The 41848-nt window shown below is 67.6% G+C and carries 45 protein-coding genes; 19 read left to right on the top strand and 26 right to left on the bottom strand.

Features of this window, described 5'->3' with window-relative positions; genetic code table 11:
• Positions 1-35: 35 nt before the first annotated feature.
• Together OK17_RS08945 and OK17_RS08940 are read right to left on the bottom strand one after the other, a co-directional pair.
• Positions 36-815, bottom strand: coding sequence for an enoyl-CoA hydratase-related protein (locus tag OK17_RS08945; RefSeq protein ID WP_232717601.1), 780 nt, complete (start codon positions 813-815; stop codon positions 36-38).
• A gap of 22 nt (positions 816-837) precedes the next feature.
• Positions 838-1356: a hypothetical protein gene (locus OK17_RS08940; RefSeq protein WP_461417235.1), complete on the bottom strand. Its 519-nt coding sequence runs from the start codon at positions 1354-1356 to the stop codon at positions 838-840.
• 56 nt (positions 1357-1412) lie between these two features.
• On the opposite strand from OK17_RS08940, the gene OK17_RS08935 reads away from it, so the two are divergent.
• Entirely contained in the window at positions 1413-2498 is a 1086-nt protein-coding gene (locus OK17_RS08935) for an NADH:flavin oxidoreductase/NADH oxidase (RefSeq protein WP_461417234.1), read from the top strand.
• 6 nt (positions 2499-2504) lie between these two features.
• Here the strand turns inward: OK17_RS08935 and OK17_RS08930 are convergent, their stop codons facing one another.
• Positions 2505-3104, bottom strand: a complete 600-nt coding sequence (locus OK17_RS08930; RefSeq protein ID WP_232717598.1) for a TetR/AcrR family transcriptional regulator — start codon at positions 3102-3104, stop codon at positions 2505-2507.
• A 90-nt stretch (positions 3105-3194) separates the two neighbouring features.
• On the opposite strand from OK17_RS08930, the gene OK17_RS08925 reads away from it, so the two are divergent.
• The gene (locus OK17_RS08925; protein ID WP_461417233.1) at positions 3195-4505 is read left to right on the top strand and encodes a cytochrome P450; all 1311 of its coding nucleotides are present in this window, start codon (positions 3195-3197) and stop codon (positions 4503-4505) included.
• Between the two features lie 269 nt (positions 4506-4774).
• A complete protein-coding gene (locus tag OK17_RS08920; protein WP_119033819.1) occupies positions 4775-5110 on the top strand; it encodes a transglycosylase family protein in 336 nt (111 codons plus the stop codon).
• Between the two features lie 124 nt (positions 5111-5234).
• Here the strand turns inward: OK17_RS08920 and OK17_RS08915 are convergent, their stop codons facing one another.
• Both OK17_RS08915 and OK17_RS08910 read right to left on the bottom strand, forming a co-directional pair.
• Positions 5235-5657: a hypothetical protein gene (locus OK17_RS08915; protein ID WP_035751115.1), complete on the bottom strand. Its 423-nt coding sequence runs from the start codon at positions 5655-5657 to the stop codon at positions 5235-5237.
• 67 nt (positions 5658-5724) lie between these two features.
• Positions 5725-5904 (bottom strand): hypothetical protein, encoded by a 180-nt coding sequence (locus tag OK17_RS08910; protein ID WP_119033820.1) that lies wholly within the window; start codon positions 5902-5904, stop codon positions 5725-5727.
• Positions 5905-5968: 64 nt separating this feature from the next.
• Between OK17_RS08910 and OK17_RS08905 the strand changes: the two genes are divergently transcribed.
• Positions 5969-6712, top strand: coding sequence for a guanylate cyclase (locus tag OK17_RS08905; protein ID WP_119032880.1), 744 nt, complete (start codon positions 5969-5971; stop codon positions 6710-6712).
• Positions 6713-6722: 10 nt separating this feature from the next.
• Entirely contained in the window at positions 6723-7925 is a 1203-nt protein-coding gene (locus OK17_RS08900; protein WP_461417232.1) for an RtcB family protein, read from the top strand.
• A 25-nt stretch (positions 7926-7950) separates the two neighbouring features.
• On the opposite strand, the gene urtE is transcribed toward OK17_RS08900, so the two are convergent.
• The 6 genes from urtE to OK17_RS08870 form a co-directional block, all read right to left on the bottom strand.
• Positions 7951-8643, bottom strand: coding sequence for an urea ABC transporter ATP-binding subunit UrtE (gene urtE / locus OK17_RS08895; protein WP_461417231.1), 693 nt, complete (start codon positions 8641-8643; stop codon positions 7951-7953).
• A 5-nt stretch (positions 8644-8648) separates the two neighbouring features.
• Positions 8649-9515, bottom strand: a complete 867-nt coding sequence (gene urtD / locus OK17_RS08890; RefSeq protein WP_461417230.1) for an urea ABC transporter ATP-binding protein UrtD — start codon at positions 9513-9515, stop codon at positions 8649-8651.
• Positions 9512-10624, bottom strand: a complete 1113-nt coding sequence (gene urtC, locus OK17_RS08885) for an urea ABC transporter permease subunit UrtC (protein ID WP_119032883.1) — start codon at positions 10622-10624, stop codon at positions 9512-9514. The genes urtD and urtC overlap by 4 nt, the downstream gene beginning before the upstream one ends.
• Positions 10621-11508: an urea ABC transporter permease subunit UrtB gene (urtB, locus tag OK17_RS08880; protein ID WP_119032884.1), complete on the bottom strand. Its 888-nt coding sequence runs from the start codon at positions 11506-11508 to the stop codon at positions 10621-10623. Before urtB ends, urtC begins: the two co-directional genes overlap by 4 nt.
• 86 nt (positions 11509-11594) lie before the next feature.
• On the bottom strand, positions 11595-12878 hold the full coding sequence (gene urtA / locus OK17_RS08875) for an urea ABC transporter substrate-binding protein (RefSeq protein ID WP_461417229.1): 1284 nt from the start codon (positions 12876-12878) through the stop codon (positions 11595-11597).
• A gap of 314 nt (positions 12879-13192) precedes the next feature.
• Entirely contained in the window at positions 13193-14239 is a 1047-nt protein-coding gene (locus OK17_RS08870) for an oxygenase MpaB family protein (protein ID WP_461417228.1), read from the bottom strand.
• 180 nt (positions 14240-14419) lie between these two features.
• Here OK17_RS08870 and OK17_RS08865 point away from each other — a divergent pair, with 180 nt between their 5' ends.
• Positions 14420-15022, top strand: a complete 603-nt coding sequence (locus tag OK17_RS08865; protein WP_232717593.1) for a TetR/AcrR family transcriptional regulator — start codon at positions 14420-14422, stop codon at positions 15020-15022.
• A 104-nt stretch (positions 15023-15126) separates the two neighbouring features.
• On the opposite strand, the gene OK17_RS08860 is transcribed toward OK17_RS08865, so the two are convergent.
• A complete protein-coding gene (locus OK17_RS08860) occupies positions 15127-16407 on the bottom strand; it encodes an MFS transporter (protein WP_461417227.1) in 1281 nt (426 codons plus the stop codon).
• Between the two features lie 74 nt (positions 16408-16481).
• The gene (locus OK17_RS08855; protein ID WP_461417226.1) at positions 16482-16814 is read right to left on the bottom strand and encodes a hypothetical protein; all 333 of its coding nucleotides are present in this window, start codon (positions 16812-16814) and stop codon (positions 16482-16484) included.
• Between the two features lie 98 nt (positions 16815-16912).
• Between OK17_RS08855 and OK17_RS08850 the strand changes: the two genes are divergently transcribed.
• A complete protein-coding gene (locus OK17_RS08850; RefSeq protein WP_461417225.1) occupies positions 16913-18997 on the top strand; it encodes a DUF2339 domain-containing protein in 2085 nt (694 codons plus the stop codon).
• On the opposite strand, the gene OK17_RS08845 is transcribed toward OK17_RS08850, so the two are convergent.
• On the bottom strand, positions 18984-19862 hold the full coding sequence (locus tag OK17_RS08845) for a formate/nitrite transporter family protein (protein ID WP_461417224.1): 879 nt from the start codon (positions 19860-19862) through the stop codon (positions 18984-18986). The two genes, OK17_RS08850 and OK17_RS08845, sit on opposite strands and share 14 nt — an antisense overlap.
• 318 nt (positions 19863-20180) lie before the next feature.
• Between OK17_RS08845 and cynS the strand changes: the two genes are divergently transcribed.
• Positions 20181-20633, top strand: coding sequence for a cyanase (gene cynS / locus OK17_RS08840; protein ID WP_154884803.1), 453 nt, complete (start codon positions 20181-20183; stop codon positions 20631-20633).
• A 64-nt stretch (positions 20634-20697) separates the two neighbouring features.
• Here cynS and OK17_RS08835 read toward each other — a convergent pair whose 3' ends face one another.
• Positions 20698-21561, bottom strand: a complete 864-nt coding sequence (locus OK17_RS08835; protein WP_461417223.1) for an AraC family transcriptional regulator — start codon at positions 21559-21561, stop codon at positions 20698-20700.
• 119 nt (positions 21562-21680) lie between these two features.
• A complete protein-coding gene (locus OK17_RS08830) occupies positions 21681-22136 on the bottom strand; it encodes an acetyltransferase (protein ID WP_461417222.1) in 456 nt (151 codons plus the stop codon).
• A gap of 86 nt (positions 22137-22222) precedes the next feature.
• Between OK17_RS08830 and OK17_RS08825 the strand changes: the two genes are divergently transcribed.
• The 4 genes from OK17_RS08825 to OK17_RS08810 all read left to right on the top strand — a co-directional run bounded on the left by OK17_RS08825 (position 22223) and on the right by OK17_RS08810 (position 25518).
• Entirely contained in the window at positions 22223-22870 is a 648-nt protein-coding gene (locus OK17_RS08825; RefSeq protein ID WP_461417221.1) for a TetR/AcrR family transcriptional regulator, read from the top strand.
• Positions 22871-22899: 29 nt separating this feature from the next.
• Complete coding sequence (locus OK17_RS08820; protein ID WP_461417220.1) at positions 22900-23562, top strand: hemerythrin domain-containing protein; 663 nt, start codon at positions 22900-22902, stop codon at positions 23560-23562.
• A gap of 38 nt (positions 23563-23600) precedes the next feature.
• Complete coding sequence (locus OK17_RS08815) at positions 23601-24104, top strand: SRPBCC family protein (protein ID WP_461417219.1); 504 nt, start codon at positions 23601-23603, stop codon at positions 24102-24104.
• A 100-nt stretch (positions 24105-24204) separates the two neighbouring features.
• Positions 24205-25518, top strand: a complete 1314-nt coding sequence (locus tag OK17_RS08810) for a S1C family serine protease (RefSeq protein ID WP_461417218.1) — start codon at positions 24205-24207, stop codon at positions 25516-25518.
• A 12-nt stretch (positions 25519-25530) separates the two neighbouring features.
• On the opposite strand, the gene OK17_RS08805 is transcribed toward OK17_RS08810, so the two are convergent.
• Both OK17_RS08805 and OK17_RS08800 read right to left on the bottom strand, forming a co-directional pair.
• The gene (locus OK17_RS08805; protein WP_461417217.1) at positions 25531-26502 is read right to left on the bottom strand and encodes an isopenicillin N synthase family dioxygenase; all 972 of its coding nucleotides are present in this window, start codon (positions 26500-26502) and stop codon (positions 25531-25533) included.
• Positions 26499-26984, bottom strand: a complete 486-nt coding sequence (locus tag OK17_RS08800) for a nucleoside deaminase (RefSeq protein ID WP_461417216.1) — start codon at positions 26982-26984, stop codon at positions 26499-26501. Before OK17_RS08800 ends, OK17_RS08805 begins: the two co-directional genes overlap by 4 nt.
• An 86-nt stretch (positions 26985-27070) precedes the next feature.
• Here OK17_RS08800 and OK17_RS08795 point away from each other — a divergent pair, with 86 nt between their 5' ends.
• Entirely contained in the window at positions 27071-28627 is a 1557-nt protein-coding gene (locus tag OK17_RS08795) for a PucR family transcriptional regulator (protein WP_461417215.1), read from the top strand.
• A 15-nt stretch (positions 28628-28642) separates the two neighbouring features.
• On the opposite strand, the gene OK17_RS08790 is transcribed toward OK17_RS08795, so the two are convergent.
• Complete coding sequence (locus tag OK17_RS08790; protein WP_461417214.1) at positions 28643-30061, bottom strand: purine-cytosine permease family protein; 1419 nt, start codon at positions 30059-30061, stop codon at positions 28643-28645.
• Between the two features lie 102 nt (positions 30062-30163).
• Positions 30164-31579, bottom strand: coding sequence for an amino acid permease (locus OK17_RS08785; RefSeq protein WP_461417213.1), 1416 nt, complete (start codon positions 31577-31579; stop codon positions 30164-30166).
• 186 nt (positions 31580-31765) lie between these two features.
• Here OK17_RS08785 and OK17_RS08780 point away from each other — a divergent pair, with 186 nt between their 5' ends.
• Positions 31766-32188: a hypothetical protein gene (locus OK17_RS08780; RefSeq protein ID WP_232717576.1), complete on the top strand. Its 423-nt coding sequence runs from the start codon at positions 31766-31768 to the stop codon at positions 32186-32188.
• Positions 32189-32192: 4 nt separating this feature from the next.
• Here the strand turns inward: OK17_RS08780 and OK17_RS08775 are convergent, their stop codons facing one another.
• Complete coding sequence (locus OK17_RS08775) at positions 32193-32630, bottom strand: VOC family protein (RefSeq protein WP_232717575.1); 438 nt, start codon at positions 32628-32630, stop codon at positions 32193-32195.
• 102 nt (positions 32631-32732) lie between these two features.
• On the opposite strand from OK17_RS08775, the gene OK17_RS08770 reads away from it, so the two are divergent.
• The gene (locus tag OK17_RS08770) at positions 32733-33164 is read left to right on the top strand and encodes a carboxymuconolactone decarboxylase family protein (RefSeq protein WP_461417212.1); all 432 of its coding nucleotides are present in this window, start codon (positions 32733-32735) and stop codon (positions 33162-33164) included.
• Between the two features lie 84 nt (positions 33165-33248).
• On the opposite strand, the gene ychF is transcribed toward OK17_RS08770, so the two are convergent.
• The 3 genes from ychF to OK17_RS08755 form a co-directional block, all read right to left on the bottom strand.
• Positions 33249-34328, bottom strand: coding sequence for a redox-regulated ATPase YchF (gene ychF / locus OK17_RS08765; protein ID WP_006865554.1), 1080 nt, complete (start codon positions 34326-34328; stop codon positions 33249-33251).
• Between the two features lie 85 nt (positions 34329-34413).
• Complete coding sequence (locus tag OK17_RS08760) at positions 34414-35715, bottom strand: AI-2E family transporter (RefSeq protein WP_461417211.1); 1302 nt, start codon at positions 35713-35715, stop codon at positions 34414-34416.
• Between the two features lie 90 nt (positions 35716-35805).
• Positions 35806-36135, bottom strand: a complete 330-nt coding sequence (locus tag OK17_RS08755) for a hypothetical protein (RefSeq protein WP_461417210.1) — start codon at positions 36133-36135, stop codon at positions 35806-35808.
• Between the two features lie 105 nt (positions 36136-36240).
• On the opposite strand from OK17_RS08755, the gene OK17_RS08750 reads away from it, so the two are divergent.
• The 4 genes from OK17_RS08750 to OK17_RS08735 all read left to right on the top strand — a co-directional run bounded on the left by OK17_RS08750 (position 36241) and on the right by OK17_RS08735 (position 40678).
• A complete protein-coding gene (locus OK17_RS08750) occupies positions 36241-37770 on the top strand; it encodes a DNA-3-methyladenine glycosylase 2 family protein (RefSeq protein ID WP_461417209.1) in 1530 nt (509 codons plus the stop codon).
• A gap of 68 nt (positions 37771-37838) precedes the next feature.
• Complete coding sequence (locus tag OK17_RS08745; protein WP_461417208.1) at positions 37839-38444, top strand: methylated-DNA--[protein]-cysteine S-methyltransferase; 606 nt, start codon at positions 37839-37841, stop codon at positions 38442-38444.
• Between the two features lie 55 nt (positions 38445-38499).
• On the top strand, positions 38500-39729 hold the full coding sequence (locus OK17_RS08740; RefSeq protein WP_232717569.1) for a DNA recombination protein RmuC: 1230 nt from the start codon (positions 38500-38502) through the stop codon (positions 39727-39729).
• Between the two features lie 4 nt (positions 39730-39733).
• Complete coding sequence (locus OK17_RS08735) at positions 39734-40678, top strand: DUF6542 domain-containing protein (protein ID WP_461417207.1); 945 nt, start codon at positions 39734-39736, stop codon at positions 40676-40678.
• 93 nt (positions 40679-40771) lie between these two features.
• On the opposite strand, the gene OK17_RS08730 is transcribed toward OK17_RS08735, so the two are convergent.
• Positions 40772-41341 carry a nucleosidase gene (locus OK17_RS08730; protein ID WP_461417236.1) on the bottom strand — a complete coding sequence of 190 codons (570 nt, stop codon included), beginning with the start codon at positions 41339-41341 and terminating at the stop codon, positions 40772-40774.
• 38 nt (positions 41342-41379) lie between these two features.
• A partial coding sequence (locus OK17_RS08725) for a fructosamine kinase family protein (RefSeq protein ID WP_461417206.1) occupies positions 41380-41848 on the bottom strand: 469 nt, incomplete at its 5' end.

The following is a 41848-nucleotide window of genomic DNA, read 5'->3' as shown; positions in this document are numbered from 1 at the left end:
GTGGTGGACCTGGCCAAATGTGGTGGGTTTCGCGGCTATTCGGTCCAGACCGGTTCGCGCTTCTCCAGGAATGCCGACATCCCCTCCTGCGCATCGCAGGTCATCGCGTTGGTCGCCATCGTCTCCGACATCTCCACGTACGCCGACGCCTCGTCGAGCTCGATCTGCTTGTAGAAGGCCTGCTTGCCGATGGACACCGTCCGGGCACTCGACCCGGCGATGTGCAGCGCCAGATCCCGGACCGTCGTGGCGAGTTCGGCATCGTCGACGACGCCGCTGAGCAACCCCCAGTCGGCGGCCGTCTCGGCATCGATCGCCTCCCCGGTCAGCAGCATGTGCATGGCGCGTTTGCGGCCGACAGCCCGTGTCAGCGCGACCATCGGAGTCGAGCAGAACAGGCCGATCCGGACGCCCGGGGTCGAGAACTTCGCGCTGCGCCCCGCGACCGCGAGATCGCACGTCGCGACCAGTTGGCACCCGGCGGCGAAGGCCATGCCGGCGACCTCTGCGATGACCGGCTGACGCACCTCGTGGACGGTTCGCATCAGCTCGGCGCAGGTGTCGAAGACGGCGCGTTCGTCTTCGAGCGTGCGGTCGACGAGTTCGCCGAGGTCGTGGCCGGCGGAGAAGGCCGGACCTTCCGCCCGGATCACGATCACGCGCACACCGGAGTCCTCGTCGAACCCGCGGAGTCCAGCCGTGACCGCCTTCATCGTGATGGTGGACAACGGGTTTCGACGCCGCGCGGCGCGCAGGGTGATCACCCCGAGCGGCGCGTCGACCTCCACCGACACCGCGTCTGTCGTCTCGCTCATCGTCGGGTTCCTTCCTCGGGTGTCAGTCGCCGGGGATCGCGTACCGCGACCCGACGCTGATGTACAGGGTGTAACCGACCACGGCCACCAGATAGATCGCAACCGGGATGGCCAGGGTCCACGATGCGCTGTCACTGCTCCCGATGATGGCCGAGGCCGCGAGCAGCCAGGCCATCATCAACAACGTCGCGCCGCCCATCAAGGACAGGTCATCGCCCATCCGGCGATTGAACTCGTCGCGGTTCGACGGTTCCATCCAGTACGCCTTGCGGCGGCGGCTCGGGAAGTTCACCGCACTTGCGGGGAGGCGGGACAGAAGTCGTTCGGCGCCACCGAAGATGACCACGAGCACCAACCCGACGACTCCCAGCCAACCCAGGAACACCCACTTGGAGTCCCAGCGCGTGACCTCACCGTCCAGGCCGATGTGCCCGGCCATCTCGTCGGAACCGAGGACCGCGACCCCGATCCACACCGCGGCGAACACGGTCACCGACAGCGGAAAGAACAAGCGGCGCGCATCTCGCGGGGTCTGCGTCATGGGTCTCAACCTACCGCCCGGGGAATAGCGTGCCGCCGTATCGGTTGACCCTATTCGTGACCAGTACAGCGCTCTTCGAACCGATCACGCTCCGCGACGTCGAGATCCCCAACCGGATCTGGCTCGCGCCGATGTGCCAGTACAGCTCCTTCGCCGGCGACGGCATCCCGACCGATTGGCATCTCGCCCATCTCGGCGCCCGCGCCGCCGGCGGCTTCGGGCTGATCCTCACCGAGGCCGCGGCCGTGGTCCCCGAGGGCCGGATCAGCCCGGAAGACGCCGGTCTGTGGAACGACGACCAGACTCAGGCGTGGAAGCGGATCGTCGACTTCGTGCACTCCCAGGGCGCGACCATCGGCACCCAGATCGCCCACGCCGGCCGTAAGGCCTCGACGTACTCGCCGTTCGCCGACGGCTCCGGCAGCATCCCCGTCGAAGACGGGGGCTGGACGACCGTCGGCCCGTCCGACGTGCCGTTCGAGGGTTACGCAGATCCGGTCGCCCTCTCCACCGAGCAGATCGCCGTGGTCGTCGACGCCTTCGCCCAGGCGGCGCGTCGCGCCGACGAAGCAGGGTTCGACGTGGTCGAGATCCACGCAGCGCACGGGTATCTGCTGCACCAGTTCCTGTCGCCGTTCTCCAACACCCGCAGCGACGCCTACGGCGGCGACTTCGAAGGCCGCACCCGCATCGTGCTCGAGGTCGTCGAGGCCGTGCGCGCGGTGTGGCCGGAGTCGAAGCCGCTGTTCATCAGGCTCTCCGGTACGGAGTGGCGCGACGGCGGCTGGGATGTCGCCGAATCCGCCCGTCTCGCCGAGATCCTCGCCGCCCGCGGCGTCGACCTGATCGACGTCTCGTCCGGTGGCAACGTGCTCGCCGACATCCCTGTCGGCCCCGGCTACCAGGTGGACTTGGCCCGCTCCATCCACCGGGACTCCGGTGTCCCGACCGCGGCGGTCGGGCTCATCGTCGAGCCCGATCAGGCCGAGAAGATCGCCGGCGACGACGACATCACCGCCGTCCTCTTCGGACGCGTCGCCCTGCGCGAGCCGTCGTGGCCGCAACGGGCTGCCCACGAGCTGGGCCTCTCCCGCGACGAGGCGCCCTACCCGCCGCAGTATCTGCGGGGCGCCTGGCGCTGATCTGCGCTAACGGCCGCCGGCCAGGATCAGGGCGAGGCACGCCGCTGTCGCGGGTTCGACGATCTCCGACAGCGGCGCGCCCGTCTCCATGGCCTCGGCGGTCAGTTCACGCACCCCGCCCCACAGGAACATCGCCCGCTGCCGACTGATCGGCGGCACTCCCGCGGCGATCAGGGCCGGGTTGGAGGTCAGCCGCACGAACAGATCGACCCACTCCTCGAGCGCCTCGTTCTTCACGACGTCGGCGGGCCGCCCGAGCGCCGGTAGTTCCCGGATCCAGCTCAGCACCAACCCCGGGTAGCGATCACTGGCCGCCACGTACGCCGAAACAGCCTGCCGCACCTGGTCTTCCGGATCGGCCTGCGGATCGACGCTGCGCGCGATCTCGTCGATGGTCAACCGGGTGGTCCGGCGGACCAGCGCGAAGAAACAGTCCTGCTTGTCGGTGAACTCCTGATAGAAGGAGCGACGCGAGGTCTGCGCGACGCGGACGACGTCGGCCACGGTGGTCTCGCGGTATCCCGACGCGGCGACACAGTCGAGCATCGCCGCCAGCAGACGCTCCCGCGTCGACGAGGCGCCTTCCGGCCACAGCTCCGAGTTCACGCTGCGAGCATATGCCTCTTGCCCTCCCCGGTACCCCCGCGTACCGTCACTGGTACGCCGACGTACCAGACCTGGGGAGGCCTCGAGCCGATGAGTACATCCGTCCTGCGCAGTGACTCGCATCTACCGCCCGCCACGCGACTCCCCTCGGCGGTGCAGGGACTTGCCGCGATCGCCTCGCGACGACATTTCTTCGGCCATCTCCACGACCGGCACGGGTCCGCCTTCACCGTGCACCTCCCGGTCTTCGGGCAGGCGGTGGTGATCTCCGACGCCACGCTCGCACGCGAGCTGTTCACCGCCGGGGACAAGGTCGTCAACGTCCAGCCCAATCTGGGCCGCATCCTCGGTGCCGGCTCGATCTTCTCCCTCGAGGGCCGGGAGCACCGGGCGCGCCGCAAGCTGCTGACCCCGCCGCTGCACGGCAAACGGATGAAGACCTACGAGCAGATCGTGGAGGAAGAGGTCCGGGCCGAGACCTCGACGTGGCCCGTCGAGACCGAGTTCGCCTCGATGGAGCCGATGATGCGGATCACCCTCAACGTGATCCTGCGCGCGGTGTTCGGCGCAGTCGGCGAGGATCTGGAGAACCTGCGGCGCATCATCCCGCCGATGGTCACCGTCGGTTCCCGCGCGGCAACCGTTCCCAACCTCCCTCGCGTACTGAGCGCGCTCGACCCCAACCGTCGGTACGAGCGCATGCGCGTGGAGGGCAAGGCCCTCCTCGGCGATCTGATCACCAGATCTCGCAACGACCCCCGACTCGAGGAGCGCGACGACATCCTCGCCCTCATGCTGCGCAGCCGCTACGACGACGGCACCCCGATGAACGACGACGAGATCGGCGACGAGCTGATGACCATGCTCGCCGCCGGGCACGAGACGACCGGAACGACGCTCGCCTGGGCGTTCGAGCGCCTGCGTCGTCACCCCGAAGTCGTGCATCGCCTTGTCGCCGAAGTCGACGAAGGCGGGACCGAGTACCGGCACGCCACCATCCTCGAGACCCAGCGCAGCCGCCCGGTCATCGACTTCGCCGCCCGCCACGTCGTCGCCCACCAGCTCGAACTCGGCCCCTGGCGCATACCGCGCGGATACAACGTGATGGTCTCCATCGCGCTGCTCCACGACGACAGCCGCGAGTTCACCGACCCCGAGCGGTTCGATCCGACCCGCTTCCTGGGCACCGCGCCGTCGCCGGCGTGGCTACCGTTCGGCGGCGGCACACGACGCTGCATCGGCGCCGCCTTCGCGACGATGGAGATGGACGTGGCGCTGCGGACGATCCTGAGCGACTTCGAGCTGATCCCCACCGACGCACGCGCGGAGCGCTGGTTCTCCCGGGGCGTCGCGTACGCACCCGCACGCGGCGGACGCATCGCCGTCCGACGGCGCCACTAGCCTCCCGAGCCCCCTCGAGCAAGTGTTCCACACCACTCCGAAGGTGTGACCTTCGTCATCGAACACGTCCGAACACGCGCTTTTGCAACTACTCGCGGAATGCCGCGATGCGCTGGGCTTTTGCCCCAAAGCTAACGGCGTTATCCATGCGTTACCGAGATTCTGCAGGTCACGACCCTGACGTGACCTGACCGTTATCAAGCCGTATGGTCGGCCAAGTCCGAAATCAACCACCTTGCCAACCCCGGGTGGTGATCAGGAGGAAGACCATGCGTATGACCAAGAACCACATGACCAAGCTCGTCACCCGTGCCGCATTCGTCGGTGCCCTCACCGCTGCCCCGTTCGGCATGATGGCGGCCACCGCCTCGGCCGACTCGGGCAACTGGGACGCTGTCGCCCAGTGCGAGAGCGGTGGTGACTGGAGCATCAACACCGGCAACGGCTACTACGGCGGCCTCCAGTTCTCGCAGAGCACCTGGGAGGCCAACGGCGGCTCCGGTAACCCGGCGAACGCCTCGCGCGAAGAGCAGATCCGCGTTGCGGAGAACGTCCTCGCGACTCAGGGCCCCGGTGCGTGGCCGGTCTGCGGCGCGAACCTCTGATAGCAGCATCGGCGCCCGAGGCGCTGTGACTGCATCACCGGAGCACCGATGAGTGCTTCGCACGGCATGAGGCCGGTGAGTCCATTCGGACTCACCGGCCTCATCCGTCTGACGAAGAAGCTGTTCAGTCGGACTTCTCGTCCTCGCCGGGCTCCCCGTCGAGCGCTTCGTCCAGGGCGCTGACGGCGATGCCGTACGGCAGGAACCGCACTTTTCGACGCGGGTCGGTGTTGTTCTTGTTCGCGCGGAGCGCGTCGAGTTCGGTGGCGTAGACCTGCTCGACGCGGGCCCCACCGTCCTCGTCGACGACGAACACGGCCCAGACTCCCGATCCGGTCTCCCCGGCCGTCTCCGGCCGCGGCTGCGTCCGCGTGCGACCCCGGGCCGCCTCGTCGAAGAACATGGAGAACGCACCCGGCGCCGCCTGGCCCTCGAAGAGCTTGCCGAACACGTCGCGCAGCCCCTCGCCTGCCTCGCGTGCGAAACGGTCGAAGTCCTCGGGGCCGAAGTTGAACGGTCCGCCGCCGAATCCGCTGTTGTCGGTCATGGTGTTCCCTATCTGTGGTTCGGCTTGCCCGGCCGGCCACCAGGGCCGACCTTGCCCACCAGTGTCCTCAGGATCGTTCGTCTCCGCCACCAGCGGTATCGGCCTCCGCCAGACGCTGGTGTAGTCGCTCGCGGACGTCGTCGGCCGAATAGGCCTTGCGCTGACGCTGGTCCCGCGCGATCAGCACACCGCCGGTCGTCACGCCGACGGCACCGGCGAGTCCCAACCACTTCCACAGATTCCTCATGGGGGCAGGATAGGTCGCCCCGCGGCCGATGGCCGTCTTCGAGCGCACGCTCTAGTCTTCGGGGATGCCCACCAGGAGAAGACCGCGGCGCGCCGATCTCGCCGGGGAGTCCGGCGGTGTCTCGTTGACCACCGCGCTCGAGGCCACGCGCACCGGCGACGTCTGGCTGTTCCGCGGACATTCCGGGCCCGACCGCGCCATCCGCACACTCACGAATGCGCCGGTGAACCATGTGGCGATGGCGGTGTGCATCGACGATCTCCCGCCTCTGCTGTGGCATGCCGAACTCGGCGACAAACTGACCGACGTCTGGACCGGGTCGAATCACCGCGGGGTACAGCTCCACGATGCGCGTGAGGCCGTCGAGCAGTGGATGGTCCGGTATGAGCAGGCGTGCTGGATTCGTCAGCTCGGTCCGGAGGTCAGCCGGACGCAGGAGGACGAACTACTCAAGGTGATCGCGCGCCTCGACGGCACCCCGTTCCCGACCACCGCACGCCTGGCCGGTCGATGGTTCCGTGGTCGCGTACCCAACTCGGCCGACCTGGTTCGCGGTCTCCCTTATCTCGACCGCAAGGTCCGGGAACGCCGTGAGCAACGGCAGCACAAGGTCTCGTCGCCGGAACCGGTGAGCCTCGAAGCGGCCTACTGCGCCGAGGTCGTCGCGATCACCTACCGCGACATGGGAATTCTCGACACCACCAAGGACTCCAACTGGTTCGACCCGGGCCGGTTCTGGAGCGGCGACCGCCTCCCCCTCCACGCACCGCACGCCCTGGGACCGGAGATCGCGGTCCACCTTCGCTGAGGGAGCAGACATGCCTGAGATGATCGCACCGAAGGTACTCAACTTCGCCTCGATCCTCGACGACACGACCCGGAGACAGGCGGCCGAGATCTCGACGCTGCCGTTCATCCATCCGCACGTGGCGCTGATGCCCGACGCCCACGCGGGCAAGGGGTCTGCGGTCGGGACGGTCATCCCGACCGTCGACGCCGTGATCCCGGCCGCGGTCGGCGTCGACATCGGCTGCGGGATGATCGGCGTCGCTACCTCGATCGGCAGGGACGACCTGGACGGTTTCGACCTAGCCGACCTGCGGCGACGCGTGGAGTCGACGATCCCGCTGTCCCCGGGCAACTACAACGAGACCGTCCGGTTCCCGCACACCCAGGCCAGGATCGCCGAGCTGGAGGAGTCCGCCTCGGACAACGACGTCGACCTGTCCCACTCACCGAAGTGGCGTGAGCAGCTGGGTTCGTTGGGCGGCGGCAACCATTTCATCGAGTTGTGCGAACAGGTCGGGAGCGGAGACACCGGTACCATCTGGCTGTTCCTGCACTCCGGTAGCCGCGGCGTCGGAAACAAGATCGCGCAGAAGCACATTCGGGTCGCTCAGGACCGGTGCCGTCGTGAGCACATCGGCCTCCCCCATCCCGACCTCGCCTACCTCGACTCCGGCACCGCGGAGTTCGACGACTACATCCGCGAGTTGCGGTGGGCGCAGCGGTTCGCCTTCGAGAACCGGGCCGAGATGATGGACCGATTCATCAGCGTGTTCGACGTATGGCTCGGCGACAACGGTTTCCGGCCCCCGGAGTCGATCGAGGTACGCCGGATCAACTGCCACCACAACTACACCGAGAACGTGGAGATCGCCGACAAGGCGGTGTGGCTCACCCGTAAGGGTGCGATCGACGCCAGTGCCGGGACGTACGGCCTGATCCCGGGGTCGATGGGCACGAGGTCGTATGTGGTGCGCGGACGTGGGAACGAGCCGGGGTTGTTCTCCGCCCCGCACGGTGCAGGCCGGCGGTTCTCGCGGACCAAGGCGAAGAAGCTGTTCACGCTCGATGACCTCGCCGAGGCGATGAAAGGCATCGAATACCGTCACGGCAGAGAATGGATCGACGAGATCCCCGCCGCCTACAAGCCGATCGACCAGATCATGGACGACGCCCGCGATCTGGTCGAGGTCGAGGCGGTCCTGACCCAGCTGCTCAACGTGAAGGGCACCTGACCGCGACCTTCGGCGGGGCCCGCGATCAGATGGTCATCGCCTCACGAACGGTCGCCTCAGCGGCCGTACCGCCCTCGCCCGACGACGTGACCCGGCCGCTCTCCAGCACGTAATACTGTTGTGCCGCTTGGAGAGCGAAGCCGATGTGCTGTTCGACGAGCAGCACGCCGAGTCCGCCCCGCTGGGTGAGGGTGGTGATGGTCTGTTCGATCTCGGCGACCACCGACGGCTGGATGCCCTCGGTCGGTTCGTCGAGGATCAGCATCCGCGGTTCGGTGAGGAGGGCTCGGGCGATCGCGAGCTGCTGGCGCTGACCGCCCGACAGCAGGCCCGCACGCCGGCCGAGCAGTTCCTTCAGGGCCGGGAACATGTCCAGCATCTCGGCGATCAGTTCCTTGCCGCGCTTGCGTCCGTCGGCCACCACCTGGAGGTTCTCCGCGGTGGTGAGGTGGCCGAAGCTCTGCTGGCCCTGCGGGACATAGGCGATGCCGTGCTTGACCCGCGCGCTCGGGCGGGCCTTGGTGATGTCGACACCGTCGAAGGTGATGGACCCCTTGGTGGTCTTCACCAGACCGACGGCGGCCCGGAGCAGCGTTGTCTTGCCTGCGCCGTTGTGCCCCATCACCGCGACCACACCGTCGGACGGGACCTCGATGTCGACGCCGTGGATGACCTCGGTGCGGCCGTATCCGGCGTGCACCCCGGAGAGTTTCAGCATCGGGCTCAGCCCTTCTTCTCGGTCGTGACAACAGGAGCGTCGTCGGAGTCGGCGGCGATCTCCTCGAGTTCCTCACCGCCGGCGGCGGTTCCGAGGTACACCTCCTGGACCTTCGGATTCGCCTGCACCTCGGCGACGCTGCCCTCGGCCAACACCTGACCGCGGGCGAGGACCGTCACCGACGTCGCGAACGCCCGCATGAAGTCCATGTCGTGTTCGACGACGACCACGGTCCGCTCACCGCCGATCCGGCGCAACAGGTTTCCGGTCTCCTCACGTTCCTCGTGGCTCATACCGGCAACCGGTTCGTCGAGCAGCAACACCGAGGCGTTCTGCACCAGCAGCATGCCGATCTCCAGCCACTGCTTCTGACCGTGCGCGAGGACGCCGGCCGGGGTGTCGCGCAGATCCTGCAGGCCGATGGTCTCGAGGGCCTCGGCGATCCCCTCGGGGATCTCGGTGGGCCGACGTCGGAGCATGGTCCACACCGACCGGCCCGCGCCGGCGGCGATGTCGAGGTTCTGCAGCACGCTCAGTTCCTCGAAGACGCTGGCGGTCTGAAAGGTTCGGCCGACGCCGAGGCGCGCGATCTGGTGCACCTTCTTGCCGACGAGTTCCACACCCGACTTCTGGATCGACCCGGTGGCCTTCACCAGACCGGTGATCGCGTCGATGATGGTCGTCTTACCGGCGCCGTTGGGTCCGATGAGGAACCGCAGATCACCCTGCAGCAACGTGAGATCCACGTCGGTGACGGCCTTGAAACCGTCGAACTCGACGGACAGACCGCGCACCTGGAGGTAGTCGCTGTCCATCCCCGCGTTGCCACCGGCGACCGGTTCGACCGTGCCCACCGTCTCGGATCCGCTCATGACGAGGCTCCTACCTTGCTGTCGGCGTGTTCGTCGATGTCACCGGTGGGCGACGGATCGACCGATCTCTTCCGGCGCCACTTGAGCGCGGCGCCGATCCCGGCCAGGCCGGCCGGGAAGAAGCCGACGACGACGATGAACAGGATGCCCTGCGCATAGGTCCATCCGGAGGGGAAGTTCTCCGACAGACTGGTCTGCGCCCAGGCGACCGCGATGGCGCCGAGTACCGGTCCGAGAAGTGTTGTGCGACCGCCGATCGCGACACCGATCAGGAACGCGATGGACGGTACGATGCCGACGTCGGCGGGCGAGATGATGCCGACGATGGGCACGAACAGGGCGCCGGCGATGCTCGCGAACAGGGCGGCGATCGCGTAGGCGACGACCTTGACGTTGGCGGGGTCGTAGCCCAGGAAGCGAACACGCTCCTCCTGATCGCGCACGGCGACGAGCAGCTCACCGTAGCGGCTGTACATCAGCTGCCGGGTGATCGCGACGACGACGAGCAGGGTGGCGGAGGCGATGTAGAAAAGCAGGTGGCGGTTCACCGGGTCGTTCAGGGCGAGACCGAAGAAGCTGCGGAAACGGTTGAGGCCGTTGCTGCCGCCGGTGCTCTGCTGGCCGATGAGCAGGATCGCGAAGGCGGCGGCGAGCGCCTGCGACAGGATCGCGAAGTAGGCGCCCTTGACCTTCCGCTTGAACACACCCAGGCCCAGCAGGACCGCGATCAGGGTGGGCACGAACAGGATTCCGAGGATCGTCACCAGCGGCGAGGCGAACGGTTTCCAGTACCCGGGGAGTTCGCGGATACCGGCGATCTGCATGAAGTCCGGCACGTCGTCGCCGCGGATCTCGGCGTCGGCGATCTTCAGGTGCATCGCCATGATGTAGGCGCCGAGGCCGAAGTACACACCCTGACCGAGGGTCAGCATGCCGCCGCGGCCCCAGGCCAGGCCGATACCGACCGCGACGATGCCGAAGCACAGGAACTTGCCGAGCAGGTTGAGCCGGAAGTCGGAGAGCACCGCGGGTGCGACGCCGAACAGCAGCACCGCCGCGACGGCGAACCCCGCGTAGGTCTTCCAGTGACCGCTGAAATAGTCCTTCACACGAGACTCCTCGACTGGACCGTGAACAGGCCCTGGGGGCGGATCTGCAGGAAGATCACGATGATCACGAACACGGCGACCTTGGCCACCGATGCGGTCGTGTTGTATTCGATGAACGAGTTCAGGATGCCGAGGGCGATGGCCGCGATAACCGCGCCCTTGATCTGTCCCAGGCCGCCGATGACGACGACCAGGAAGGCGTCGATCAGATAGGTCATACCGGTGTTCGAGCTGGTGGAACCGATGAGGGTCAGCGCCACACCGGCGACACCGGCGAGTCCGGAGCCGATGAAGAAGGTGGTGATGTCGGTTGTCCGGCTGGAGATCCCGCTGGTCTCGGCCAGGTCGCGGTGCTGGACGACCGCGCGGATCCGACGCCCCATCGGGGTGTACTTCATCGTCACGGCGATCGCCACCACCGCGATGACGGCCAGCAGCATGATGAACAGGCGGGTCTTGGGAACCACCGCACCGAGGATGTCGACGCCTCCGGACAGCCACGGCGGCGCGGTGACGCGGACTGCCGGCGCACCGAAGATGTCGCGCGCGAGCTGTTGCAGGATCAGTCCGACGCCGAACGTCACCAGCAGGGTGTCGAGCGGACGGTCGTACATGCGCTTGATGAGGGTGACCTCGAGCAGCACACCCATGAGGCCACCGACGAGGAATCCGATGAAGAGCGAGACGATGAGGGACACACCGGCGTTCGAGATCAGGTATTCCTGCACCGAGTACGCGGTGTAGGAGCCGGCCATGATGAACGACCCGTGGGCCATGTTGATCACGCCCATCTGACCGAAGGTCAGGGACAGACCGAGTGCTGCCAGGAGCAGGATCGAGCCGAGACTCAGCCCGGTGAAGAGCTGTCCGATAACGGTTTCCACGTTCCCATCCGTTCGTCGTGGGTGTCGATGCGGGCGACAAGGGGGTGACCCGTCTCGCGCGGGGCACGAGACGGGTCACTCACAGGTCAGCTGCTGAGGCCCTCCGCCCACGGGTAGGACTTGAGGTACGGGTCCGGCTCGATCGGCTGGCCCGAATCCCACACCGTGTAGATCAGCCCGTCGCCGCGGATCTCACCGATGCGAGCGGTCTTGGTGATGTGGTTGTTCTCGCCGTCGATTGTCACCAAACCCTCGGGAGCCTCGAAAGCGACTCCGCCGGCGGCTTTCTGGACATCGGCGACGGCGAACGAGTTCGCCTTCTCGACCGTGTTCTTCCACAGGTACACCGAGACGTAGGCGGCCTCCATGGGATCGGAGGTCGGCTTGTTGGCGCCGTAGGCGGCCTTGTAGTCGCGGACGAAGGACTCGTTCGCCGGGTTGTCGATGGTCTGGTAGTAGTCCCACGCGACGAGCTGCCCCTCGATGTTCTCCACACCGATGCCGCCGACCTCTTCCTCCGCGATCGAGACCGACACCACCGGCATCGCCTGCGGGGTCAGACCGACGTTCTTGTACTCACGGAAGAAGGCCACGTTGGAGTCGCCGTTGAGGGTGTTGAACACGGCGTCGGCGTCGGCGGTGCGGACCTTGTTGACGATGGTCGAGAAGTCCGTCGAACCGAGCGGGGTGTAGTCCTCGCCCTTAATCTCGATGCCGTTGGCCTCGGCGTAGGCCTTGATGACGCGGTTGGCCGTCTGCGGGAAGACGTAGTCGCTGCCGACGAGGTAGAGGGACTTGACGCCCTTCTCCTTCAGGTACTCCAGGGCCGGCACGATCTGCTGGTTGGTGGTGGCACCGGTGTAGAAGATGTTCTTCGACGACTCGAGGCCCTCGTACTGCACCGGGTAGTACAACAGGGAGTTGTTGTCCTCGAAGACCGGCAGCATCGCCTTGCGGCTCGACGACGTCCAGCCGCCGAACACCGCCGCGACGCAGTCCGCCGAGATCAGCTTCTCCGCCTTCTCGGCGAAGATGGTGGGCTCGGAGGCGCCGTCCTCGCCGATGAGCTGGATCTGCTTGCCCAGCACACCGCCGTTGTCGTTGATCTGGTCGACGGCCAGCTTGATCGAGTCACGCACGGTGACCTCGGAGATCGCCATCGTGCCCGAGAGCGAGTTCAGTGAGCCGACCTTGATGGTGTCGCCCGAGGTGTCGACGCAGGACTCGGCGCTCGATGCCGAGTCCTCGCTCGCCGAGCTGCCACAGGCGCTCAGCGCGAGTGCGAGGGCGGACAGCGCCGCCGGGATGAGGATGCCGTACCGCCTACGGCGTGTGGGGGTGACGGCGGACGGCAATGAATCAAACGGCATCCGAAGGCCTTTCTCAATACGTCTCAGGTCGGCTCGAGCGGGGCCATGACAGACACCCGGCGCTGCTTCGCACCGCGTGACCCCCCCGAAGAGATACGCGTCGCTCTCGATCGGCGAACTCGCGTATGTCGGGTAAACGTATTTAGGCTTTGTTACACCAGCGTGACGTGAGATGAATTCCCTGTTTCCGCTTCAATGCGGCTCACGCCCGATTCACACTGCCGAATGTTGTTGCCGGATCGGATTTTTCGACGACGAAGGCGGCGCATCGCTGTCGGATGCGCCGCCCCGGGTCGGTAGTCTGGATCGGTCGTCTAGTGCGAGAAAGCTGCCTCCACCTCCGCGCGACTGAGCTCGGGATCGGAGCCGAGTTCGTAGCGCGGCAGGGTGTGCGGCACGTCGGTGCCGCCGGCGACGCGTCGCTTGGCGGCGGCGAACTCGGGCGCCTCCCCCATCGACAGATGGGCCGAGTTGATGATGGTCCACACGGCGGATCGGCGGGCCCGCCGTTCGACGGGATTCGGCGGCCGGTAGGAGATGAGTTGCTGGGCCCAGCGCGGCTGGATGTCCCGGATCGCCCAATCCACCGCCGCCTGAGCACGATTCCGGAGGTTGGCGCCCGTGGCCATCGCGTTGCCGTGCGTCAGCGCCAGCCGGGGCAGGTATGACTCGAGACATTCCAGGGTCTCGGCCTTGCTGGTGGGCAGGTCGGTTCCGCCCAGCGCATGACCCACGCGCACGAATTCCCCGTAGTACCTGTCGAGTTCGGCTCCGCGCAGAGGTCGCGGGTGGTAGATCTCGTGCGCCGTCGCGATACCCCACACGACCGTCGCGTAATTCCAGCGCAACCACTCGGGATCGTCGGCGTCGTAGGCCGCGCCGTCGGGCCGGACACCCTTGATCGTGTGGTGCATCGCCCGCACGGTACGAGCGAGTCGCTCGGCGGTTTCCGTCGATCCGTAGGCGGTCCCCATGAAGAACGCGAGCGAATGCCCGAGGCGGGTCATCGCACCGTCGGGGTCGATGGTGGTGGTCGCGGTGCCATCCTCACGTCGCCGGACCAGACGGGAGTGATGCATGCCCATCCAGAAGATGCTGGGATCAAGACGTTCGATGTACGACGCGCTCTGCAGCCCGAAGATCAGCGCCGGCGTGTGCGAGTGGACATACCAGGTGGCACTGTCGGGTCCGAACCACCCGGGGTCGCCGGACGGGTTCTCGAACTCCATCCCCCGGAAGAACTTGGCACGGACGTTCTCGTCGAACTTGCCGTTGAGCCACGATCCGAGCATCTCGTGCGGCAGGTCCAACGGGACCCATTCCGTGGAGGGCAGCCGTAGGGGCGCGAGGGGAACGTTCATCGATCGTCCTTTCTCGATACCGACGACCCGAGCGGGGTGGTCCCCGGCCCGGACCGTCGATACGACGACGCCACATGAGCACGGCCGCCATGTGGTCACGGTTGTACCCACTTTAACGCTTTGGGTACGCGCGTGACCAGACCTTGCTCCGTGCCGGGTCAGCCCGTCTATGGTGAAACGATGTCGAGTCCGACCCGATGGGCCGGCGTCCCCCTGGAGGACCGCCGCGCCGAGCGCCGCGCGATCCTGATCGCCGCGGCTTTCGACATCTTCGGGGGCAGCGGACCCGAGACCGAACTGTCGGTGCGGTCGGTGTGCCGCCACTGCGGCTTCAACACCCGCTACTTCTACGAGAGCTTCGCCGACACCGACGAACTACTCGGCGCCGTCTACGACGCCACCGCCGCCGAGCTGGGTGCGGTGGTCGAGGCCGCCATGACCACCGCAGGTCACTCCGTCCGAGCGCGCACCCGCGCCGGCATGCTCGCAGTCCTCGGCCACGCGTCGGAGGATCCCCGTCGCGGCCGCATCCTGTTCACCGAGGGACGGACCAATCCGGTGCTCGCGCAGCGTCGTGCCGCCACGCAGAACATGCTCTTCGAACTCTCCTTCGCCGAGGCCGACGCCCGGGAGACCGATCCGCTCACCGGCCGGGTGCGGGCGGCCGTCTTCACCGGGGCCATGGCCGAGCTCGCCCAGCAGTTCCTCGCCGGGAACCTCGGGGACGATCTCGAACGGGTGGTCGACGAGGCCCTGGCCACCCTCATCCCCGGCCGTCGCTGATCGCTCACTGCCGGCTGAGGTGCGAGAGCTCCTCACTGCCGGCTGAGGTGCGAGGAGCGCAAGCGACGAGCCACGAAGCCCTGGCGACGTTCCCCCGCCACGTTTCAGTCCACCGAGCGCGGCGCTCTCCGCGCGAGCGCTCGGATCGTCGTCGGCCCCATCCCGCGATCGAGCGCGCGGATCATGACGACGACACCGACACCCGAGAGCACCAGTGCCGTCGCGAACAGCGTCGGGAAGCCGAACAGGTCACCGACGACGCCCGCCGCAAAACCGGCCGCGCCCTGGACGCCGACCACCGCGCAGGCGAACAGCGTGTAGTCGCTGCCCTCGTACCCCTTCTCGCACGCGTCCATCATCAGCGTGAACACCGCGACGGTCGCCGCCCCACCGAGGATGTGTTCGGCCAGGCTCGCACTCACCACGAGCCAGAACCCGCCGACACCCGACGCGGCCACCAGATACAAGGCGAGACTGAGAGTTTGGGTGACACCGCCGAACAGCAGGGCCTGGCGTCGTCCGTACCGGAACGCCAGCCACCCGCCGAGGGCCGCACCGGCGAGCGCACCCGCCGACGACAACGCACCTTCGACGAGGGCGATCTGTCCCAGGCTCAGGCCGATGTCGGACATGAAGGGCCCGACGAGTGCCGAACCCATCGAGTTGCCGAACTTGTAGGCCCCGACGACAAGGATGAACACCACCACGCCGGGTCGTCGGAGCCGGGCGAGCCAGCCGGTGAGGAGCAGTGACGGTGACGGCCGCGGGACATGCGCCTGTTCCGTCGACGAGGACGTCGTGTCCGCGGGTGTGCGGGCGAGGAACCACACCGGGATCGTCAGGGCGACGAGCAGGATCGACATCGCGACGAAGAGGCTGCGCCATCCGGCGAGCGAGAACAACCACAGCAGTCCACCGCCGCCGACGATCATGCCGACCCGGTAGGCACCCACCTGAATCCCGTTGCCCAGACCTCGTTGTCGAGGGCCGAGGGTCTGTACCGCCAGTCCGTCGGTGGCGATGTCCTGGGTCGCCGACGCCAGGTTGATCACGGCGATGCCGACGAGGAGCCAGACCAGCGTCCCGGAGAGGTCGAGGCAGGCCAGGGCGAGGGCGATCGTCGCGGATGTCAGTTGCATCGCGAGGAGCCAGCGGCGTCGGGTTCCGTATCGGTCGACATACGGCGCCCACAGGAACTTGAGACCCCACGGCGCGAAGAGCAGTCCGTAGACGCTGATCTGCGTGAGCGAGTACCCCTCCTCACGCAGGATGACGGGCACCGCCTGGCTGAAGAACCCGTACGGCAGACCCTGCGCGAAGTAGAGAGCCGTGAGCAGGGCCATGGTGCCGACGGCGAGCGTGCCGGTGCGCGACGGGGTCGACATGGCAGACATCATGCCGCAGTCGGGAGGCCGGGGTCGTCGCGGTCAGACCCCTTCTCGGCGGCTTCTGGTCGGCGTCAGCCGGCCATGGCCGGGAACGCGAGGGAGACCAGCATCAGCGCGAAGAGGAACCACGCGGCGCCCTGCCACATCGGCCAGGTTCCGCCGCGGCGGTAGGTGCGGTAGGCGATGACCAGCGCGCCGACACCGCCGACGACGAATGCGCCGGGGACCAGGGATGCGAGGACAATGTTGGTGCGGTCGACGGCGAGGAAGATCGCGCATGCGATGGCTCCGACTCCGACGACGGCGGCCACGTAGAGCGCTGCGGACCGGTAGCTGCCGGTGTCCTGCCACCGCTTCTCGACGTCCTGTCGCCCGCGGTCGCTGGGATTCTGTACGTCGTTCATGCCGGAGGCTTACCCGCGCGGACCTGCGCACGAAACCCCCAACCCCTGTGAGTAGCACTACTCATGTTCCGCTAGCCATGAGGAGACAGGGTCATTCCATGACCACTTCCAGCAGCACATTCGGGGGCGATCCGGGAGCCGCGACACTCGCGCGGATCTCCACCGAGTTCGATGCCATCGCCCGCCAGATGTCCACGGTCTCGGCCGAGTTCGCCGAACTGCGGCGGATCGTCGGCGACGCCGAGAGTCCCGCCGACGAGGCCGCACAGCCCGACCCTCCGGTACAGCCGGAACCGGCGCGGCTGGAGGCTCCGGCCGGACCGCTCACCGCGCCGACCGTCGCCCCGGCGCCCGCGCCTTCTCCGCCCGAATCGCCGATGGGGAACCGGCAAGCGTCTCCGTGGGCGTCACCCGGTCGTCCGGCAGGTCGGGATGCGTACACCTACGGGCCGCCCGTCCAGCAGGCTCCGTCACGTCCGGGACCGCATCCCGCCTATGGGCCGATGCCGCGACCGCCGGCCGCTCCCCTGCCGCCGCGTCCACCCGCGCGCCCGCTGTCCGAACGTGTCGCCGCGGCCGCCGAGCGCGGCCTGATCGGCAAGATCCTCGCCACCGCCGGTGTCGGCGTCACCTTGATCGGCATCGCCCTGCTGCTCGTCTTGGCCGCGCAGGCCGGCATCCTGCGCCCGGAGTTCCGCGTTGGGGGCGGCGCGGTGCTTGCGGCAGCACTTGTCGGCACCGCGATCTGGTTGCGCCGCAAGCCGGATGGCCGGATCGGCGCGATCGCCACGGCCGCAACGGGGATCGCGGCCGGGTATCTCGATGTCCTCGCCGCCACCAAGATCTACGAGTGGCTCCCCATCGTGGCAGGTCTGGCAGTCGCCGGCGTGGTCGCAGCCGGCGGACTGGTCCTCGCATACCGTTGGTGCAGTGAACATCTCGGCCTGCTCGTGGTGGTCCCGCTCATCGTTCTCGGCCCGGTGTTGACCGGCGGTCTCGACATGACCCTGATCGCGTTCATGGTGGTGCTCGCCGCCGCGTCGGCGTGGGTCCAGTGGGGCCGCGACTGGATCTGGTTGCACGCCGTGCGATTGGCCGCGCCCACGATTCCGCTGACCGTCGTCGGCTTGGCCGCCCTGGGCGGAACGAGCACCGCGAACACCGGATTCGAGTTCGCCGGCGCCGCACTCGTCGTGATCGTCCTCGGATTCGCGGGCGCCCTGGTGGCGATGCCCACCACCCGATTCCGCGAGGTCATCGCGGGCCTGGCATCGGCGACGACGATCCCGGTTCTGTTCGCCGGCGCGGTGATGGGCATCGCGGGCGCGGTCGCGCTGCAGGCTGCGGTCGCCGTGCTCGTCATCGGTATCACCGTCATCTGCTCGGTGGTACGGACCGAGCGCTTCGAACTCCCCGACGTCGTCGCCCAGATCTGGACCGCGACCTCACTCGTCGTGCTCTTCGTCGCGATCCTCGTGTGCTTCGACGGCATGGTGGCCGTGTCGGCGGTGTTGGGCCTCGCGGCGGTGACGGCCCTGGTCGCGCGCACGTGGTCGGCGACGTCCTTGGTGCTGCTGGGTGGTAGCACTGTCCTCTGGGCGATCGGTTTCGCAGCTCTGCTCGACGACATGCCGCCGTACGTGCTGGCCCAGGCCCGTCTGATGGAGGACAACGCTTCGTTGTCGATCGTGATCGGCAGCCTGCTCGCCGCCGCGGGGGCGGTCGTGATCGCCGCCGGGTGGACCCGACTGACGGCCGGAGACCTGGGCCGCGTCGCCTACACCGCGGTCGCCGTCGTCGTGGTCTACGCCGTGACCGCCATCAGCGTCACGTCCGGAGTGCTGATCGCCGGCGCCGACGGCTTCCTCGGCGGGCACGTCATCGCGACCACCTGCTGGGTCGTCCTCGCCGGTGCGGCGCTGGCCTTCGCCCGGCGACGCGCGGGTAACGAGCGCACCGCCGCGGTCACCGGCGGACTGGTGCTCGTCGCCGCGGCGATGGCCAAGCTGTTCCTGTTCGACCTGGCCACCCTCGACGGGATCTTCCGGGTCCTCGTGTTCATCGTGACCGGTCTGATCCTGCTGGGACTCGGCGCCTGGTACGCCAAGGCGCTCCAGGGCGAACGCTTCCCGGGGTCGCCGACCACGACCCCGGGAGCGGATACACCGGTCAGACCGTCTTGACGGTCTCGATCTCGACGGGCGCCGCGACGTCGACCTCGGTGGTCTCGTCATGGGAGACGGGCCGACGGTCGGCGGCGGTGCGCGCGTGGGTGATGTAGATCGTCAACCCGACGAAGGTGAGTCCGCCGACGAGATTGCCGATGACCGTGGGGATCTCGTTCCAGACGAGGTAGTCGCCGATCGAGAAGTCGCCCCCGAGCATCAGTCCCGAGGGAAACAGGAACATGTTGACGATCGAGTGCTCGAATCCCATGTAGAAGAACACCATCACCGGCATCCACATGGCGAGGACCTTGCCGGGTAACGACGTCGACATCATCGCGCCGACGACACCGGTGGACACCATCCAGTTGCACAGGACACCGCGGATGAACAGCGTGAGCATGCCGGCGGCACCGTGCTCGGCGTAGCCGACGGTTCGACTCTCGCCGATGTGCCCGAGCTGCCGGCCGATCTCGTCCGGGTCGACACTGAAGCCGTAGGTCACGATCACCGCCATCATCACCGCGACAGTAAAAGCGCCCAGGAAGTTCCCGACGAACACCCAACTCCAGTTGCGCAGCATGGATTTCACCGTCACCCCGCGCCGTTTGTCGATCAGGGCGAGCGGGACGAGTGTGAACACCCCGGTGAGCAGGTCGAAGCCCATCAGGTACAGCAGGCAGAAGCCGACCGGGAACAGCAACGCCCCGAGCAGTGGTTCCCCGGTGCGGACGGTGACCGTCACGGCGAATGCCGCGGCAAGGGCGAGGATCGCGCCGGCCATGTAGGCGCGGATGATCGTGTCGCGGGTGGACAGGAACACCTTCGCCTCACCGGCGTCCACCATCTTCACCGCGAATTCGGACGGATTCACATAGGACAAGAGATTCTCCCCGGGCGTTTCGATTCGTGACTCTTGTCCCCATCGAATCGAGGCCACATGTCGTCGAGGTGTCGTCGGGACGACCCGGTGTTACATCGACCTCTCTCGAGCGCTTCGTCGGAGTGATGTTTCGCCGCGATTACCTCCTGCTCGTACCGTCGTGTCCGTCGTGTGAAATCTCCGGCGGAGTCCGGCAACACCTTGGAAATCCGCCGGCACGTGTGCATGGTGGAGATAACCCTCGACGTACCAACAGGATTCGGCGGAGCACCGATCCCCCGCGTCGAGGAAGCATCACCGAATCGACGAGGAGACACGATGACCACCCCGATCATGCCGAAGTCCGACGCCGCCGACCTCATCGTCGCGGCCCGAATCCGGCAGGGACTCACCTGGGCGGCGATCGCCGAGAAGATCGACGCACCGCTGGTGTGGACGGTCGCCGCGCTGCTCGGCAAACACCCCGTACCGGCGGACAAGGCGAACGTCGTGGTCGAGATGCTCGGCCTCGGCGAGGGCGTCGCCGAGAGCCTGCGGCAGCAACCGACCCGTACCCCGGACGAGGCCGCCACCAGTGACCCCACGATCTACCGCTTCTACGAGGCCCTCGACGTCTACGGTCCCGCGCTGAAGGAACTCATCCACGAGGAGTTCGGCGACGGGATCATGAGTGCGATCAACTTCAAGGTCGACATCGCACGCCGCGCCGACCCGGGCGGCGACCGCGTGGTCGTGACCTTCGACGGGAAGTTCCTCGACTACAACTGGTGACCGCGCCGTCGCCGTTCCATGGCTCCAACCCGCGGTGGGCGCGGGTTGGAGCTATGGAACGTGCTCAGGCCCGCTCGACCGGCATCCAGATCTCCGCGTCGGCGTGTGACCCGGTCAGTTCGAGGTAGCGAACGAACGTCGGTCCGGGCCGCAGTCGCCAAGGGTTCGACGGGAACCACTCGGTGGCCGTCGCGGCCCAGGTCTCCTGGAGCGTCTGCGGGAACGGACCGGACGACCGGAACGTGGCCCACGCGCCGGCGGATACCGGGATGCTCGACAGATCTTCCGGCACCGTCGAATCCGCCTGCAGCGCAACACCGTGCAGGTAGGTGATCGATGTCCCTTCCGGCGCGTCGGGCTCGCTTCCATCCGTGACGGCCAGGATGCCTGCGGGTTGGGTGTCGTTGAGCGACTTGAGTCGTGCGTGTTCGTCGGGCGCGATCGACGCGATGTGCTGTTGGATGTGCGGGTTGACTCCCTCGTAGATGAGCGGCACCTGTGCTGCGTGCCCGGCGAGTACGAATGCGGGTCGGTCGGTGATCGTGACGTCCATGGGACGACTCCCTTCGACGGTCAGGCGGAACCTGAGTACGGCTTGTGTTGCGAAAGGACCGCCATGTGCCCGCACGTCCGACGGTGACACACCGTGAACCGACCGGAAGGCCCGGCCGAACGCCTCGACCGACGAGTAGCCGTAGCGCACCGCGAGATCCAGCAGGCCGTTGTCACTGCTCACGAGATCCGTTGCCGCGAGGGTCATCCGACGACGCCGCACGTACTCCGAGAACGGCATCCCGGCCAGCGAGGCGAACATCCGACGCAGGTGGTACTCCGTCGTCCCGTGGGACCGGGCGAAGCCGGCCAGGTCGATGGGTTCGTCGGTGTTCCGGTCGACGAGGTCGATGAGCGCGTTGAGCGTGCCGATCATGGCTCTCCTTTCGTCCATGATCATGGTCGCCCCGCACGGCCTCGCACCCGACCGTTCCGGGCAGGAAATGTCAGCCACCTCGTTTCATAGCTCCAACCCGCGGTTGGCGCGGGTTGGAGCTATGAAACGGTGGCGCGCAGAGTCATGTGCAGCAACGGATACGGGCGGCCCGCTTCATCGAGTTCGCTGCGTCCCGTCACCTCGAACCCGCGTCGGAGATAGAACTGCACGGCCTGATCGTTCTGTTCGTTCACGTCGACCGTCGTCACCCCGGCGTCGAGAGCGTGTGTCAGCAGTGCGGTGCCGACGCCGCTGCCGCGGGTGTCGGCGTGGACGAAGAGCATCTCCAGACCAGGCCCGGCCACCCCGGCGAAGCCCACCGGGGTGCCGTCGACGTCGGCGACCGTCAGCTCGACCTGTGGGAAGTAGCTCGGCGCCAGCTGTCTCTCGATCTCGTCCCGATCGGGCTCGGCGAGGAAGTCGTGAGTCGCGTCGACCGCGCTGCGCCAGATCGCGACGAGGTGCGGGTACTCGTCCGGACCGTGGCACGCGCGCAGGCTCACCGGTGAAGTCATCGCACTGTTGTATCAGCGCAGGTCATTCGGTGAAACTTTTATCTGACACCTCTTGTATTGAATTTGCCCCAGTCGCATACTCAGGTATGGGCACATCTGATCGGCGGTCCGCCGCAGCCACCAAGACGCGGAGGAACTACGACTCGTCACTGCGACGTGGCCAGGCGGCAGAAACCCGGGCACGCGTGCTCGACACGGCCATCAGAATGTTCAGCGAACGGGGCTGGTCGGTCGGGGTACGAGAGATCGCGGCCGAGGCAGGCGTGTCCTTCGAGACCGTCTATGCCAAGTTCGGGTCGAAGACACGACTTTTTCTCACTGCCTTCGACGTGGCGGTCGTCGGAGACGATCAACCGGTTCCCCTAGTCGACCGTTCCGGGTTCACCGCGATGTCCGCCGGCGATCGTCGTGAACGTGCGGCAGCCGGAGCCGCCCTGGCTGCCGAGATCTACGGCCGCACGACGGGTCTGTACCGAGCACTGCGCGAAGGCGCCTCTTCCGACACCGAACTGGCTGCCAAACTCGCCGAGGCGTATCGCCGACAGCGTTCAGACGTACGGACAGCCGGTGAGGCTGTCGCCGGACGCACACTCACCGACGACGAAGCCGAGGGTTTGTGGGCCGTGATCAGCACCGAGGTCTACGACCTCCTCGTCAACAACGCCGGATGGAGCCAAACGCGCTATCGGGACTGGCTCGCCGACACCACTTTGCGACTCCTGGGTCCAGCTTGACATCAGCCCTTCGAAGAGAGGACAGAACCATGTCCACCCCACACGAACCCGCCGACACCCGAAGCATGGGCATAGTGCACAGCGCTCTCCGACGCGACCTGCAACGGGCTCGCGTCGTTCTCGCATCACCACCCCCTCCCGGCGACGCTCAGCGCCACGCACTCGCCGATCACCTCATATGGATGATGGACTTCCTCCACATGCACCACACCGGCGAGGACCAGGGACTCTGGCCACTGATCCGATCGAGAAACCCAGACGCCGCAGCACTTCTCGACGACATGGAAGCCGACCACCTCCGAATCGCGCCCGCCGTCGACGCGTTGGTCGAAGCCGCCTCCGCGTACCTAGGCGCCCCAGAGGCACGGGAGTCATTGCTCCATACACTGGATCGACTGTCCGATGTACTGCTTCCCCACCTCGAACGGGAAGAGCTCGACGCCATGCCGGTCGTTGCAGCCACTATCAGCACCGCGGAGTTCCGCGATGTCGAGCACGAGTACTTCGTCAAGCCAAAGGGTTTCGCCGAACTCGGTCGGGAAGGCCACTGGGTCGTCGACGGCCTGGACGACGGGGACCGAAGCTTGATAGACAGCGTCGTGCCGGCCATTCCGCGGTTCATCCTCGTGCACGGCTTCGCCCGCGGCTACCGCCGTCGGGCCGAGGTCATGTGGGGGCGCGGCCCGGCGTAAAGGATCGGCCCGGTGACCGTCGGCACGAGGAACGCGTCATGACACGGCGTCTCGCCCACCACGGTCGCTCCGAAGCATTCGCCGCCGCCCCGCCCGAGGCCGTCTTCGAGATCATCTCCGACGTCCCCCGGGTGGGCGAATGGAGCCACGAGTGCCGGGGCGCGCACTGGGTCGGCCCTGAGAAGGCAGCGGCGCCAGGCGTTCGTTTCCGCGGAACCAGCAAGTCAGGCATCTACCTGTGGAGTCGGTCGTGCGTGTTCACCGTTGTCGAACCGCCTCATGTCCTGGCATGGAAAACCCGTGGCCTGATGGCGACCTTCGACTGCACCGAATGGCGGATCACCCTCGAGCCGGATGGCTGTGGGACGAGAATTGTGCAGTCGTATGAACTGCTGCGTATCGCACCGGGTCTCGACCGCGTCTACTGGTGGCTCGTCAAGGGGCATCGCGATCGGCGGGCCGCGCTCGCCGAAGATCTCGAACGGCTGGCCGAACTCGCCAAAGCCAGGCCGCGCAGACGACTCCCAACCCCCAACGCCTGACAGTCAATCCGAGCAACACCTGAAATCCCACGTCCGAGTTGCCAGGGAGTTCGCAGGAAACCAGCGGCCTGCTCTCAAGAAGGCCCGGCATCGTGGTGCCGTGAACGCACCTCAGTCGCCCGACCACACCCCCACCGAACCGCTGGGTCAACCCAGCCATCCGTCACCCCCGTACGGAGGGTGGGAAGACCCGTCCTTCGCTTCGCCATCCGCGCCCGTCCCGCCACCCGGACCGCCACGGCCACGGCCACGAACCGTGACGAAGCCGATCGTCGTGACCGCCCTGCTCGCCGGGCTCCTCGGTGGCGCCATCGGCGTCGGCGGCAGGGCGCTGCTCGACCATCAGGCCGCACCGACCGTGCCGACACTCAGTTCCCAGCCCGCGAACGCGGTCGACGCCGGCGACGTCAAGCCCGGGTCGGTGACCTACGCGGCGAAGGTGGCGTCGGCGTCGACCGCGGACATCAAGGTGCAGATGGCCCAGGGCAGCGCAGTCGGCAGCGGCATCGTCCTGTCGTCGGACGGCTATGTCCTCACCAACAACCACGTCGTCGCGGGTGCGGGATCCGGCAGCAAGATCGTCGTGACGACCAGCGACGGCAAGCAGTACCCGGCCTCCGTCACCGGAACCTCGCCGTCGTACGACCTCGCGGTGATCAAACTCGACGGCGCGTCGGGTCTCACGCCCGCGACGCTCGGCGACTCGGACGCCCTGCAGGTCGGCGAACAGGTGGTGGCCGTCGGAAGCCCCGACAGCCTCTCGAACACGGTGACCTCCGGCATCGTCAGTGCGCTCTCCCGAACTGTGACCGCCGGCGACGAAACCGGTTCCGGGGTCACGGTCTACAACGGACTGCAGACCGACACGCCCATCAATCCCGGCAATTCCGGTGGGCCGCTGGTGAATCTGCAAGGGCAGGTCGTCGCGGTGAACTCGGCCGTGGACACCGGGCAGGCCTCCGCGGGCGGCCCGCAGTCCTTCGGTCTCGGCTTCGCCATCCCGATCAACACCGCCGAACGCATCGCGAGCCAGCTGCTGAAGAACGGGGAGGCCACCAAACCGGTTCTGGGAGTGTCGGGTTCGTTGTCGTCGTCGAACCGGGAGGACGGAGCGAAGGTCACGGTGCAGCAGGGCGGACCGGCCGCGTCGGCGGATATCTCGACCGGCGACGTGATCACGAAGATCGGCGGCACCCCGGTCGCCGACTACGCCGATCTGATGGCACAGGTCCTGACGCACGACCCGGGTGCGACGGTGCCCGTGACGATCGGCTCGGGGTCGGATGCCCGGACCGTCCAGGTGAAGCTGGGCAGCACCGTCGACAAGCAGCAGACGACGGTACCCGAATCCGACGGGCAGTCCGGCGATCCACGACTTCCCTTCGGCAGCAACCCGTTCGGCAGGTTCCCGTGACCGGCCCCGCGTTCAGCCGACGGTGATCGCGTCGAGACGCTCTCGAATGAATTCCCCGGACACCACGGGTTCGAGGCCTTCTCGCCGTCCGAGAGGCTTCCCGATCGGGGTCACCACCGCGTCGTGGTCGAGTTCGTAGAAGAAGATCAGCGACATCAGATCTTCTTCGGGAGCGTCGGGCTGTGGCGGCAGCACGCGATGGCGTCCCGCCGGCCATCGTCCACCGGACCAGTATTCGAGCAGGTCCCCGATGTTGACCGTCAGTGCGGCCGGGTCATACGGAGCGTCCGCCCAGCCGCCGTCCTCGCTGTAGACCTGCAGCCCGCCGGAGCCGGGTTCCCGGTCGAGCACGGTCACGGTTCCGAAGTCGGTGTGCGGCCCGATGCGGTACTGCCCCGGTTCGGGTTCACCCACCACCTCCATCGCCGGGTAGTGATTGATGTTCGACGTCCAGGTGGCGTTGCCGGCGAGATCGCGGAACGGATTGTCGGCAGCGGCGAACCCGAGCGACGCGGCCATCAGGGCGAGCAGGTCGTCGGAAAGCTCCTTGCACTTCGCGGTCCACGCGGTGAACAGTTCTTTCAAACGGGGTGCCTCGGTCGGCCAGACATCGGGCGCGAACCAGTAGTCGTCGATCTCCGGGATCCCCACCGGCGTCTGCGCACCGGAGTTGTAGGTCTCCTTCAGGTCCGGCGGCGTCTCGGTCCCTTCGGCGTATCCATTGGCCTCCATCCCCGGCCCGATCCAGCCGCGCCCGCCGACGCCGACCGCGTATTTCTCCTTCACCTCGGCCGGCAACGCGAAGAACGCTCGCGCCGCCGCACGTAGCTCGGCGGGCAGCGCCGGGTCGATGCCGTGTCCGGTGACCAGCAGGAACCCGGCCTTCTGCAGGGACTCGTCCACTGCGGCGCACACCGCCGCGGCATCGGCTCCGCCCGCGCGCCAGCGGGACAGGTCGACGGTCAGGATCGGACTGTCGGTCATGCCTCGTCCTCGACGACGCCGATGTCCTCGTTCCACAGGGCCGGCTTGGCCTCGATGAACTCCGACATCATCGTCACGCAGCGCTCGTCGTCGAGGATCGTGACCGGGATTCCGAGTTCGGCGAGCCAGTCCTCGCCGCCCTGGAACGAACGGTTCTCCCCGATGACCACCGCGCCGATGCCGAACTGCCTGATCAGTCCGCTGCAATACCAGCACGGGGCGAGGGTCGTGACCATGATCGTCGACGAGTAGTCCCGCTGCCGGCCGGCCGCGCGGAATGCGTCGGTCTCACCGTGCACCGACGGGTCGTCGTGCTGGACACGACGATTCCGGCCCTCGCCGAGCAGCTTTCCATCGGCGGAGAACAAGGCGGCACCGATCGGGATGCCACCCTCGTCCAGCCCCAGCCGGGCCTGGCGGTAGGCGGTGTCGAGCAGGTGCGAGAGGTCGATACCCGAGTCGGCGTCGGTGCGGGAACTCATACCGACAGCGTGCCCACCCGGCCGTCGAGCGGCAACTGACACTTCGTCGTCCTGCACGTGAGGCCGAACGTGCATATCGTCCTCTCATGCCCGGCTCCTCGACCACGTCGCTGCGTGACGTCATCCATCGGCACCTCGATCCCGCCGACCCGCGGGTGCTCACCGCCCACGACCGCCTCGACGTCCCGGTTCGATGGGTCCATTCCAGCGAGATCTTCGAGATCGGACCACTGCTCTCCGGCGGAGAACTCCTGCTCACAACCGGATTGGGACTCGGCGGCCTCGACGCAGGCACGAGACGCCACTACGTGCGTGATCTCGCCGAACGCGGGGTCGCCGGACTCGCTTTCGAGATCGGCCGGACCTTCGACGCCGTTCCTGAGGAGATGGTCCGCGAGGGGTCTGCCGCACGTCTGCCGATCATCGAACTGAACCGTGTGCTGCCGTTCATCGACGTGTGTCGCGACGCGAACACCGCGATCGTCTCCGACGAGATCGACGAACTACGACGCCGCACCGCGCTCGACGACGCCCTGCACGACGACCTCGTGTCACCGGGCGGGGTCGCCCGGATGCTGGCGCATGTCTCCGAGACAACCGGTCGGGCACTGGTACTGGTCGGGGCCGGAGGTGCACTCCTCGCCGCGCACGGCGTCGACGACGATCGGTCGGCGTGGCGTCTCGTCGATGCGTCTCCGGTCTCGGTTCCGGTGATCGCCCGCGACCGTGAGATCGCACGACTCACGGCTTCCTCCGTCGGACCCGAGATGCCTCTTCCCCAGTTGACCGCCTTGCTGAGGGCGGCCGCCGGACCGATCGCCTCGACGCTGGCACGCTCGGGCACAAGGCATTCGGCTGTCGGGGCGCGTCTCGTCGAGGAGATGGTCGGTGGGCGGGCACTGCGTCGCGCGGACCTGATCGCGCGGCTGGCGGGCGCCGGCGTGCCCGCCATGGACAGCACCCGCCTAGTGACGGTGGCCGCCGATGCGCCCGATCCGAGGATGGCCGAGTCGGTTCTCACGCGCGCCGCGTCGTCGACGTCGGGGCTGGTCCAGGCGACGATCGACGCGACGGTCTACGGACTGGTCGCGGTGCCCGCGGACGCCGACGATCCCGTCGACCATGTCGCAGATGCGGTCGACAAGGCTGCCGGAGGCGCCGGACGGATCACCGTCGTCGTCGGTGAGGCGTTCCGGCTGGGCGACTCCTCACCCGGAATCGAGATCGTCGCGGCGATCGCGGATTCGTTGCGGAACAACGCCGGTCGTCTCGACCGCGCCGCCCTGCACGTCCGCGAAGACCGGACCCGCTGCGTCTTCACCGGTCGCGAACTGGTTGCCGACGATGTCGTGCATGCACTCGACCCGCGGACGCGGTCGGACCTGCAGTCCCTGGTGGCCCCACTGGTGGAACACGATGCGAAACAGTCCACCCAGCTGGTCGCGACGCTCGATGTCCATCTGCGCCATGGGTGTAGCGCGACGCGCTCGGCGGCGGCGCTGCACATCGGGCGGCAGAGTCTCTATCAGCGCCTCGACCGAATCCGCAGTCTGTTGGGGTTCGACCCCACCGCCGCGACGGTCTACGCATCGATGTTGCTGGCAGTCAACGCTTCCCGGGTGTCGGGCGACCTCGGCGCCTGAGTCTGGCAGACCCGCTCAGGACCGGGTCTCCTGGGGCTGCGCCACTCGTCCTCGGGCGAGGATCAGATAGAGCCCGAACGCGAGCGCGAAACCGACGAAGGCGCCGATGTCACCCAGCTCCGGCACCAGCCTGACGACATACCCGACGAACCGCTCCTGGTTGCAGAACAACAGCACCGACGCAACCAGGCCGAGCACGAACGCGGCGACCCCACCCCAGTTCGCGTAGCGGGTGTCGTAGAGGAGCGCGAGCGTCGGCGGTTCCTTGCGCAGCAGGCGATCTGCGAAGACCACACCCAACCACGGCCCGATCCAGTACGCGACGAGGAGCAGGAACGCCTCATACGATGCCGCCGCGTCGGCCAATGCCCACCAGGCGACGAGGAAGCCGACGACACCGAAGAACACCGTCACCAGCGCGCGCTGCAGGCCCAGCGGCAACCGGAATCCCATGGCGAGGAACGCCATCGAACCGGAGTAGACGTTGATCGCGTTCGCGGCGACGGCGCCGACGGCGATCGCGAGGAGCGTGAGATCGGCGACGAGGCTCGGCAGATTCGCGGTGAACGCCTCGGTCGGGTTGTCCGACACCGGATCTCCGATGGTCACCGACGCCGCACCCACCACCATCAGGAACGTGCACGAGAGGAAGAGACCGGAAGAGGCGAACAACCCCGTCTTGACCTTGGACACGGTCGGTGGCAGGTAGCGCGTGTAGTCGGCGGCGTACGGGGTCCACCCGGCGGTGTAGCCGAACGCGGCGCCCATGGTCAATAGGAAACCACCGATGGAGAAGCCGCCGTCAGCAGACGGCGTGGACACGTGGGACTTGCCGAAGATGATCACCGCGCCGACCACGAAGATGACGGCGAGCACGGGAGCGGCGATCCGTTCGAACCGCTGGACCAGGTTGTGGCCGAAGAAGGCGAAGGCGGTCTGCGCGACGACGATGACGACCAACCCGAGCAACGGGGTGATCCCGAACAACGTCGACAACGCGAAGGCGCCGCTGACGCTGTTGGTGGCGAACCATCCGACGCCACACATGACGGCCATGAAGGTGGCCGGCAGGATGTTGCCCCGGTACCCGAACGCGAGGCGCCCGAGCACCATCTGCGGAACCCCGTGCAACGGGCCCTCCGCCGACAGCAGGAAGTGCGCCGCCGCCCCGAGCAGGTTGCCGAGGGCCATCGCCACCACGGCCTGCCAGAACGACAGCCCGAAGTAGAGGATCGAGATGACGCCGACGAAGATCGTCGCGAACTCGAGGTTCGGGGCGGTCCAGGTCCAGAACAGGCCGCGCGGTGTCCCGTGGCGGGCCTCCAGGGGGATCGCCTCGTTGCCGCCGGGTTCGACGGCGAGCACCTTGTCGCCGTAACCGCCCTGCGGGGCGTCCGCCGCGTCGGAACTGTTCAAGGGTGCGCCGATAGCCATGGCGCAACTCTCCTGGTCATCGCAGCGGTCGGCAACCGACAGTCTGTCCGGTGACCGCGGGTTGCCGACGGACAGATCGACTTGGTAGCGAGTGCGGGGTGATCACACGTCCCCGGACGCGGTCGCCCGTTCCTCGGCGGGGTCAGCGGAGTGTCGTCGATGCAGCACGACGCCGACCGTCACGATCACCACCGCCGACAACGCCGACAAGCCGATGGCCTCCCGCTGCTCGTCGTCGAAGGCCATCAGGACCAGCACGCCGACGATGAACACCATCACCAGGATCGTCAGGTACGGGAACAGCCACATCTTGACGGGCGGCCGCTCTCCCCTGGCGCGCAGCGACCGACCGAGCACGAGCTGGCTGGCCGAGACACTGAGGTAGACGAACAGCGCGACCGCACCGCTGGTCGCGAGCAGGTAGCCGAAGATCTTGTCGGGCAACACATAGTTGCCGATGACGGCGACGAAGCCGACGATCATCGACGCCAGCACCGCGACCCACGGCACTCCGTTGCCCGTCAGCGACCGGACTGCTTGCGGTGCGTCGCGCCGACTGCCGAGCGAGTACAGCATCCGCGAGGCCGTGTACAGCGCGGAATTGAGGCACGACGCCACGGCCGTGAGGATCACGAGGTCCATGACCAGCGCCGATCCGGGCAGCCCGATCGCCTCGAGCACCGACTGGTACGAGCCGTCGGAGAGCTGGTCGTACGGCATCAGAGCCACGACGACGAAGATCGAGCCGATGTAGAAGAGCGAGATCCGCCAGATCACCGAGTTCACGGCCTTGGTGATGCCGCGCTTCGGGTCAGGCGATTCCGCGGCCGCGATCGTGACGATCTCGGTGCCCATGAACGAGAACATCGTCACGAGCAGTCCCGTGATGACCGCGCCGAAACCGTTGGGCATGAAGCCATCCGGCTCCCACAGATGATGCAGACCGCTCACGCCCGAGTGCGGGATGAGCCCGAGAATGGCCAGGACGCCCACCACGATGAACGCGACGATGGCGACGACCTTGATGAGCGCGAACCAGAACTCGAACTCGCCGTAGTTGCCGACGCTGACCAGGTTGGTGACGGTGAGGGCGATCGTCACCGCGTGCGCCCAGATCCACTGGGCGCCGCCGATCAGGTCGGTGAGGATCGCCGCGGCCGCGGTGGCCTCGACCGGGATCACCAGCACCCAGAACCACCAGTAGAGCCAACCGACGGAGAAGCCCGCCCACCTGCCGAGGGCACGGTCGGCGTAGACGGAGAACGAGCCGGTGTCGGGGTCGGCGGTCGCCATCTCACCGAGCATCCGCATGACCAGCACGACGAGCGTGCCCGCCAGCGCGTACGAGATGAGCACAGCCGGGCCGGCCTTCTCGATCGCATTCGCCGAGCCCACGAACAGACCGGCGCCGATGACCCCGGCGATGGAGATCATCGTGATGTGGCGGGGCTTGAGACTCGAACCGAGCCGGTCGGCCGGCGGGTCGGAGGCGCTCACTCGCACCGGGGTTTCGCTCATCGCGGCATCGCTTCCATCCGTGTGTTCCACGCCACGACGGGCGCCGTCCCCGGATGTGCCCAACCGATGTGCCGCCGAAACCTGGCCGAGGTTCTGTAGCTCGAACCCGCGTTCAGCGCGATTCCGGGCTATGGATCGGGGCGATCGGCAACACTGGAGATCGTCGCGTAATGGCTGGAGGCTCGTATGAGACGCGCTCGCACCGTCGTCGCCGCACTCTTCGCGGCTGCCATCGGACTGATCGCGGCGGCCCCGACCGCCGCGGCGTCGACGATCATCCCGTTCCAGATCAACCCGGCACCCCTCGGGAACCCCAACGGCAGCTTCGACGCACCGGCCATCCGATGCGGTGCCGAGGTAGGCAAACAACGCGGCGTCGTGACCATCACCGGAACCGAACGCGAGCGGTGGGGCTGCTTGATCTACGCCGACGTACGCTGGCTCAATCTGTCGACGGGCGCGACCGGGACGGCCCGGATGTCGAACGGCCTGAACGGCTTCCCGCCCGAGGCGCAACTACGGACCGGGAGCGGTCAGGTGGTTCTCACGATGCTCCAGGGAATCCAGGGGAACGTGACTCCCGGCTTCGCGACCTTATCCGTGCCGTGAATCATCAGCCCTTCGTCAGATCCTGCGCGAGCATCACGATGATGTCGCTGGGGCCGCGGAGGTAGGTGAGCTTGTAGATGTTCTCGTAGTTCGCGACGCCCCGCAGCGGATGGCAGCCGTGCTTCGCGGCGATCTCGAGTGCCGCGTCGATGTCGTCGACGGAGAAGGCCACGCGGTGCATGCCGATCTCGTTGGGCAGCGTCGGTGTCGTCTCGATGGCATCGGGGTGGATGTACTCGAACAGTTCGAGTCGCCCTTGCCCGTCTGGTGTTTGGAGCATCGCGATCTTCGCATGATTGCCGTCGAGACCGACTGCAGTGGAAGCCCATTCGCCGCTGACCTCATCGCGGCCGAGGACGGTGAGACCGAGGTCGGTGAAGAAGGCGATCGCTGCTTCGATGTCGCGGACGGCGATTCCGACGTTCTCGAGTTTGATGGCCATGTCGCCACGGTAACTCCGACAGCCGATCTACAGCTCCGAATCGCGCTCACCGCGAATTCGAGCTATGGATCGGGGGTTCTGTCGGGCGTAGCGTCGGGGAACATGGTCAATCTCAGCAAACAGCACCCATCCGCCTACAAGAGCTTGATCGCGCTGAACAGCGAAGCCGACGAAGCGGTCAAACAGGCCGGGCTCGATCCCCTGCTCGGTGAGCTGGTGAAAATCCGTGTGTCACAACTGAACGGGTGTGCATTCTGCCTGCGCATGCACACCCACGACGCCATCGCGAAGGGCGAGACGTCCGATCGGCTGGCCGTCGTCGCCGCGTGGTGGGAGTCGCAGTACTTCACCGACCAGGAGCAGGCCGCCCTCGGATTGGCCGAGGAAGTCACCCGGCTGTCCGTCCCCGCACGCGAGGACTGGAACAACGGCTCGCTGAACGACGAACAGATCTCCGCGGTCAGCTGGCTCACGGTCGTCATGAACGCGTGGAACCGCGTCGCGATTCGGAGTCACTACCCCGTCGCGCCCTGACAGCTAGCAGCCGTTGCGTTGCGTCGCGGTTTCCGCGACACAACGCAACGAGATCTCGCAGCGGCCCGGCCAGGAGGTGGTCAATCAGACGTTGAAGCGGAACTCCACGACGTCGCCGTCTTGCATGATGTAGTCCTTGCCCTCCATGCGGACCTTGCCGGCGGCCTTGGCCGCGGCCATCGAGCCGGCCTCGTCGAGGTCGGCGAAGGACACGATCTCGGCCTTGATGAAGCCCTTCTCGAAGTCGGTGTGGATGACTCCGGCGGCCTTGGGGGCGGTGTCGCCCTGGCGAATCGTCCAGGCGCGCGATTCCTTGGGACCTGCGGTGAGGTAGGTCTGCAGGCCGAGGGTGTGGAAACCGGCGCGGGCGAGCGACGTCAGGCCGGGCTCGGTCTGACCGATCGAGTCGAGCAGTTCCTGGGCGTCCTCTTCGTCGAGTTCGAGGAGTTCGCTCTCGACCTTCGCGTCGAGGAAGACGGCGTCGGCGGGTGCGATGGCGGCGCGCAGTTCGGCCTTCTTCGCATCGTCGGTCAGCACGCCCTCGTCGGAGTTGAAGACGTAGAGGAACGGCTTGGCGGTCATCAGGTGCAGCTCGCGCACCGACGACAGGTCGAACGAATCCTTCTGTGAGAACAGCGTTTTGCCGCTGTCGAGGATCTCCTGCGCCTTCTTGGCCGCCTCGAGGGTCTCGACGAGGTCCTTGTTCTTGCGCGAGTCCTTTTCGAGACGCGGGATCGCCTTTTCGAGGGTCTGCATGTCGGCGAGGATCAGCTCGGTCTCGATGACCTCGATGTCGGCGAACGGGTCGACGCGGCCGTCGACGTGCACGACGTCGCCGTCGTCGAAGACGCGGACGACCTGGCAGATGGCGTCGGCCTCGCGGATGTTGGCGAGGAACTGGTTGCCCATGCCCTCACCCTCGGACGCGCCCTTCACGATGCCGGCGATGTCGACGAACGACACCGTGGCAGGCAGGATGCGCTCGCTACCGAAGATCTCGGCGAGACGCTTCAGCCGGGCGTCGGGCAATTCGACCACGCCCACGTTGGGCTCGATGGTGGCGAACGGGTAGTTGGCCGCCAGCACATCGTTACGGGTCAGGGCGTTGAACAGGGTCGACTTACCGACGTTGGGCAGACCGACAATTCCCAGGGTGAGACTCACGGGCGCCCAGTCTATCGGCACCGGCCGCGCGGCCCGACGCTGCGTCGGGCCTGGGCTGCGTCGGCTCCGATCGCCGGCCCCGCCGTCAGTCGCGGTCCAGCAGACCCCTGACCGGGTTCGGTGGGTCGGTGGGCGGTTCCTTGTCGGGGACGCCCTTCTGTTTGGTGACGGGCGCACCTTCGGGGGCGAGGGTCTCCCCGGCCCGTTCCGCGATCTGTTCGTTCAGGTAACGCAGCACCACCGCCAGCGACGCGACGGCGGGCACCGCGAGGAAGGCGCCGGTGATGCCGAACAGGGTGCCGCCCAGGGTGACCGAGAGCAGCACGATCACCGCGTGTAGATCCATCGACTTCGCCTGCAGCCACGGCTGCAGCACGTTGCCCTCGAGCTGCTGCACCGCCAAGATGACGCCGAGCAGGATCAGCGCGGTGGTCAGGCCGTTGGAGACGAGCGCGATGAGCACGGCGAGCGCGCCGGCGACGAACGCACCGACGATCGGGATGAACCCGCCGAGGAATGTGACCACGATCAGCACACCGGCCAGCGGGACGCCGAGGAAGAACAGCCCGAGACCGATGAGCGCGGCGTCGACGAAGCTGACGATCGCCTGCGTGCGGATGAAGCCGCCGAGGCTGTTCCACATCCGGGTCAGGACCTCACCGACGTGGGTGCCGGAGGGCTTGCCGACCGAACGGTCGAGCCACGGCACGAACTTCGGTCCGTCCTTGAGGAAGAAGAACACCAGCACGAACGATGTGAAGACGGTGACCAGCAGCGACGTCGCGGTGCCCACACCGCTGAAGACGCCCGAGGCGATGGTCGACGCACTCGACTGCAGCTTGCTGGTGATCGCGTTGACGATGTTGTCGAGCTGCTCGTCCTCGATGTTGAGCGGCGGCCCCTGGACCCAGTCCTGCAGATGCTTCACACCGTCGGTCGCACGGTTGGCGAGCTCGGGAGCCTGGGAGACGATCGACGGCACGATCAGCCCGATGACGCCGCCGAGCACGCCGAGTCCGACCAACATCATGACCAACGACGCCGCAGCATCCGGGACGCCGTGATTACGCATCCAACGCACCGGCGGCCACAGGATCGTGCACACGATGATGCCCAGCAGGACCGGAAGCAGGATCACCCAGAACTTGCCGAGCAGCCAGAACAGCACCCACAGCGCGGCTGCGACGAGCACGATCTGCAGGCCGACGGTGGCGCAGGAGCGCAGGCCGGCCATCATCACCTGGGCGCGTGTCGGGAACGTCTTCTCCTCGACCCCGCCGAGTACGGCGTCGCCTCCGAGGACGGCGTCGGCCCCTACCGGGATGGAGTCCGGGTTGTCGGTTCCGGCCTCGCCGTCTGCACGCTGATCATCCGAGCTGTCAGTCACCCGTGGATCCTCACACACCGCGATGAGATTGCGGCGTCGACGCGACGGATGACACTCGTCGCGGGCGCGAACGCTTCCGGGTCGAGCCGGTCAGCGTCGGCGCAATTTGCGCCCGAGGAAGCGGATCAGCGAGTTGACCGCCTCGAGTTCGGCGTCGACCTGGTTGAAGACCGGCGGCACGTCGTCCCGACCGCACATCTCGACATCCGGCGGGTCGATCGGCCCGCTCGACGACTCGTCGGCTCGCCCGCGGTCCCACGACACGGGGGTGATGCCCTGCTCGGCCTCTTCCGTCAGGGCGCGCTTGATCGTCTCCGGGCCGTAGAGGCCCATCATCATCTCCAGCCCCCATCCGGGTAGGCCGGCGAGGGGGAGGTCGTCGTGCCGGCTTCCGCGGCGACCATCGAACCGTGTGGACATGGCGACATCGTGCCATAGGACTGTTACTCAGATCACAGATTCGGCGCCAGATGTCGCGTCCGATTTCCGCCAGAACTCGTTCGCGCCGGATGTCAGAGTGGACAGGTGACCACAGCATCCGTCGAACAGACCGTCCCGGGCTCGGCTCCGGACTTCGACCGTTGCTACCGCGCCGTCCAGGCCCGCGACGCACGGTTCGACGGCCAGTTCTTCGTCACCGTCCGCACCACCGGGATCTACTGCCGCCCGTCGTGCCCCGCGCAGACACCCCGACCGCACAATGTCGCCTTCGTGCTGACCGCGGCCGCGGCGCAGCAACAGGGCTACCGCGCCTGCCGTCGATGCGCGCCCGACGCCGTCCCCGGTTCGCCGCTGTGGAATGTCAACGCCGACATGTCCGCTCGGGCGATGAGGCTGATCGCCGACGGCGTCGTCGAACGTGAGGGCGTCGCCGGTCTCGCCGCGCGGCTGAAGTATTCGCCGCGGCACCTCAACAGAGTCCTCACCGACCATCTCGGCGCCGGACCGCTCGCACTCGCCCGCGCACACCGCGCCACCAACGCCCGGGTGCTGATCCAGTGCACGGCGCTGCCGATGTCCGACGTCGCGTTCGCCGCCGGCTTCGCCAGCATCCGGCAGTTCAACGACACCATCCGCGCCGTCTTCGGGCTCACCCCGACCGAACTCCGCCGCCTCCGCCACCGCCGCGACCGGTCGCAATCCGACGCGGTATCGGCCCCGGGCAGTGTGACCTTGCGCCTGCCGTTCCGCGCGCCCTACCGCTGGACCTGGATGCGCTGGTTCCTGTCCGCACACGCGGCGACGGGGGTCGAGACCGTCATCGACGACGCCGACGCAACGCTCGGCTGGCGGTTCCGGCGCGTCATCGCTCTCCCCCACGGACCCGCCATCGCCGACATCGAACCCCACGACGACCACGTCGGCGTGGTCCTCTCCCATCTCGACATGCGCGACCTCGGAGCCGCGGTCAACCGTGTGCGCCGACTCCTCGACCTCGACGCCGACATCACCGCCGCCGAAGAGTCCCTCGCCGCCGACCCGACACTGCGCCCCCTGATCGAGGGCGCACCCGGCCTTCGTGTGCCGGGCAGCCTCGACCCCGCCGAGACGATCATCCGCACGATGCTCGGCCAACAGGTCAGTCTCGCGGCGGCACGGCACCAGATCGATCGGCTCGTCGACGCTCTGGGCCGACCGCTGCACGACGCAGGCCCCACCGACGGAGACGTTCCGAGAGCATTCCCGACCGCGGCCGCGATCGCCGCCGACGGACGGGCCGTCCTCCGCGGACCGAGCCGCCGGATCGATGCCGTCATCGGGGTCGCCGAGGCCCTGGCCGAAGGTCGGGTGGAACCGCATGTGGGGGTCGATGCGTCTGATCTACGTGCGCAACTGATCGAGCTGCCCGGCATCGGCCCCTGGACCGCCGACATCGTCACCATGCGGGTGACGGGTGATCCCGACGTCCTGCTCGCGAACGACCTGATCGTCGCCCGGGCAGCCGCCGACCTCGGCGTCGATCTGCGCGACACGCATCACTGGGCACCGTGGCGCTCCTACGCGACGATGCACCTGTGGCGACACCGCCTCGCCGGCTCCGGCGAGGCCGTATGACGAGCGGACCTCCGATGACGCCTCACCTGACACCGACTCCATCCGAACCCCGACCCGACAGGAGCGACATGTCCGCACCGTCCCCCACCATCTCCGACGCCACGATCCCCACCATCTCCGACGCCACGGTTGCCACCGTCTCCGACGACCCGATCACCACCGTCTCCACCGGCGGATACGCCACCGTCGACACCCCCAACGGCCCGTTCACCGTGATCGCCGACCACGCCGACCGCGTCCTCGCCTCCGGATGGACCGGCGACCCGGCCTATCTCGCCGCGCTCGTCCACCGTTCGCTGCGGCCGGAGACCCTGCAGCGCTCCGGCGCCCTCGGGAGTCTCACCGACACCGTCACCGCGTACTACGAGGGCGAGGTCGAGGCACCGTCGCGGGTCGAGGTGGTCCAGCTCTCCGGCGGCAGCTTCCTCAACAAGGCATGGGACGCCCTGCGCCTCGTCGAACCGGGCCGGCCGGTCACCTACACCGAGTTCGCCGAGCGGGCGGGCGAGCCGGCGGCCGTCCGTGCTGCGGCAACCGCATGCGCCCGCAACGCCGCCGCGCTGTTCGTTCCGTGCCATCGGGTGAAGCGCAGCGACGGATCGCTGGGCGGCTTCCGCTACGGGCTGGAGACCAAGAAGTGGCTGCTCGATTTCGAGGCTCCCGCCGCGGACTGAACCGGCCCGACGCAGGTCAGAAGCTTTTGTCGGGGGCATCCGACACCATCGGGGCATGATCGCAGCAGCCCTGTCACTCGTGTTCGGCGTCCTGCTCGGTATCGCGCTCGGTTGGTGGGCGCATGCCGCGCGGAGTGCCGGCGTGGTGGCCGCAGCTCGGGCCGAGGTCGAGATGCTGCGCGAGGGCCGTTCCGACGTGGCGTCGTCCTTGTCCTGGGCCACCGAGGATGCGGCCCGTCGGCAGTCCACCGCCATCGGCAGCCAGGTGCAGCACATCGTCGAACCGCTGCGCGCCACGCTGTCGCAGCTCTCCGACGAGCTGCGGCGGGTCGAGTCCAACCGGATCGGCGCCTATGCAGGACTGACCGAGCAGGTCCGCGGCATCCACGCGGCGTCGGTCGCGCTCAACGACCAGACGCGCCAGCTCGCCAACGCGCTGCACAGTTCCCATTCGCGCGGCCGCTGGGGCGAGGTGCAGCTCGAACGGGTCGTCGAGCTGGCCGGTATGGCCAAGCACTGCGACTTCAGCACCCAGGTGTCGCTGCCGGACAAGACGAAGGAAGGAACCACGGTCCGGCCCGACCTCGTCGTCCACCTCGCGGGCGGACGCGACATCGTCGTCGACGCGAAGGTGCCTCTCGACGCCTATCTGCGGGCGGCGGAAGCCACCGAGGCCAAGGCACGAGACCGACTGATCGGCGAGCACGCCCGGGCGTTGCGTGCGCACATCGCGCGGCTCTCGGCCAAGGCCTATTGGACGGCCTTCGAGAACACCCCGGAGATGGTCGTGCTGTTCCTACCGGCCGACGCGGTTCTCGAGGCGGCGGTGCGCACCGACCCGGAGGTCCTCGAATACGGCTTCGGCCGCAATGTGGTCATCGCCACCCCGACGACCCTCATCGCCCTGCTTCGGACCGTCGCCCTCGGTTGGCGCCACGATGCGATGGCCCGCGACGCCGCGGTCATCCATGGGCTCGGTATGGAACTGCACCAGCGCCTCGCCGGCGTACTCGGGCATCTCGGTTCGCTGGGCACGTCGCTGCAGCGCACGGTCGACGCGTACAACTCGACGATCGGATCGGTGGAGAGCCGGCTCGGCGTCACCGCACGCCGCCTGGCCGAACTCGACGCCCTGGGCGACGCCGCCGAACCGCCGCGACCCCGGGTGATCCACGACACCTGCCGGTCCGCCGGATCCGCGGCAACACCTGCGACGACATCGGCGGCCGCGTCCACGCCACGTCCCGGCGGTGGAGCGTTTTCCGCCGATGAACCGGTACCGTGACCATGTGCCTTCCCCGCAACGTCTACAGACCGCGGTACCACTGGACCAGCAGTCCGTGTTGCCCGCGGTCCGCGGTGTGCCGTGGTGGGGTGCCGTTGTCCTGGCAACCGGGATCACGGCCCTCGGAGCGGCGATCGACGCCGGCAGCAACGACTCGCTCGGCGGGATCTACAAGTTCTGCTACCTCGTCGGCTGTGTTCTCGCCGCCCTCGCCGTGCGTCGCCGCGCCCTGTTCACCGCTGCCGCCCAGCCACCGCTGATCGCTTTCTTCGTCAGCATCGTCACGCTGTACGGACTCAACTCCGAACAGGCGTCGTCCGGCCTCAAGAGTCTGATCTTCAAGGTGCTGCTGCCGATCGCCGCGGACTTCCCCTGGATGCTGACGGTGTTCCTCGTGACCCTCGCGCTGGTGCTCGTCCGGTGGTTCCTGACCCGCGGCGACGACGACAAGAACTCCGGTGGCCGCGGAAAGCCGACCGGTTCCCGCAGCACATCGAGGAACGCCGGCAAGGACAAGACCGACCGCCCGAAGACCGGCGAGCCGACCGAGCGCCCGACCAAGCATCGTCGGGCCGGTTCCGGCTCCGCCCAAACCAGCTCTGCCCGAACCAGCTCTGCACAGAGCGGCGCCGCACCGACCACCAGGTCGTCGTCCAACCGCTCGCGGCCACAGCGATCCCGCTCCGGTTCGGCCTCGGAGCGACCGGCCTCGTCCGAGCGGCCGGCCACGTCGACGCGCACGACGACAGTCGAACGGACCGCCCAGCGGACCCCGACCACCACTCGTCCGACGGTCGCGGATCTCGCCGCGCCCGATCTGACCCCCTCGGATGCCCCGCTCTCGGGTCCGTCGGACACGGTTCGTCCCGATGCCGCCCCGTCGGGATTCCAGGCGTACGAGTCGGCCACCGACGCCGGCCCGGCCGACGTCGCCGACACTCGTTCCTGACTCAGCGCACGATCGCGCCTACGGCCACACGCGCCGACTGTGGCGTGCGCCGTTGCGGTCAACCGCCGGTTCTGTAGCTGCCGGCGCGGACCGTCAGGCGTTGAGTTCGATCCACTGCCCCAGCTTGCGGGCAGCGGCATCGACCAGATCGGGCCACTCCATCGCACCCTCGTCGGCGTTGTCGGTGACGGCTTTGACGAGCCGGCATGGGATGCCGAACTGGGCGCTCACATGGGCGACCGCGCATCCCTCCATGTCCACGAGGTCGGCGTGGCGGGCGAGTTCGGCGCGTCGTACCGGGTCGGCGACGAAGGTGTCCCCCGAGGCGAGCACCGTGCCGTCGCCGTCCGGGAGCTCCCAGCGGTCGGTCATCTCGTAGCCCATGGCTCGGAGTTCGGCGCTGCTGATGTCGTGCTCGAGCACCGCCGACGGGATGAACAGATCGCGCCCGGGAGCAACGACATCGTCCCGCAGCGCACCTGCCGTGCCGATGTTGATGATCTGTCGGACCGGTGCACCCGCGGCCAGTTCTCGACTCAGCGCCATCGTCGCCCGAACCTTGCCGATCCCGGTGACGAGCAACCGCGACCCCGCGGGCAGATGCTGCGCCTCGGCTCGGGTCGCCGACACGATCAGGACACTTCCGGACACCCCGCTCTGCATTCCGTCATCAGACACCAGGTGATTATCGCGTGCCCCGATCACTCGCGAGCGTCGAGGACGCTCCGGGCCGCCCGCCCGAGCGCGGTGCCGTACCCGGGGCCGTGTCCGGCTGCGTGCACCGCCAGCGGGTGCAGCTGATGGACCTCGACCCGGCCCTCCCAGCCGGGGGCCAGCGCATGCGCCTCCTGATACCCCACGATGATCTCGTCGAGCAGCGGGCAGCCGAAGAGCGCGAGCATCGCGAGGTCGGTCTCGCGGTGACCGCCGTGCGCGGCGGGGTCGATCAGGACGACGCCCGACGGGGTCCACATCACGTTCCCGTTCCACAGGTCGCCGTGGATGCGGGCGGCGGGTTCGTCGTCGTCGAAGGCCCTGTTCGCGACCAGTTCGCAGACGGCGTGGACGGCGTCGGAGTCCGCAGCGGTCAGGTTGCCCGCCTCCCGTGCCGGACGCAGATAGGGCTCGACGCGTTCGCGGGCGTAGAACTCTCCCCACGAGTCGTATTCG

The organism is Gordonia sp. GN26, from assembly GCF_054823965.1.
Note: the sequence above shows the minus strand (reverse complement) of the source record. Positions and strands in the feature narration are given on the sequence as shown.

Excerpts from the sequence above, each read along its gene's own strand:
- urtE (WP_461417231.1), bottom strand. The coding sequence starts at position 8,643 with ATGCTGAAACTCTCCGGGGTGCACGCCGGATACGGCCGCACCGAGGTC.
- OK17_RS08745 (WP_461417208.1), top strand. The coding sequence starts at position 37,839 with ATGTCCGCACCGTCCCCCACCATCTCCGACGCCACGATCCCCACCATC.
- urtA (WP_461417229.1), bottom strand. The coding sequence starts at position 12,878 with ATGCCGTTTGATTCATTGCCGTCCGCCGTCACCCCCACACGCCGTAGG.
- OK17_RS08800 (WP_461417216.1), bottom strand. The coding sequence starts at position 26,984 with ATGAGTTCCCGCACCGACGCCGACTCGGGTATCGACCTCTCGCACCTG.
- OK17_RS08905 (WP_119032880.1), top strand. The coding sequence starts at position 5,969 with ATGCCCACCAGGAGAAGACCGCGGCGCGCCGATCTCGCCGGGGAGTCC.
- OK17_RS08940 (WP_461417235.1), bottom strand. The coding sequence starts at position 1,356 with ATGACGCAGACCCCGCGAGATGCGCGCCGCTTGTTCTTTCCGCTGTCG.
- OK17_RS08925 (WP_461417233.1), top strand. The coding sequence starts at position 3,195 with ATGAGTACATCCGTCCTGCGCAGTGACTCGCATCTACCGCCCGCCACG.
- OK17_RS08795 (WP_461417215.1), top strand. The coding sequence starts at position 27,071 with ATGCCCGGCTCCTCGACCACGTCGCTGCGTGACGTCATCCATCGGCAC.
- OK17_RS08770 (WP_461417212.1), top strand. The coding sequence starts at position 32,733 with ATGGTCAATCTCAGCAAACAGCACCCATCCGCCTACAAGAGCTTGATC.
- OK17_RS08870 (WP_461417228.1), bottom strand. The coding sequence starts at position 14,239 with ATGAACGTTCCCCTCGCGCCCCTACGGCTGCCCTCCACGGAATGGGTC.
- OK17_RS08775 (WP_232717575.1), bottom strand. The coding sequence starts at position 32,630 with ATGGCCATCAAACTCGAGAACGTCGGAATCGCCGTCCGCGACATCGAA.
- OK17_RS08920 (WP_119033819.1), top strand. The coding sequence starts at position 4,775 with ATGCGTATGACCAAGAACCACATGACCAAGCTCGTCACCCGTGCCGCA.
- OK17_RS08820 (WP_461417220.1), top strand. The coding sequence starts at position 22,900 with ATGTCCACCCCACACGAACCCGCCGACACCCGAAGCATGGGCATAGTG.
- OK17_RS08910 (WP_119033820.1), bottom strand. The coding sequence starts at position 5,904 with ATGAGGAATCTGTGGAAGTGGTTGGGACTCGCCGGTGCCGTCGGCGTG.
- OK17_RS08945 (WP_232717601.1), bottom strand. The coding sequence starts at position 815 with ATGAGCGAGACGACAGACGCGGTGTCGGTGGAGGTCGACGCGCCGCTC.
- OK17_RS08825 (WP_461417221.1), top strand. The coding sequence starts at position 22,223 with ATGGGCACATCTGATCGGCGGTCCGCCGCAGCCACCAAGACGCGGAGG.
- OK17_RS08755 (WP_461417210.1), bottom strand. The coding sequence starts at position 36,135 with ATGTCCACACGGTTCGATGGTCGCCGCGGAAGCCGGCACGACGACCTC.
- urtD (WP_461417230.1), bottom strand. The coding sequence starts at position 9,515 with ATGAGCGGATCCGAGACGGTGGGCACGGTCGAACCGGTCGCCGGTGGC.
- OK17_RS08740 (WP_232717569.1), top strand. The coding sequence starts at position 38,500 with ATGATCGCAGCAGCCCTGTCACTCGTGTTCGGCGTCCTGCTCGGTATC.
- OK17_RS08815 (WP_461417219.1), top strand. The coding sequence starts at position 23,601 with ATGACACGGCGTCTCGCCCACCACGGTCGCTCCGAAGCATTCGCCGCC.
- OK17_RS08850 (WP_461417225.1), top strand. The coding sequence starts at position 16,913 with ATGACCACTTCCAGCAGCACATTCGGGGGCGATCCGGGAGCCGCGACA.
- OK17_RS08780 (WP_232717576.1), top strand. The coding sequence starts at position 31,766 with ATGAGACGCGCTCGCACCGTCGTCGCCGCACTCTTCGCGGCTGCCATC.
- OK17_RS08805 (WP_461417217.1), bottom strand. The coding sequence starts at position 26,502 with ATGACCGACAGTCCGATCCTGACCGTCGACCTGTCCCGCTGGCGCGCG.
- cynS (WP_154884803.1), top strand. The coding sequence starts at position 20,181 with ATGACCACCCCGATCATGCCGAAGTCCGACGCCGCCGACCTCATCGTC.
- OK17_RS08865 (WP_232717593.1), top strand. The coding sequence starts at position 14,420 with ATGTCGAGTCCGACCCGATGGGCCGGCGTCCCCCTGGAGGACCGCCGC.
- OK17_RS08860 (WP_461417227.1), bottom strand. The coding sequence starts at position 16,407 with ATGTCGACCCCGTCGCGCACCGGCACGCTCGCCGTCGGCACCATGGCC.
- OK17_RS08730 (WP_461417236.1), bottom strand. The coding sequence starts at position 41,341 with ATGCAGAGCGGGGTGTCCGGAAGTGTCCTGATCGTGTCGGCGACCCGA.
- OK17_RS08835 (WP_461417223.1), bottom strand. The coding sequence starts at position 21,561 with ATGATCGGCACGCTCAACGCGCTCATCGACCTCGTCGACCGGAACACC.
- OK17_RS08915 (WP_035751115.1), bottom strand. The coding sequence starts at position 5,657 with ATGACCGACAACAGCGGATTCGGCGGCGGACCGTTCAACTTCGGCCCC.
- OK17_RS08785 (WP_461417213.1), bottom strand. The coding sequence starts at position 31,579 with ATGAGCGAAACCCCGGTGCGAGTGAGCGCCTCCGACCCGCCGGCCGAC.
- OK17_RS08790 (WP_461417214.1), bottom strand. The coding sequence starts at position 30,061 with ATGGCTATCGGCGCACCCTTGAACAGTTCCGACGCGGCGGACGCCCCG.
- OK17_RS08900 (WP_461417232.1), top strand. The coding sequence starts at position 6,723 with ATGCCTGAGATGATCGCACCGAAGGTACTCAACTTCGCCTCGATCCTC.
- OK17_RS08855 (WP_461417226.1), bottom strand. The coding sequence starts at position 16,814 with ATGAACGACGTACAGAATCCCAGCGACCGCGGGCGACAGGACGTCGAG.
- OK17_RS08830 (WP_461417222.1), bottom strand. The coding sequence starts at position 22,136 with ATGACTTCACCGGTGAGCCTGCGCGCGTGCCACGGTCCGGACGAGTAC.